The following is a 57,671-nucleotide window of genomic DNA, read 5'->3' on the forward strand; positions in this document are numbered from 1 at the left end:
CCGGACGGATCGATCAACGCCAGGGTCAGCACCCGTTCCGGCGAAGTCGCCGCCAGCCATGCCGCGAGATAGCCCCCCATGGAATTGCCGATCACGTGGACCTTGTCCAGGCCACAAGCGTCGAGCAGTTCGATCACCCGTCGGGCCTGGGTCGGGATGTCGTAGCCGCCGCCGGCCTTGAAGCCGGTTTCGCCATGGCCGGCCAGGTCGGGAATCACCACCCGGTATTGGCTGACAAAATGCCGGGCAAAGCGTAGCCAGAGATTCTTGTCGGCGCTGTAGCCGTGCAGCATCAAGATGCTGCCGGACGCTTCATAGGGACCACCCTGCCAGGTCGATACCGTCATTTCACTGATGGGCACGGTGATCTTGTGCAATCGATAGAGGCGTGCTTCCAGGGCCATGCCCAAGTCATACAGCACGTGGCCGATGCCTGGATACGTCAGCCAGCTCCAGGCGATAAACACGGCGAGGACCACCCACAACACCAGCATCTCTTGCCCTCCATGGGTCACGTTAGCGTTTGACCAGCCAGCCTCAGCGACCGATCAGCCTATATAAGTGAAGCTCAAACCTGGGATATAGCGACGACAGGGACACGTCTGCTTTGATACCCGCTGTGTCGGCCAATGAATTCCCTTTCTCATGTATAGCCAAAATCCGCGGCGAGCCACGTTCGCCCGTAAGAATAAATACCCCTTCTTCAGTGATGGCTATTTGACGTCACCCTGATAGACTCCAGTCATCCCATCCCGGCGCTCCGGGAGTCCTGCGGTGCAGAGGCCTCTATGCAAAAAACGGGAAGAAAGGGACTCTCGCTGGCCAGGAGGCTTTACACGTCGCGCATCCTCGGCCTGGCGCTCGGGTTGTTGGTAGTGAGCGCCGCCGTTTATCCCCTCGATCCGGCGCCTTGGGTTTGGGGTTTCATGCTGTTCAATGGCTTGCTCTGGCCACACGTGTCCTATCAGTGGGCCCGCCGTGCGGCGGTGCCGTACCACGCCGAACACCGCAATCTGTTGATCGACGCCTTCCTTGGCGGCTTCTGGGTCGCCGCAATGCAATTCAATCCGCTGCCCACCGCGGTCACGTTGGCGATGATGGCGATGAACAACGTCGCCATCGGTGGCCTGCGTTTTCTGCTGGTCGGCGCCGCAGCCCAAGTGAGCGGTATCGCGCTGGGCGTCTTGATATTCCCGTTGGCCAGCGTGCCCATGACCAGCCCGGCGCAGCTCTACGCCTGTCTGCCGCTGTTGTGCCTTTATCCGCTGGCGCTGGGCTGGATCTGCTTTCGCCAGGCCCACACCCTGGGCCGGCAAAAGCGTGAACTACTGGCCCTGAGCCGTACCGACAGCCTGACCGGCTTGCTCAACCATGGCGCCTGGAAGGACCGACTCAACGAAGAGTTCCAGCGGCACCTGCGTCATCCATCAGACGCAACCCACGGCGCGATTGCGCTGATTGACATCGATCATTTCAAGGCCATCAACGACACCTACGGCCACGGCGCTGGCGACGTGGTGCTGCGCCAGCTCGGCAAGTTGCTCAGGCAAAACCTGCGGGCCACAGACGTGATCGGGCGTTACGGTGGCGACGAATTTTGCGTGATCCTGCCGGACCTGACCCTGCACAACGCCGTTCAGGCCATGGACGGTTTGCGCGAACGTTTTGCAACGCTTGGCTACGACCAGGATCCGACGTTGAAAGTCAGCCTGAGTATTGGCCTGGCGGCATTCAACCCGGCGTATGGCGACGCGACCGCGTGGCTCAACGACGCTGACCAGATGCTTTATGAGGCCAAGACAGGTGGGCGCAACCGGGTTGTCTGTCAGCGACATCGGCTGGTGTTGGAGGCGTCGGCGGTCTAGAGCCTTTGGATATTGTCGGGTAGGGTGCCAAATGACTTCCCCGATGAAACAAGGATGAACTCATGACCGTTACCGCTCTTCGCTCCCGTCTGGCCATCAGTCTCGGCCTGAGCCTGGCCCTTGGCGCCTTCGCCCCCGCTGCCTTCGCGCAGCCCCATCAGCAAGTGCTGGCCGATGCCGAGCAGTACAAGGGCGAGGCCCTGAAACTGTTGGAACGGCTGGTCAATATCGACTCCGGTTCCGGCTATGTGCCGGGTTTGACCCAAGTCGGCGACATTGCGATCGATGAGTTGCAGAAGCTCGGCGCGACCATCGAAAAGGTACCCAATTCGGATGGTACCCAGCATGTCCTGGCGACCTTCAAGGGTACCGGCAAGGCCAGGATCCTCCTGATGGCCCACATGGACACGGTGTTCAAGGAGGGCTCGGCCGCCGAACGCCCGTTCCATATCAAGGATGGCCGGGCCTACGGGCCGGGGGTGATGGACGACAAGGGCGGTATCGTCGCCGGGATTTATGCGTTGAAGGTGCTGAAGAACCTCGACTTCAAGAACTACGCGCAGATTACCTTTCTGCTCGACGCCAGCGAAGAGACCGGCTCGGACGTCGCCACCGACCTGATCAAGAAAACCGCCAAGGCCCATGATGTGACCCTCAATCTTGAGCCGGGTCGTCCGGCTGACGGCCTCGTGGTGTGGCGCAAGGGCAGCGCGACGGCGCTGGTGGAGGTCAAGGGCAAGGCGGCGCACGCCGGTGTCGCGCCGGAACTGGGGCGCAATGCGGCGATGGAAGCGGCACACCAGATTCTGCAACTGGGCAAGCTGGGCGACGCGGAAAAGAAGACCACCATCAACTTCACCGTGCTCAAGGCTGGCGACCGGACCAACGTGATTCCTGACCAGGCCACCGCCAAGGCCGACGTACGCGCAGCGGTGCCGGAAGAATTCGACCGTATCGAAAAAGACCTGGCACGGGTTTCCAAGGACAAGCTGATCGCCGACACCGAAGTGACCACCAGCCTGCAACGCGGCTTGCCACCGATGCCGCAGACGGCCGAGTCGGACCGGTTGATGGCGATGGCGCAGGGTATTTATGGCGAACTGGGGCGCAAACTTACCGAGGAAGGCAGTGGCGGGGCGGCGGACGCCAGCCTTTCCGCCGGTGTGGGCACGCCGACGCTGGATGGCTTTGGCATCGTTGGCGGCAACATCCACACACCGGAGGAGTACGCCGAGGTCGAGAGCGTGGTGCCGCGGATCTATCTGTTGTCGCGGATGATCATGGAGTTGGCGGGGCGGTAGCAGATAGCTGTTCTGAAAGGGTAATGCGGTCTGTTGTGGCGAGGGGATTTATCCCCGCTGGGCTGCGCAGCAGCCCCAAAACCAGGCGTGGCGGTGCAACAGACGAACCGTGCCAGCCGGGTTTACGACTGCTTCGCAGCCGAGCGGGGATAAATCCCCTCGCCACAATAGGGATGCGCTATGGCGGCTAGCGTGCTTCGACGTTATCCAGCGCTCGATTCGCCAGCATTGCACTCAGTTCGATCAGTTGCAGAATGCCCAGGGCGATGTGGCGCCTTGAACCATCCAGGTCGAACGCCAGGTCGCTGACCATGGCGTTGGCCGAGGCGAGGGTTTCGCTGAGGTTGGCAAGCAGGGATTCGGTTTCGACGCCGTTGATGACGGTGAAGAGTGCGCTTGGATTGGCGCCCGGTGGGTTTGGGGTCGCTTTGAACATAGATGAACTCCTTGGTAATTGGAGCTGCAACCCTTTGCTACCAAACATTGGGTGGCGGCTATACGCAGGTTGGTAGACCGGGTACCAAGGCAAACCCAGCGCGCCATAAGGCGCCCCGCGCACAGCCGCCATAAAAAACATGCGGAGCTGTGCGCCTTAGTTTTACCCGGGCTACCAAACCCGATCGCTGATTCTTCAGCGACCGAGCAACAGTAAAGCCCGGCCCCAAGGCGCACAAGCCGGCGGATTCTGGCGTAGTTGTAGGCAATGGCGCAAGACGCGGTGGTTCGGTCTTACGCGGTGGTTGGTGCGATAAACATCCAGGCTTTTGTGGCGAGGGAGCAAGCTCCCTCGCCACGAGGTAAGCGTTTATGCCGACGGGCGTGCTTCGACGTTATCCAGCGCTCGATTCGCCAGCATTGCGCTCAGTTCGATCAGTTGCAGAATGCCCAGGGCAACGTGCCGGCGCGAGCCGTCGAGGTCGAAGGCCAGGTCATTGATCATCGCGTTGGCCGAGGCGAGGGTTTCGCTGAGGTTGGCGAGCAGGGACTCGGTGTCGACGCCGTGGATGATGGTGAAGAGTTGGCTTGGGTCAGCTTCCGGTATGCCGGATTTGGGCTTGAGGTAATAGTCGAGAGCGCGGTCGGCGGCTTTGTCGAATTCTTTTTTGTCGGCGGCGGACGGGTCGGCGTCCGGTGGGTTTGGGGTTACTTTGAACATAATGAAACTCCGATGCGTTGGCTGGAGCCATTACCCTCTCGCTACCAAACGAAGGGTGGTGGCCATACGAAGGTTGGTAGACCGGGCATCGGAGCCGGCGTCTCCGGAGAGACCCTGCGCAGGGCCACCATAAAACGAAGTGCATGATTGCACTTGCAAGAGGTGACGCTATGCACCGACGACCCGGGCTACCAAACCCGATCGCTGATTCTTCAGCGACCGAGCAACAGTAAAGCCCGGCCCCAAGGCGCACAAGCCGGCGGATTCTGGCGTAGTTGTAGGCAATGGCGCAAGACACGGTAGCCCGATCCCACACCGAGGGTAATGCAATAAACATGAGGCTCTTGTAGGGAGGGATTTGTGTTGTGCCGCTGGGCCACACACTCAGTAAACCCAAACCTCTACCCGCCGATTGCGAACCCGTCCTTCGTCTTCATTGTTGGCCGCCACCGGCATCAACGCGCCGAACCCGCGGACCTCGCGCAACGCCACGCCATATTTGACCAGTTCCCGGCGCACTGCCATGGCGCGCAGTTTCGACAGCAGGTCCGCTCGCGCCGGATCGTCCTTGGCGTCGCCAAAACCGACCAGGGTCACGCGCCGGTCGGCTTTGCCGTGCTGCTTTATATAGTCGAGCACGCGCCCCAGGTCTTGATGGGCCTTGTTGTCCAGGCTGGCGCTGCCTTCTTCGAAGCGAAAATTCACGGTCAGGCGTTGGGCATGGCGGCTCAAGGCCTGGTAGCCCTCTGGCATCAGCGCATTCGGGGTGACGGACATGGCGTGGACAGTCTGGGCAATGAAGCCGTTGGCCGCGACGATGGCCTGGCCTTGTTCACTTTGGGTGAAATCGACCAGGGCCTCGGCCCATGGATTGGCTTGCAGCGGCGGCAGATAAAAGAACAAACGCCGGGACAAGGGATAGTCCTCGGTGGCGATCAGGTTGTTCAGCGGCAACATGGGCTGGGAGTCGCCGTCGACAATCGCCAGAGGCTTGGCTTGGCGCACGTAGGGCAAACCGATGAAGCCGATGCCTTGCGGGTCTTGGCTGACAGCGTCCGACAACTGCTCACTGGATTCGAAGCGCTGGGCCGTAGGATCCAGCCTCTTGCCCTGTCGGCTAAGCACCAGCTCCTTGAAGGTGTCATAGGTGCCGGACTGCTCGTCCCTCGCATACAGATGTATCGGCCCGCCAACGCCGCCTACGGCTTCCCAGGTTTTCGCCTCGCCGCTGAAAATGCGCGCCAGTTGAAAGGTGTCGAGCTGACGCAGCGGATTCTGTGGATGGAGAATAATCGCCAGCCCATCGATGGCGATAACCTGCTCGGCCGTCGGACTTTTCAGATCGCCGAGGGCCGACAGGTCCTTCAGCTCGCTGTCCTTGATCGGCCTGGAGGAGGCCGCAAGGTCGGCGCTGGCCTGCTTGAGCGCAGCAAACCCGGTGCTTGAGCCGTGGGCCGCGATGTCGATTTCCACGCGCCGGCCATCCGCGGTTTGCCCGACAATTCGCTGCTCGTTGTCACGGCCGGTTATTTCGGTACTGACATTGAGCAGCCCTTGGGTTTCCATCAGCCCCTTGACCAGGGCTGGCCCCAAGGCCGCGCCGATGGTATTGGAGCCCTGGAGGCGCAGGGCAGGGCCGTGTTCGGGAATGGGCAACTGACCGGCCCATACCAGCAACGGCAGCCAGAGTCCCATGAAAAACACAACGTGCAGCCGCATGCCGGCACCTTCTGAGGCGAGGGAAGTGCCGGAAGATTAAGTCAGTCAGGTTACTGAAACATGACAGGGTTGCGACGCGCCCGGCTCAGCTCAACTGCAACCAGATCGGCGCATGGTCCGAGGGTTTTTCCATGCCCCGCAGTTCGTAGTCCACGCCAGCATCCTGGACCCGTGGCAGCAGGCCCTGGGATGCCAGGATCACGTCGATGCGCAGGCCGCGCTTGGGCTCGTCCTCGAAGCCGCGGCTGCGATAATCGAACCAGCTGAAGCGGTCGGTGACGTCCGGATTCAGGTGGCGAAAACTGTCCACCAGGCCCCAGTTCTTCAGGCGGGCCATCCATTCGCGCTCTTCAGGCAGGAAGCTGCATTTGCCGGTCTTCAACCAGCGCTTCATGTTGTCCGGGCCGATGCCGATGTCACAGTCTTCCGGGGAAATGTTCACGTCGCCCATTACCACCAGCGGCTGGTCGTTGCTGAAGCGCGTTTCCAGCAGTTGCTGCAGATCGTTGTAGAAACGCTCCTTGGCCGGGAATTTGGTGGGGTGGTCGCGGCTTTCACCTTGTGGGAAATAACCGTTCATGATGGTCACCGGCACACCGTTGGCATCGGCGAACGTGCCCCAGATGAACCGCCGCTGGGCGTCTTCGTCGTCGCCTTCGAAGCCTTTGTGCAAAGTCAGCGGCGCCTGGCGCGAGAGCAGGGCAACACCGTAATGGCCCTTTTGCCCGTGGTAGTGCACGTGATAACCGAGGGCCTGCACGTCGGCCAGGGGAAACTGTTCATCGTGGACTTTGGTTTCCTGCAACCCGATCACGTCCGGCTGGTGTTTGTCGATCAGTGCCGCCAGCTGATGTGGGCGGGCGCGCAGGCCGTTGATGTTGAAGGAGACGATCTTCATGGTCGGCTGTCCTGGCAAAACTGCGATGCTAGCTGACATGTGGGAGCGGAGCCAGCGTGGCGGTAGGACAAATGCGCTGCTAATGTCCTTGGCTTGTAGGAACGATCGCAACCCTATCGGGTTCGTACCCAATAAGAGCTGGGCCTCACCGAGCCCCGCCCCGGAGATCCAACGCCATGCCTGACACCGCCATCGCTGATATTCACATGCTCGACAGCGGCTATTCCCGCGAAGCGCGTTCCTTGCTGTACCAGGCCTATCGCCATGAGCCAACCTTCAGCTACCTGTTCGAGTCCGAACGCCCCGGTTACGAACAGCGGGTAAGGGCGACCGTGCGTGAGCTGGTCAAGCAGCATTTCCTCCAGGATCTGCCGGCGATCGGCCTGTTGGTGAACGACCGCCTGGTCGGCATCGCGTTGATTGCCCCGCCGCAGCGGCGCCTGGGCATTACCGAAAGTTGGGCCTGGCGCCTGCGCATGGTCTTGAGCACGGGGTTTCGCTGCACTCGGCGTTACCTGGAATATCACGCGGCGGTGCTGGCCTGCCTGCCGTCGGACTCGGTTCATGTCTTGCCGCTGCTGGGGGTTCATCCGCAGTTCCAAGGCAAACACTACGGCGAGCAGTTGCTTGAGGCGGTTCATAACTGGTGCGCGGTGGACGAGCATTCCCAAGGCGTGGTGCTGGACACCGGCAACCCCCGTTACCTGGAATTTTATAAACGCCAGGGTTATGAAGAAATCGGCGAAGTGGCGGTAGGACCGATCCGAGAGCATGTGTTCTTTCATGCCAACCCGCAGGTTCTGCAGAGCGCGACGGCTTAATCGGACGAACTTTTGGGAATCGTCCGGCTCTATCAGGCTCCCCACCTCGTGTTAGCATCCGCGCCATGAATTTCCCAGGACGAATGACCAGTGGCGCGCTCTTGCTGTCCCTCAGCTGCGCGGCGCTGGCCCAAAGTGAATTGGACGTACGGGTCAAACCGTCCAATGACGCACTCAAGGCCAACATAGAAGGTTATATCGGTGGCCTGGGCGATCGTGACGAAGATGCATTACTGCGCTTCAGTCGCGGCGCCGAGGAGCAGGCGCGCAAAGCGGCCCAGGCGCTGGGCTACTACCAACCGCAAATCGACAGCGAGGTGCAGGTTGGCAAGGCCCCGCGCCTGATCCTCACCATCGACCCCGGCGAGCCGGTGCATCTGCGCAACGTCACGATCCGCATTGATGGCCCGGCGGCGTCCCTCAAGGCTTTTCGCGTGCCTGACAACGCGGGCCTCAAGTCGGGCGCGGTGCTCAATCACGGCCGCTATGAAGACGCCAAGCGGACGATCCAGAACCAGGCTTCGCGGTATGGTTTTTTCAGTGGGCGATTCGTCAGCCAGGCATTGCGCGTGGACCCGCAAGCCGGCATCGCCGATATCGAACTGATCTATGACAGCGGCCCGCGTTATGCCCTCGGCCCGGTCAGCTTCGAGGGCGACACGCCGTTCGACGAAGACCTGCTGCGGCGCATGGTGCCGTTCAAGGCCGGCGCGCCGTACGATTCCGAACTCATTGCCGAACTCAACCAGGCGCTGCAATCGAGCGGTTATTTCGAGGGCGTCCGCGTGGACGCGGCGCCCACCGCCGCCACCGACAATGTGATCCCGGTGGCGGTCAAGCTCGAGACTCGCAAGCCTCGGACCATGGGGCTCGGCCTGGGTTTTTCCACCGACGTCGGCCCTCGGGCCAAGGCCAACTGGACGCGGCACTGGGTCAATCCCCAGGGCCACAGCTACGGCTGGGAAGCGGAAGTGTCGGCGCCCCGGCAGAATATCGGCCTGTGGTATGACGTGCCGCTGGACCCGCCGCTGACCGACAAGTTGCGCTACGCCGGCGGCTATCAATATGAAGAATTGTCCGGCACCGACACCCTCAGCAAATTACTGACCGTGGGGCCGGAATGGCACAGCAAGTTGCCCAGCGGTTGGCAGCGGGTGGTGTCGCTCAAGTGGCAGCGCGAGGAATATCGCCTTGGCGACGATTCGGGCCTGAGCACGCTGCTGATGCCAGGCGTCAGCTATTCGTACCTGCGCAGTGATAACCGCATCGACCCCCATCACGGCTACCGCCTGCAGTTCGACACCAAGGTCGCCAAGGAAGGGCTGGGCTCGGACAATAATCTTTTGTATGGCACCGCCATGGTCAAGGGCCTGACCACCGTGTTCGACAAGCACCGCCTGCTGGCGCGGGCCCAGATCGGCGGCAGCGCCACCAATGGCTACAAGTCCATTCCGCCGTCGCTGCGCTTTTTCGCCGGTGGCGATCAGAGCGTGCGGGGCTACGACTACCAGAGCCTGTCGCCGGAAAACTCCGAGGGTGATCGCGTCGGTGGTCGCTACATGGTGGCGGGCAGCCTCGAGTATCAGTATTCAGTTGCGGAAAAATGGCGGGTGGCAACGTTTGTCGACCAGGGCAACTCTTTTAACAGTCTCGATCTGCCCAGCCTCAAGACCGGCGTGGGCGTCGGTGTACGCTGGGTGTCACCGGTCGGCCCGATCCGCCTCGACCTGGCCCATGCGCTGGACGACGACGGCGGCATTCGATTGCACTTTTCCATGGGGCCTGAGCTGTGAAGCGCGGTTTGAAGGTAACGCTGCTGGCACTCGCCGGGTTGCTGGCGGCGGTCGTACTGGTCCTGGGCATCCTGCTCGGCACGGCGTTCGGCAGTCGTTGGGCTATCGGCCTGGTACCCGGGCTGACAGTGGAGAATTTCCAGGGGCGACTGGGCGGGCAGTGGAGCGCCGACCATGTGCTGTGGCAGCAGGACGCCAGCCGGGTAGAGCTGGATCGGCCGGTTTTGGCCTGGTCGCCGTTGTGCCTGCTGCGCATGACGTTGTGTATCGAACAACTCAAGGCCGAGCGGATCGCCCTGCAATTGCCGGCCTCCGCCGATGAACCGAGCGCAGGTCCGATCAGCTTGCCGGATCTGGACTTGCCGTTGGCGATCGAACTGGGTGACGTGCAGATTGGCAGTGTGACGTTCAACGGCAGCGAACAGCTCAAGGGCCTGAAACTGGCGGCTCATTGGACCGCCGAGGGTTTGCAGATCGATTCGCTGCAATTGCAGCGCGACGAACTGAGCCTGAATCTGTCCGGCCTGTTGCAGCCGCGTGGCGATTGGCCGTTGAGCGCTGCTGGCCGGTTGACCTTGCCGGCACCGGGCGCGACGCCGTGGTCGCTGGAGCTGAAAGTCAGTGGCGATCTGCTCAAGACCCTCGACCTCAGCGCCGACAGCCTTGGCTATCTGCAAGGCCATCTGGCCGGCGAGCTGCAACCACTGGCGGACAACCTGCCGGCGAAGGTGCGCATCACCGCCGACGGGTTCAAGGCCAGCGCCGAGCTGCCGGACACGCTGGTGCTCAATCAGCTGGAGCTGACCGGCGAAGGCAATCTGAAAGACGGCTACCAACTCCTCGGCAAGGCGACCCTGCCTGCCGAAAAAGGGCCCGTGGTGTTGGTGCTCCAAGGCAAGGTGGACGCCAACGGTGCACAAATCGCCGGCTTGGATCTAGATGCTGGCGAGCAGCAAAGCGTCAAGCTCTCCGGGCAATTGGATTGGCACGAAGGCCTGAGTGCCGATGCGAAAGTCGCCTGGCTGGATTTCCCCTGGCATCGCCTCTATCCGCTGATCGACGAGCCGCAAGTCACGTTGCGTCGTTTCAACGGCGAAGTTTCCTACACCGACGGCCAGTACTTGGGCAATTTCCAGGCAGCGCTGGACGGGCCCGCCGGGGCGTTCAACCTGAGCAGTCCATTCAGCGGCAACCTGGCGCAAATCCATTTGCCGCAGCTCAAGCTCGACGCGGGGCAGGGCAAAGCCGAAGGGCATCTGAACCTGCAGTTTGCCGACGGCATCGCGTGGGACACCGCGTTGCAATTGTCATCCCTCAATCCGGCGTATTGGCTCGCGGAGCTGCCTGGCACCTTGGCCGGACCTCTACGCAGCCAGGGCTCAATCAAAGACGATGCCCTCAGCTTGGACGCCAACCTGGACCTGAAGGGAAAACTGCGCGGCCAACCGGCGCTGTTCCAGGCCACCGCGGCAGGGGCAGGCGAGCAATGGAACCTCAGCGCGCTGGATATCCGCCTGGGCGATAACCGCATCAACGGCAGCGCCAACCTGCAACAGAAACTGACCGGCCAGATCGATATCAAACTCTCGCGGCTGGCCCAACTCTGGCCGCGATTGCGCGGGCAGGTCATGGGGCGTCTCGACTTGGCGGGGACACTCAAGGCCCCTCAAGGCAAGCTCGGCGTACAAGGCACCCAGCTGGGATTCCAGGACAATCATCTGCAAAACCTGAGGGTAGACGCGACGCTCGACAACACCCAACGGGGCAAAGTCGATCTCAAGGCCAGCGGCATCCGGGCCGGTGAAACGTCGCTGGGTGCCTTGACGGTCAGCGGACAAGGCGACATCAAACAGCAAAGACTCAACCTGGATCTACAAGGGCCGCAGCTTGAAACCACCTTGGCCCTGGATGGCGCGCTCGACCAAGGCAACTGGCGTGGACGCCTGTCCAATGGCGACATACAGGCGGGCGGCCAAGCCTGGCGCTTGCAGGCTCCGGCCAAGCTGGAACGTTTGGCCAACGGTACGCTGAACTTCGGCGCCCATTGCTGGCGTTCCGGCCAGGCCAGCTTGTGTGGCGAAGACCAGCGGCTGATGCCGGAGCCGAAGCTGCGCTATCACCTCAAGCAGTTCCCGATTGAAAGCCTGGCCCAGTGGATGCCCAAGGACTTTGCCTGGCAAGGGAGGCTCAACGCCGATCTGCAACTGGACTTGCCGGCCAGCGGCCCGAACGGCCGTGTGCTGGTGGATGCCAGCGGCGGTACCTTACGGATTCGAGACAAAGAGCAGTGGCTGGATTTCCCGTACCAGACCCTGACGCTGAACAGCCGCCTGACACCCACGCGCATCGATACGGACCTGGTTTTTGCCGGGGCGAGGCTCGGCGAATTGACGCTCCAGGCGCGGATCAACCCGTTGCCGGCCAATAAACCCTTGAGCGGTTCGTTTCGACTCAGTGGCCTGGATCTGTCGGTCGCCCGGCCATTCGTGCCGATGGTGGAAACCCTGGCCGGTCACCTGAACGGCAGCGGCACCTTATCCGGCGGATTGCTCGCGCCGCAGGTCAACGGCAGTTTGCTGCTCAGCGACGGCGAAGTGTCCGGCCCGGAACTGCCGATCAGCCTCGAAGCCCTGCAACTGCGCGCAATGATCGCCGGCGAAACGATCAGGCTCGACGGCGGCTGGAAAAGTGGCAAGAACGGGCAGGGCAGCTTGACGGGCACCATTGGCTGGGGCGAGGCCTTGTCCATGGACCTTGCCCTCAAGGGCTCGCAACTGCCGGTCACGGTGGAACCCTACGCGGTGCTCGATGTGGCGCCGGACCTGAATGTCACGATGCAGGGCGAGCGACTTTCGATTGCCGGCAAGGTCCTGGTGCCCAAGGGCGACATCACCATTCGCGAATTGCCGCCATCCACCGTCAAGGTTTCGGATGACACGATCATCGTCGGCCGCCAGACCGAAGAGGGCAAGGCACCGATCGCCATGGCGATGGACATCGACGTGATCGTCGGCCAGGAAAAGCTCGCCTTCTCGGGCTTCGGCCTGACAGCCAACGTGCAGGGCCAGGTGCACATCGGTGACAACCTGGACACTCGCGGCGAACTCTGGCTCAACGACGGTCGCTATCGAGCCTATGGGCAACGGTTGACGGTGCGCCGGGCGCGCTTGTTGTTCGCCGGGCCCATCGACCAGCCCTACCTCGACATTGAGGCGGTTCGCCAGACCGATGACGTGATTGCCGGCATTCGCTTGAGCGGCAGCGCCGAGCAACCGACCACGCAGATCTTCTCGGAGCCGGCCATGAACCAGGAGCAAGCGTTGTCCTATCTGGTACTGGGCCGACCCTTGAGCACCACGGGCGAGGACAACAACATGCTTGCCCAGGCGGCCTTGGGCCTGGGCTTGATGGGCAGCTCCGGCGTGACCACCAGCCTGGCGAACAACCTTGGGATCGAGGATTTCCAACTCGACACCCAGGGCAGCGGCAACGAAACCAGCGTGGTCGCCAGCGGCAACCTGTCGGAAAAACTCAGCCTGCGCTACGGCGTCGGGGTGTTTGAACCTGCCAATACCATTGCCCTGCGCTACAAGCTGAGCAAGAAGGTCTACCTCGAAGCCGCCAGCGGCGTCGCCAGTTCGCTGGATATCTTCTACAAACGCGATTTCTAAAGCCTTCCCGCAAGAACTGCCTGTGGCAGCTCGCTACCACGGATGCGTTCGCGTTGGTCCGGCTATGTATAGGTAGCTAACTATTTGTTTGACATTTGCTGCCTAAGCAGTAATATCTCGACATACATTCACTGCCTAGGCAGCAAACCGTCTTCAGATAACGGTATCCAGATGAAGCATTTCACCCCGGACGAATTCCACAATTGCCATCTCGGCATGCTCCTCGGTCGCGCCGCGTTGCTCAAGGACCGGATCATCGACACCCACATGGAGCCCGTCGGCATCACCGCCGCGCAGTTCAAGGTGCTGATCATCATGGCCCAGCACGGCATCGATACGCCGGTCGAGCTGTGCCGATACCTGTCGCTGGACAGTGGCTCGATGACCCGGATGCTCGATCGCCTGGAGCAGAAGGGCTTTCTGGTTCGGCAGCGCTCGGCAGAGGATCGTCGCCAAGTCCGGCTGGTGTTGACCGACGCCGGCCAGGCCCTCGCCGATCGCCTGCCGTTTATCGGTGCCGACGCCATGAATCAATTGGCGTGCGCCATCAGCCGCGAGGAGCTGCAAACCCTCGAAGACATCCTCAAGAAAATACTGCTCGCCGCCGGTGATCCCATCACCGTCCTGCGATTGGGGGAAAAATGAAACGTCAAACCTTGCGTGCCCGCTTGGGCCTGGTGCTGCTGGCCATGAGCCTCGCCGGGTGCGCCAGCTACAGCGGCCTGGAAACCGAAGGGGTGAGCCTGGAGGCCAAGAGCCTCCAGGCTGGTCAATCGCTGACGGGCGTCACCTTGTCGCCGGCCTCGTGGCCAAAAAGCGATTGGTGGAAAAGCCTCGGCGACCCGCAACTCGACGGCCTGATCCGTGAAGCCCTGCGCGACAGCCCGGACATGCAAATCGCCAGCGCCCGGGCCCACCAGGCCAGCGCCGCTGCCTATGCCGCCAACGCCGCGCGCATGCCGACCCTGGATGCCAGCGGCAGTGTCAGCCGTTCGCGCCTGGCCCGTGACCAAGACCCGCAAGGGCGGGGCGGGGCCTACAGCACGCTGCGTTCGCTGAGCGTGGATTTCAACTACAACTTCGACCTCTGGGGCGGCCAGCGGGCTGCCTGGGAAGCTGCCCTCGGCCAGGCCCGCGCCGCCGAAATCGACCGCCAGGCCGCGCAACTGACCCTGGCCGCCGACGTGGCCCGTGCCTACAGCGACTTGGGGCAGGCCCACATCATTTATGACTTGGCCAACGAAGACCTCAAGCGCACGCGGCAGATGCTCGACCTGGGCAAGCGTCGTCTGAGCGCCGGGATCGACAGCGAATATCAATTCCAGCAGACCGAAAGCCTGGAGGCGAGTGCCGATGCAACCCTGATCGACGCGGAAAAACGCCTGCAAAGCGCGAAAATCGCCTTGGCCGTATTGTTGGGCAAGGGGCCTGATCGTGGCAACGAAATCGCCCGGCCCAACGTCCTCCAAGCCAGTGCGGTGGCCTTGCCGTCGAACCTGCCGGCCGAGTTGCTGGGCCGCCGTCCGGACCTGGTCGCGGCGCGCTGGCGGGTCGAGGCGGCGAGCAAGAATATCGAGGCCGGCAAGACCAACTTCTACCCCAACCTCAACCTGAGCGCGGCGGCGGGTGTGCAATCGTTGCTGGGCGACGCGATGTTTGGCTCGGCCAGCCGTTTCTTCAACGTAGCGCCGACCGTGTCGCTGCCGATTTTCGACGGCGGTCGCTTGCGGGCGGACCTCGATGCCCGGGACGCCGATTACGACTTGGCGGTGGCGCAATACAACAAGAGCTTGGTGTCGGCTCTCGGCGATGTCAGCGACACCATCAACCAGTTGCGCGATATCGGGCGACAGATCGGTGCCCAGCAACATGCCGTCGATATCGCCCAGAACTCTTACGACACCGTGGTCCAGCGCTACGGCTCAGGCATCGGCAATTACCTGGACGTGTTGAGCATCGAGCAGCAATTGCTCCAGGCCCAGCGCCAACTGGCGACCCTCAATGCCGAGCAGATCGATTTGTCGATCCAACTGATGCAGGCCCTGGGCGGTGGTTTCGAGACCCAAACCGTGGCCTCGGCCACACCGGCCACCACCGCGCCGACCCACTGATTCGAGGTACTTGTCATGGCAACTGCCGAAACTACTCAAGAAACTCAACAGGACAGCGGCAACCCGCGCAAGCGCAAGGTGATGCTGCTGGGCCTGGCCCTGATTGTCGTTCTCGCCGGCGTAGGTGTCTGGGCATGGCATGAACTGTACGGGCGCTGGAACGAAAGCACTGACGATGCCTACGTCAACGGCAACGTCGTGGAAATCACCCCGCAAGTCACCGGCACGGTGGTGAGCATCGGCGCCGACGACGGCGACTTGGTGCGTGAGGGCCAAGTGCTGGTGCAATTCGATCCGAACGATGCCGAAGTCGGGCTGCAAAGTGCCCAGGCCAACCTCGCCCGCACCGTGCGCCAGGTGCGCGGTCTGTACAGCAACGTCGACGGCATGAAGGCGCAGGTGCATGCCCAGGAAGCCGAAGTGCAGAAGGCCCAGGAGAACTATAACCGGCGCCGGAACCTGGCGGCCGGCGGGGCGATCTCCCAGGAAGAACTGTCCCACGCCCGGGACGACCTGACCTCGGCGCAGAACGCCCTGGCCAATGCCCGGCAACAGCTCAAGACCACCAGCGCCCTGGTGGACGATACCGTGGTGTCGTCGCATCCCGACGTGCAAGCCGCCGCCGCGCAATTGCGCCAGGCTTTCCTGACCAATGCCCGTAGTACCTTGATCGCTCCGGTGACCGGTTATGTCGCCAAGCGCACCGTGCAACTGGGCCAACGGGTGCAACCGGGCACGGCGTTGATGGCGGTGATCCCGCTGGATCAGTTGTGGATCGACGCCAACTTCAAGGAAACCCAACTGCGCGACATGCGCATCGGCCAGCCGGTGGACATCGAAGCCGACCTCTACGGCAGTGATGTGAAGTTCAGCGGCACGGTCGACAGTCTTGGCGCCGGGACCGGTAGTGCGTTTGCCCTGTTGCCGGCGCAGAACGCCACCGGTAACTGGATCAAGATCGTCCAGCGGGTGCCGGTGCGCATTCATATCAATGCCCAAGAGCTGGCCAAGCATCCGTTGCGGGTCGGTCTGTCGACGCTGGTCAACGTCAACTTGCACGACCAGAGCGGCCCGGTATTGGCCCAGCAGCCGCCGCAGAAAGCTTCGTTCAGCACCCAGGTCTATGACCGGCAGCTGGCCGATGCCGACGCGATGATCACGCGCCTGATCCACGAAAACAGCGCCGCGGCGAGCAAGACCGCGCAGCGCTAACACAGCGCTGCGCAACCCTGTGGCGAGGGAGCTTGCTCCCGCTCGGCTGCGAAGCAGTCGTAAACCGGCGGATGCGGTGTGTCTGATGCTACGCGTTCTACCGATGTTGGGGCCGCTTCGCGGCCCAGCGGGAGCAAGCTCCCTCGCCACGTGTTTGTCGCAGGCCGTAAGGATAGCGTCGCGGTCCTGGCGGGCTTGCTTCGGTTTCACCACCTCTGCTTCATAGGATTTCTCGCAATGAGCAATAACGCGTCCTTCACGCCGCCCAGCCTGTTGCTCAGCACCATCGGGTTGTCGCTGGCGACGTTCATGCAAGTGCTCGACACGACCATCGCCAACGTCGCCTTGCCGACCATTTCCGGAAACCTGGGCGTCAGTTCGGAGCAGGGCACTTGGGTCATTACTTCGTTCGCGGTGAGCAACGCCATTGCGCTGCCGCTCACGGGCTGGCTGAGCCGCCGGTTTGGCGAGGTGAAACTGTTTTTGTGGGCGACCGTGCTGTTCGTCGTCGCCTCGTTCCTGTGCGGAATCTCCACCTCAATGCCAGAGCTGATCGGCTTTCGCGTGGTCCAGGGGCTGGTGGCCGGCCCTTTGTACCCGATGACCCAGACCTTGCTGATTGCGGTGTACCCGCCGGCCAGGCGTGGCATGGCCCTGGCGTTGCTGGCGATGGTCACGGTAGTCGCGCCGATTGCCGGGCCGATCCTTGGTGGTTGGATCACCGACAGTTACAGCTGGCCGTGGATTTTCTTCATTAACGTGCCTATCGGGATTTTCGCGGTACTGGTGGTGCGCCAGCAGCTCAAGGCGCGGCCGGTGGTGACCAGTCGCCAGCCGATGGACTATGTCGGCTTGATTACGTTGATCATCGGTGTCGGTGCATTGCAGGTCATCCTGGACAAGGGCAACGACCTGGATTGGTTCGAGTCGAATTTCATCATTGTTGGCGCGCTGATTTCGGTCATCGCCCTGGCCGTGTTCGTCATCTGGGAAATGACCGACCGCCATCCGGTGGTGAATCTGCGGCTGTTTGCTTATCGCAATTTTCGTATCGGCACCATCGTGCTGGTGGGCGGTTACGCCGGTTTTTTCGGCATCAACCTGATCCTGCCACAATGGTTGCAGACCCAGATGGGCTATACCGCCACCTGGGCCGGCCTGGCGGTGGCGCCTATCGGTATCCTGCCGGTCCTGATGTCGCCCTTCGTCGGCAAGTACGCGCACAAGTTCGACCTGCGCCTGTTGGCCGGGCTGGCCTTCCTGGCGATTGGCCTGAGTTGCTTCATGCGCGCCGGGTTCACCAACGAAGTGGATTTCCAGCACATCGCCTTGGTGCAGTTGTTCATGGGCATCGGTGTGGCGTTGTTCTTCATGCCGACCCTGAGCATCCTCATGTCGGACCTGCCGCCCCACCAGATTGCCGATGGCGCGGGACTGGCGACATTCCTGCGTACCCTCGGTGGCAGTTTCGCCGCGTCGCTGACGACTTGGATCTGGATTCGCCGGGCCGACCAGCATCATGCCTACCTGAGCGAAAGCATCAGTACCTTCGAGCCAGCCACGCGCGAGACGATCAATCAGCTCGGCGGGGCGAGCACGCCGGTCTACGCCCAGCTCGAGCAGATCCTCAACAGCCAGGCATACATGCTCTCCACCGTGGATTACTTCACGCTGCTGGGGTGGGCGTTCATGGGGTTGATCCTGCTGGTGTGGCTGGCGAAGCCGCCGTTCGCGGCGAAGGCCGGGCCTGCCGCCAGCGGCCATTGAAACTGAATAGCCGGCCCCGCTAGGGACTACTTGTGGCTGGGGGTGTGGCTGGGGATTGGGTCAGGTGCCGGCAGTTGTGGCGGCGGGGCAAAACCGAACGGCGCCAACGCAAACCCTTGCTCATCGACCTGCAACGCCCAGCCTTGTTTGTCCCAATCCCCCAATACGATGCGCCGGGCGGCCTGTTCGCCCAGTTGCAGCTTGTGGATGGCGGGGCGGTGGGTGTGGCCATGGATCAGGGTCTTCACGCCGTACTGCTGCATGATCCGCGGGATCTCTTCGGGCGTGACGTCGACGATGTCATTGGCTTTCATGCGTGTCTGCGTGCGGCTTTCGCTGCGCAACTTGCGCGCCAGTTGCTGGCGGCTGCCCAGCGGCAGGTGACGCAGGATGAACAGCGTAAGCGGGTTGCGCAGCCAGCGCCGCAGCTTCATATAGCCGACGTCTCGCGTGCAGAGGCTGTCGCCGTGCATCAGCAACACCGATTCGCCGTTGAACTGCACGACACTCGGGTCCTCGAGCAGGGTGCAGCCGGCCGCTTTGCAGAAAGCCTGCCCCAGCATGAAGTCACGGTTGCCGTGCATCAGGAAAATCGCCGTGCCGCTGTCGCTCAGTTCGCGCAGGGCCTGGCAGATGGAACGCTGGAACGGCGTCATGGCATCGTCGCCGATCCAGGCTTCGAAGAAGTCGCCCAGAATGTACAACGCTTGCGCCGAGCGGGCGCGGGTGGCGAGTAAATCCAGAAACGCCCGGGTGATGTCCGGGCGCTCCTCTTCCAGATGCAAATCTGAAATCAGCAATATCACTCAATGATCTCGGCTTTCTCGATGATCACGTCTTCTGCCGGGACGTCCTGGTGGCCGGCCTTGGAAGTGGTGGATACGCCCTTGATCTTGTCGACCACGTCAGTGCCTTCGGTGACTTTACCGAATACGGCATAGCCCCAGCCCTGGACGTTCTTGCCGCTGTGGTTCAGGAAGCTGTTGTCGGCGACATTGATGAAGAACTGCGCGGAGGCCGAATGCGGCTCCATGGTGCGGGCCATGGCAACGGTGTACTTGTCGTTGGAAAGGCCGTTGTCGGCTTCGTTCTGGATGCTTGGGCGCTTGTCTTTCTTTTCCTTCATGCCCGGCTCGAAACCGCCGCCCTGGATCATGAAGTTACCGATGACACGGTGGAAAACGGTGTTTTCGTAATGGCCGGCCTTGACGTACTCGACGAAGTTGGCAACGGTCAGCGGTGCCTTTTCGGCGTTCAGTTCCAGGACGATGTCGCCGTGGTTGGTGGTCAGTTTGACTTGGGTCATGATCGCTACTCTTTCAAGGAATTCGTGGGTTTCGGGGCACAAACGCCCGCAACCGGTCTGGCTGCAATCGGCCAGGTTGGGCAGTTTAGCGTGCCATGCGCGAATTTCGAGGCTGTTTTTCACCTGGCCGTCGATTAAATTCAATCCTTTGCCGGCCTGGCCTGTCAGGTGCTTGACAGCATCGGCTATGATACGGGCTTTGATTTATCAGGCCGCACCCGGCCGCGCACTTGTACGTTCAAGGATCCTATGAGCAAGCCCACTGTCGACCCTACCTCGAATTCCAAGACCGGCCCGGCCGTGCCGGTCAACTTCCTGCGCCCGATCGTCCAGGCGGACCTGGATTCGGGTAAGCACACGCAGATCGTCACTCGCTTCCCGCCGGAGCCCAACGGCTACCTGCACATCGGCCATGCCAAATCCATTTGCGTGAACTTCGGCCTGGCCGAGGAATTTGGCGGCGTCACGCACTTGCGTTTCGATGACACCAACCCGGCCAAGGAAGACCAGGAATACATCGACGCGATCAAGAGCGACGTCCAGTGGCTGGGTTTCCAATGGGCCGGCGAAGTGCGCTACGCCTCGCAGTATTTCGACCAGTTGCACGATTGGGCGGTAGAGCTGATCAAGTCCGGCGACGCCTACGTGTGCGACCTGACGCCGGAGCAGGCCAAGGAATATCGCGGCAGCCTGACCGAGCCGGGCAAGAACAGCCCGTTCCGTGACCGCAGCGTAAAAGAGAACCTGGACCTGTTCGCCCGCATGCGCGCTGGCGAGTTCCCGGACGGCGCCCGTGTGCTGCGCGCCAAGATCGACATGGCTTCGCCGAACATGAACCTGCGCGACCCGATCATGTACCGCATCCGCCATGCCCATCACCACCAGACCGGCGACAAGTGGTGCATCTACCCGAACTATGACTTCACCCACGGTCAGTCGGACGCCATCGAAGGCATCACCCATTCGATCTGCACGCTGGAATTCGAAAGCCATCGGCCTTTGTACGAGTGGTTCCTGGAGAAGCTGCCGGTGCCGGCCAATCCGCGCCAGTACGAATTCAGCCGCCTGAACCTGAACTACACCATCACCAGCAAGCGCAAGCTCAAGCAGCTGGTGGACGAAAAGCACGTCAACGGTTGGGATGATCCACGCATGTCGACGCTGTCGGGTTTCCGCCGTCGTGGCTACACGCCGAAGTCGATCCGCAATTTCTGCGAGATGATCGGCACCAACCGTTCCGACGGCGTGGTGGATTTCGGCATGCTGGAATTCAGCATCCGTGACGACCTGGACCACAGCGCCCCGCGCGCCATGTGCGTGCTGCGACCGCTGAAAGTCGTCATCACCAATTACCCGGAAGGCCAGGTCGAGAACCTCGAGCTGCCGCGCCACCCGAAAGAAGACATGGGCGTGCGCGTCCTGCCGTTCGCGCGGGAAATCTACATCGACCGCGAAGACTTCATGGAAGAGCCGCCAAAAGGCTACAAGCGCCTGGAGCCAGCCGGTGAAGTGCGCCTGCGTGGCAGCTACGTGATCCGCGCCGACGAGGCCATCAAGGATGCCGAGGGCAACATCGTCGAGCTGCGCTGCTCGTACGATCCCGAAACCCTGGGCAAGAACCCGGAAGGTCGCAAGGTCAAGGGCGTGATCCACTGGGTGCCGGCTGCCGCCAGCGTCGAGTGCGAAGTGCGCCTTTACGATCGCCTGTTCCGTTCGCCGAACCCGGAGAAGGCCGAGGACAGCGCCAGTTTCCTGGACAACATCAACCCTGACTCCCTGCAGGTTCTCACAGGTTGTCGTGCCGAGCCGTCGTTGGGCAACGCACTGCCGGAAGACCGTTTCCAGTTCGAGCGCGAAGGCTACTTCTGCGCGGATATCAAGGACTCGAAACCCGGTGCTCCGGTGTTCAACCGTACCGTGACCTTGCGCGACTCCTGGGGTCAGTGATCAAGTCTTAAGGGAAACCCTGTGCTTACGATCTACAACACGCTCACCAAGAGCAAAGAAGTCTTCAAGCCGCTGGATGGCAACAAGGTCCGCATGTACGTGTGCGGCATGACCGTCTATGACTATTGCCACTTGGGTCATGGCCGCAGCATGGTTGCCTTCGACCTGGTGACTCGTTGGTTGCGCTTTAGCGGTTACGACCTGACCTATGTGCGCAACATCACCGACATCGACGACAAGATCATCAATCGGGCCAACGAGAACGGCGAATCGTTCGATGCGTTGACCGAGCGCATGATCAAGGCCATGCACGAGGACGAGGCGCGTCTCAACATCCAGAAACCCGACTTGGAGCCGCGCGCCACCGACCACATTCCCGGCATGCGGGCGATGATCCAGACCTTGATCGACAAAGGTTATGCCTACGCACCGGGCAATGGCGACGTGTACTACCGCGTCGCCAAGTTCATGGGCTATGGCAAGTTGTCGCGCAAGAAGATCGAAGACCTGCGCATCGGCGCGCGCATCGAAGTCGATGAGTCAAAAGAAGACCCATTGGACTTCGTACTGTGGAAAGGCGCCAAGCCGGGCGAGCCGAGCTGGGATTCGCCGTGGGGCGCCGGGCGTCCGGGCTGGCACATCGAATGCTCGGTGATGTCCACCTGCTGCCTGGGCGAGACCTTCGACATTCATGGCGGCGGCAGCGACCTGGAATTCCCGCACCACGAAAACGAGATTGCCCAGAGTGAAGCGGCCACCGGTAAGACCTACGCCAACGCGTGGATGCATTGCGGCATGATCCGGATCAATGGCGAGAAGATGTCCAAGTCCTTGAACAACTTCTTCACCATCCGCGACGTGCTCGATAAATACCATCCGGAAGTTGTGCGTTACCTGTTGGTATCGAGCCACTACCGCAGCGCCATCAACTATTCGGAAGACAACCTCAAGGACGCCAAGGGCGCCCTGGAGCGTTTCTATCATGCGTTGAAAGGCTTGCCTGCGGCGGCACCTGCTGGTGGCGAAGCGTTCGTAGCGCGGTTTACCGAAGTGATGAACGACGACTTCGGCACGCCGGAAGCGTGCGCAGTGCTGTTCGAAATGGTGCGTGAGATCAATCGCCTGCGCGAAAGCGATCTCGATGCGGCAGCGGGCCTCGCAGCGCGTCTGAAGGAATTGGCCAGCGTGCTCGGTGTGTTGCAGCTCGAAGCCGACGATTTCCTCCAGGCCGGTGCCGAAGGCCGCGTCGACGCCGCCGAAGTCGAGGCGCTGATCCAGGCACGCCTGGCTGCGCGAACCAACAAGGACTGGGCCGAATCCGACCGCATCCGCGACCAGCTCACCGCTATGGGCGTGGTGCTGGAAGACGGGAAGGGCGGGACGACCTGGCGATTGGCGGACTGATTCCAAAAACACGCAATACCCTATGGGAGCTCGCCAGCTCCCATTTTTTTTGTGTACTGAGTGACAGTCATTTCTTTACGAGCCAGTACTGTCAGGTCGTTTCGACGTTCTCTCTGAGCGCAATCTTCATGCGGGGACTTGATGGTGGTGGCGTGAGCTTGAGCTGATTGGCCACGTACGGCGGCTTCCCCGCCATTAAAACGAAACGTCTGACAGCCATGCTACGAGACATGCCAGTAGTATCGGTTTCACGAGCTGGACGGACATCTAAGGCGGGGGAGGGACGCAGGGTGAGGCACCCGGCCTGAATCTATAGCCAGCCATTGCGACGATGCAAACGGGCTGGCTGCGGACTGCGGCAAGGCTCAGGGCGTTTGCGGCTTGTCAGGGGCGGTGAGGCCGGCCTGGATGCGCTGATAAATTTCCTCGCGATGCACCGCCACGTTTTTCGGGGCGTTGATGCCGATCCGGACTTGTTGGCCACTTACGCCCAGAATGGTGATCGTGATGTCGTCACCAATGTTTATGCTTTCACCGACTTTGCGGGTGAGTATCAGCATGGTGTTCTCCTTGATTGCTTTATAGGGCACCTGATTCAGACAGTGCAGATGTCGGTACTGCTTATAGATTAGTGCTAAGTGTCACAATGTGGGTGCCTCTTTCTGACGTGCAGATACAGCATTAATTCCCAGGGTGCGACTATACAGAGACGCCGGACAGGATTCTCGTGTTTTGCGCACTGTTTAGGGCGTTATTGGCGAGTGTGGGTGCTAAAATCCCCTCTTCATGTCTTCCGGGGGAATCGTTGTGCGTAAATTGGCTTGGGTAATCGCGGTATTGGCGCTGGCGGGATGTGGAGAGGGGCGCGACGTCGAAGCCCCCAAGCCGAAACCGGCGGCGACCTCCACCCCGTCAGCCGCTGCCGCGCCGCAGTGGGCAGTCGAGGTTCGAGGCGAAACCCCCCAGGCCGTGAGCGACCTCACCGGATGGTTGATCGAGCATAGCTTCATGTCCACGGTCGTCAGGGAGGATGGCAAGGACCGGGTCCTGGTCGGACCGCTCAGCTCCAAGGCTGAAGCCGAAGCGAAGCAGGAGCAAGTCACTGCCGCCTTGGTACGCGCGAAGAAGCGCAACATCGAGGCCTTGGTTGTGGATTTCCCGCCAGCACGATAACCCGGCGGATAAACAAAAGGCCCCGGGCGCGTGACGTCCGGGGCCTTTTGGCTGGTGGCTTGGTCAACCGCAGGTTTTCATATCCACCGGGCCGACAAATTCGTTTCCGCGCCCCATGACACACGCCACGCTCTGGTTGCGCTGGCGTTCCCAGGCCTGCACGGGATAAGTCTTGTCCCAGGCTTCGTACAGCCGCCGATCCTGTTTGGAGAGGCGTAGGCCGTACTGTTTGCTCATGTAGAAATACGTCCTGGCAATCATTCCTCGAATCGAAGGGCGGGGCATGACCTTCTTGGCCTTGAAATCCACCTGGGTCAGGCATGAGCCATATTGACCTTTCTGCACCGGTAGCCAGCCAAAGCTGAAGTTGCTGCGATCACCATTGACCTCGCCAATGCTTGGGACCAGGTTGTGAAGATCAGCCTCGGCCCGTTGATAGACCGGGTCGTAGCGGGTGCAATGCTTGCGTCCGCCCTGTTGCCAGCATTGGCGCTGATGGCCGATCTGCCAGGCCGGGACGATGTGCTCCCACTCGATGCGTGCGGCGCGCTTCGCGTTTTTACGCGGTACATAACCGCAAGCCGAGAGGTTCACGCGGTTGCCGGTGTATTTGCAGCCACAATAAAACTCGGTGGATTGTGGTGCATAAAGTTTCCAGGCGACTTTCTTCGCTTCGTTGAAAGTGCGGGGAGCTCCGGCGTGTGCGCCCACGGCGACGAACATGAGCAATAAAGCTAAACAGCGAACACTCATCAGGCTCAATCTTCCTTCGGCACAACCCAGAAAACCTGCACACCACCGTCGTCGCGATAGGCAAGGGTGACGTTGTCGTTCTCGTCGATTTCTTCCAGCAAGCGTTCCCATTCATCTACCGGCTCGTCGGGAAGGCGGAAGATCAGCGCGGCCTTGGCTTTTTGTGCGGTAGGCGAATTGATGATTTTCGAGACCCGCAAGCCGAGCCGTGTATAGGAATCTAAGGGGGTAGTTGCAGCGGAGGGCGTGGCCACAGGATTATCCTTATTAAGCTGTACGTGCATACAGTATTTAACTGTAGGCATTTACGCAACTGCTTAAAATTCAAGAAAATCGTCTGACAGCGCTTTTCGGGTTTTGGTGTAGGAGAACTACATTTTTTTAGCGAGCCAAGTAGGCGCAGGTGCCACCTGCTCGAAGGAAGCGGGTGGCGAAGGGAGGCCCGACCGGAATCGGTCGGGCGGGGACGATCAATATTCCCAGAACATCCGCTGCAATTCCTTGCTGTCCTGGGTCTTGGTCAGGGCGACCATCGCCAAGATGCGCGCCTTCTGAGGGTTCAGGTCGTGAGCCACGACCCAGTCGTACTTGTCGTCAGGCTGTTCGGCGTTGCGCAGTACGAACCCACCGGCATTGACGTGGGACGACCGAATGATCTGCACGCCGTCCTTGCGCAGGGCCTGCAGGGAAGGCACCACGCGCGAAGACACCGAACCGTTGCCGGTGCCGGCGTGAATGATCGCCTTGGCGCCGGATTGAGCCAGGGCCTTGTAGGCCGTGTCGCTGACGTTGCCGTAGGAATAGGCGATTTCCACGTCCGGCAGACTCTTGATGGTCTTGATGTCGAATTCCGAGTCCATGGTGTGACGCTTGGCAGGCAGGCGGAACCAGTAGGACTTGCCTTCCACCACCATGCCGAGCGGACCCCAAGGGCTCTTGAAGGCTTCAGTCTTGATGTTGATCATTTTGCTGACATCGCGGCCCGACTGGATTTCATCGTTCATCGTCACGAGGACACCCTTGCCGCGGGCCTCCTTGCTGCTGGCGACGGCCACGGCGTTGTAGAGATTGAGCATGCCATCCGCCGACATCGCCGTGCCGGGACGCATCGAACCGACGACGATTATCGGTTTGTCAGTTTTTTCCACCAGGTTCAGGAAGTACGCGGTTTCTTCCAGTGTGTCGGTGCCATGGGTGATGACAATGCCATCGACGTCCTTGCTGTCGGCCAGTTCGGCGACACGCCGACCCAGTTGCAACAGGTTTTCGTTGGTAATGCTTTCCGAGGCGATTTGCATCACTTGTTCGCCGCGGACGTTGGCCAGTTGGCTGAGCTCCGGTACGCCAGCGATCAGTTTTTCAATGCCGACCTTGGCCGCCTGATACGTGGCGCTGTTGGCCGAGCTGGCACCGGCGCCGGCAATGGTGCCGCCAGTGGCGAGGATGACCACATTGGCGAGCTTTTGCTCAGTCTGGGTTTCTTTCGCCTGGACGGCGTTGGGCAGCAACAGCAGAAGGGCCAAGGCGCCCGGAACGAAAGTCTTTAAGGCAGATGTCATTATTCTTCTCTCTAGTCATGATGGATTCATCTAGATGCTCCGGCAGACCTGAATGCCGGGAGCCCAACTGCCAGAGCATGATCCGTACCAGTGCGGCCATGGCGTGTGAGCTGCTGTTAAGCGGTTGATATTTATAACGATGCGTATTGGAGGAGGTGCCTGCGTAAAAAATCGGTGGACGGGTTTCCGAATATTCAACGTGTTTATCGTTCGGTTACCCGAAGGGAGGTTGTCTGAAGGAAAGAGATTTGTTGGTCGCGCTAAAGAAAATGCCCCAGCGGACGATCTTCCTTGTAGGAATTCATTCATGGAGCGACACATGTCCTTTTCAATCGGCTTCCCAAATGCCGCAGCCCTGACCATTGGCGGCAAGTCTGCGAGCACGTTGAAAGCTTTGAGCGAGGCGAGCGCCGATTCAGCCGACAAGGCCCTTGGCGAAACTGAAGAGTCGGGCAAAGTCCGCGCGAACCTGGCTACCGAAGCCGAAAGCAAGACTGAAAAAAGCGCCAGTACCCAAAGCGTCGCGACACAAACGCTGCTCAAGCGTATGCAAGAACTTCAGCAACAACTGCGTGAACAACAGCAACAATTGGCTGCTGCGCAGGCGCGTGCGTATTCGACGCCTGAAGCCAAAACTACCGCTATCATGGCTATTCAGGGGCAGATCGCCGATACCACCGGCGCGCTGCAGCAGGTGACCGGCAGCTTGATCAAGGAATTGGCGAAGGAGTCCAGTTCCGGAGCGCTGGTCAATACCACCGCCTGACGCCCGACATTCCGGCCCCAACCGGAACGTTGACAAAACCGCGATGCTTTACCATAGTTCATTCCACGCAAACGTTTGCGCGGTTGTCGTGCGACGATTTTGCTCACAATAATCATAAAATCGGAGTGAACCCATGAAGCTGCCATTCGCTGGACGCCTTCTCGCCGTTGCCATGCTCGCGGCCGCATCCGCAGCGCTGCCTTTCTCCTCGGCGCTCGCCCAGACCCCCGAAAAACCCAAGGTCGCCCTGGTCATGAAATCCCTGGCCAACGAGTTCTTCCTGACCATGGAAGACGGTGCCAAGGCATACCAGAAGGAACACTCCGCCGATTTCGAGCTGATCTCCAACGGGATCAAGGATGAAACCGACACCGCCAACCAGATTCGCATCGTCGAGCAGATGATCGTATCCAAGGTCGATGCGTTGATTATTGCGCCCGCCGACTCCAAGGCCATGGTGCCGGTGATCAAGAAAGCCGTCGACGCCGGCATCACCGTGATCAACATCGATAACCAGCTCGACCCGGCAGTGGTCAAGAGCAAAAACATCACTGTGCCGTTCGTAGGCCCGGACAACCGCAAGGGCGCTCGCCTGGTGGGTGACTACCTGGCCAAGCAGCTCAAGGCCGGTGACGAGGTGGGCATTATCGAAGGCGTGTCGACCACCACCAACGCCCAGGCGCGTACCGCAGGCTTCAAGGATGCGATGGAAGCGGCGCAGATCAAGGTCGTCTCCCTGCAATCCGGTGATTGGGAGATCGATAAGGGCAATAAGGTTGCCGCGTCGATGCTCAGCGAATACCCGAACATCAAGGCACTGCTGGCCGGTAACGACAGCATGGCGGTCGGTGCCGTATCAGCCGTGCGCGCGGCGGGCAAGGCGGGCAAGGTGCAGGTGGTCGGCTACGACAACATCAATGCCATCAAGCCGATGCTCAAGGACGGTCGCGTTCTCGCGACGGCCGACCAGTTCGCCGCCAAGCAGGCAGTGTTCGGCATCGAAACAGCGCTGAAGATGCTCAAGGGCGAAAAAGTCGACAGCGGCACCAACGGCGTTATCGAAACTCCGGTCGAGCTGGTGACCAAGCCGTAATTCTGGCGACACAACGGCGCTCGCCCGTCCGGGCGGGCGCATTGGAGAGTTTGTTATGTCCGTTCGCGATCCGAACGCTGTCCTTTGCGTCAGCGGTATCGGCAAGACCTATGCGCAGCCGGTACTGAGCGATATCAGCCTGAGCTTGATGCGCGGCGAAGTGTTGGCGCTGACCGGCGAAAATGGCGCTGGTAAAAGTACCTTGTCCAAGATCATCGGCGGGCTGGTCACGCCGACCACCGGGCAGATGCAATTCCAGGGGCAGGATTACCGTCCCGGCAGTCGGGCCCAGGCCGAATCGCTGGGCGTGCGCATGGTGATGCAGGAACTCAACCTGCTGCCGACCCTTTCCGTGGCCGAAAACCTGTTCCTCGACAATCTGCCCAGCCACGGCGGCTGGATCAGCCGCAAGCAATTGCGCGCGGCGGCAGTCGAGGCCATGGCGCAAGTGGGGCTCGATGCAATCGACCCCGATACGTTGGTTGGTGAGCTGGGAATCGGTCACCAGCAGATGGTCGAGATCGCCCGCAACCTGATCGGCGACTGCCACGTGCTGATCCTCGACGAACCAACCGCCATGCTGACGGCCCGTGAAGTCGAGATGCTGTTCGAGCAGATCTTGCGCCTGCAGGCCCGGGGCGTATCGATCATCTATATTTCCCATCGCCTCGAAGAACTGGCGCGGGTGGCCCAGCGCATTGCGGTATTGCGCGACGGCAACCTGGTCTGCGTCGAGCCGATGGCCAACTACAACAGCGAGCAGTTGGTGACGTTGATGGTCGGCCGGGAGCTGGGCGAGCACATCGACCTGGGCCCGCGCCAGATTGGCGCACCGGCGCTGACCGTCGCGGGCTTGACCCGTTCCGACAAGGTTCGTGATGTGTCCTTCGAGGTTCGCAGCGGCGAAATCTTTGGCATTTCCGGGCTGATCGGGGCAGGGCGCACCGAGCTTTTGCGGCTGATCTTCGGCGCTGACGCGGCGGATAGCGGCACCGTGGCGCTGGGTTCACCGGCCAAGGTCGTCAGCATTCGTTCACCGGCCGATGCGGTGGCCCACGGCATTGCGCTGATCACCGAGGACCGCAAGGGTGAAGGCCTGCTGCTGACCCAATCCATCGCGGCGAATATCGCGCTCGGCAACATGCCGGAGATCTCCAGCGCCGGCCTGGTCAATGGCGGCGCGGAACTGGCGTTGGCGCAGCGGCAGATCGATGCCATGCGCATCCGCAGCTCCAGTCCGACTCAATTGGTCTCCGAGCTGTCGGGCGGCAACCAGCAGAAAGTCGTGATCGGCCGCTGGCTCGAACGCGATTGCTCGGTGCTGTTGTTCGACGAGCCGACCCGCGGCATCGACGTCGGTGCCAAATTCGACATTTATGCGCTGCTGGGTGAGTTGACTCGCCAGGGCAAGGCGTTGGTCGTGGTGTCCAGTGACTTGCGCGAGCTGATGCTGATCTGTGACCGGATCGGCGTACTGTCTGCCGGCCGCCTCATCGATACCTTCGAACGTGACAGCTGGACCCAGGATGATTTGCTTGCCGCGGCGTTCGCCGGCTACCAAAAACGTGATGCGTTGCTCAACGAAGCAGCGCCTAGGGAACTCTCATGAAAACCGCACCTGCCATCGGCAAATCCAATGGCAACTTCTTTGGCCTGGGGACTTACCTGGGCCTGGCCGGTGCCTTGCTGGCCATGATCGCGCTGTTCTCGGTCCTGAGCAGCCATTTCCTGTCCTATGACACTTTCAGCACCCTCGCCAACCAGATCCCGGACCTGATGGTTCTGGCGGTCGGCATGACGTTTATCCTGATCATTGGCGGCATCGACTTGTCGGTGGGCTCGGTGTTGGCGCTGGCCGCATCGACCGTCAGCGTGGCGATCCTCGGCTGGGGCTGGAGCGTCTGGCCGTCGGCCCTGCTCGGCATGGCCGTTGCGGCGCTGGCGGGTACGGTCACCGGTTCGATCACCGTGGCGTGGCGCATTCCATCATTCATCGTTTCGCTGGGTGTGCTGGAAATGGCCCGTGGCCTGGCGTACCAGATGACCGGCTCGCGCACCGCCTATATCGGCGACTCTTTTGCTTGGCTGTCCAATCCGTTCGCCTTTGGTATTTCACCGTCGTTCATCATTGCCTTGCTGGTGATCTTCATTGCCCAGGCGGTGCTGACCCGCACCGTGTTCGGTCGCTACCTGATCGGCATCGGTACCAATGAAGAAGCCGTGCGCCTGGCTGGCATCAATCCGAAACCCTACAAGATCCTGGTGTTCAGCCTGATGGGGCTGTTGGCCGGACTCGCGGCGCTGTTCCAGATTTCGCGCCTGGAAGCGGCGGATCCGAACGCGGGCTCAGGGCTTGAGTTGCAAGTGATTGCCGCCGTGGTCATTGGCGGGACCAGCCTGATGGGCGGCCGGGGTTCGGTCATCAGCACCTTCTTTGGTGTGTTGATCATCTCGGTGCTGGCGGCTGGCCTGGCCCAGATCGGTGCCACCGAGCCGACCAAGCGCATCATCACCGGCGCAGTGATCGTGGTGGCGGTGGTGCTCGATACGTACCGCAGCCAGCGCGCCAGTCGGCGGGCTTGAGCCATGGCAACCATCAAGGATGTGGCGGCACTCGCGGGGATCTCCTACACGACCGTCTCGCACGTAGTGAACAAGACGCGGCCGGTCAGTGACGAGGTGCGGCGCAAGGTCGAGGCGGCGATCGAGCGGTTGGACTACGTGCCGAGTGCCGTGGCGCGCTCGCTCAAGGCCAAGACCACGGCAACCATCGGTTTGCTGGTGCCCAATAGCCTCAACCCGTACTTTGCCGAGCTGGCCCGAGGAATCGAGGACTACTGCGAGCGCAATGGCTATTGCGTGATCCTGTGCAACTCCGATGACAATCCGGACAAGCAGCGCAGCTATCTGCGGGTGCTGCTGGAAAAGCGTATCGATGGATTGATCGTGGCCTCGGCCGGAGGTGATGTCGGCCTCGCCGAGGGGCTGGCCAACGTGCGCACGCCCATGGTGATCGTCGACCGTGGGCTCGATGGCGTCGACGCCGACCTGGTGCGCATCGATCATGAGTACGGCGCGTACCTGGCGACCCGGCACCTGCTGGAATTGGGGCATCGCGACATTGCCTTCGTCGGCGGTCCGGCAGATACCAGCGTGGCGCAAATGCGCCTGGCGGGGTACTGCCGTGCGTTGAAAGAGGCGGGGATCGAGTTGCCTGTCGAGCGCATGCTTGAAAGCGATTTCACCAGCACCGGTGGCTACCGTGCCGCGGCCCAGTTGCTTGAGCACCGGCCGCCCAGCGCGATCTTTGCGGCCAACGACATGATCGGCATCGGTGCGCTGCGTGCCGCCGCCGAGCGTAATGTGCGAGTGCCCAGCGAACTGTCGATCATCGGCTTCGATGACATCCAGATGAGCCGCTATGTCTACCCGGCGCTGACAACGGTGGGGCAGTCGATCCTGCAGCTCGGCGAGATGGCGGCGGAAGTGCTGCTGCGACGCATCGCGACGCCGACGCTCGCCACGGACCAGCGGATCGTCACACCCAGCATTGTCTTGCGAGAGTCGACTGCACCGTTGTCCGGTACATTCGCCCAATACCGCTGAAAATCGAATTGATGAGTAATGATGTATGCCAGCAAAAGTAGTGGTGATAGGCAGCCTGAACATGGACCTGGTGACCCGGGCGCCGCGTCTGCCTCGTGGTGGTGAAACGCTGATCGGAGAATCGTTCTCCACTATCCCGGGTGGCAAGGGCGCCAACCAGGCGGTGGCCGCCGCGCGCCTGGGGGCGCAAGTGTCCATGGTCGGTTGCGTGGGCGGCGATGCCTATGGCGAGCAATTGCGCGGCGCGCTGTTGGCCGAGGGTATTGATTGCCAGGCAGTCCGCGTGGTGGAAGGTTCCAGCGGTGTTGCGCTGATCGTGGTCGATGACAACAGCCAGAATGCGATTGTTATCGTCGCTGGTGCCAACGGTGCGCTTACCGCCGAAGTCCTGGACGGTGTCGATGAAGTATTGCAGCACGCCGACGTGATCATCTGCCAGCTTGAAGTGCCGGATGCCACGGTGGGCCACGCCCTCAAGCGCGCCCGTGAGTTGGGCAAGATCGTCATCCTCAACCCCGCGCCGGCTTCCCATACATTGCCGGCCGACTGGTACGCCTGCGTCGATTACCTGATTCCCAACGAAAGCGAGGCAGCGGTGCTGAGCGGATTAGCGGTGGATTCCCTGGAAACCGCCGAAGGCGCCGCGACACAGTTGATCGCCGCTGGCGCCTGCAAGGTGATCGTGACCCTGGGTGCCCAAGGATTGATGTTTGCCAACGGCACGAGCTTCGAACACTTCCCCGCACCGCGGGTCAAGGCGGTCGATACCACGGCGGCCGGCGATACGTTTGTCGGTGGGTTCGCGGCTGCCTTGGCCAGTGGCAAGAATGAGCTCGAGGCCATTCGTTTCGGCCAGGTCGCCGCTGCGTTGTCGGTTACCCGCGCTGGCGCGCAACCCTCCATACCGTCACTGCAGGAAGTACAGGCGTTCGAATCATGAAAAAGACTCCGTTGCTGAACATCGCCTTGTCGCGGCTGATCGCCTCCCTCGGTCATGGCGACAAGGTAGTCATCGGTGACGCCGGGCTTCCCGTGCCGCCAGGGGTCGAATTGATCGACCTGGCGCTGACCCATGGCGTCCCAGACTTCGTCAGTACCTTGAAGGTGGTGCTCAGCGAGATGCAGGTCGAAAGCCACGTACTGGCTGAAGAGATCCTTGATAAACAACCGTCGGCCCTGGCCACGCTGGAGGCGCTGCATGCCGAAGGCGCGTTGGGCGCACGGGAACTGGTCCGCCACGAGCAGTTCAAGATCCTTAGCCGACAGGCGCGGGCGATTATTCGCACGGGAGAGTGTTCTCCGTACTGCAACGTGGTGCTGATCGCCGGCGTCACGTTCTAAGTTTTATCCACCCTGCACAAGGAGTGCGCCATGCACCGCTATGCTCAGAAAATGCATCAACTGTTGCGGAGTCTGCTGCTTTTGTCATTGATCACGGCTACAAGCGCCCAGGCGGCGGAGAAAATCGATCTGATCATCGACACCGATCCTGGTGCCGACGACGTCGTTGCGTTGTTGTTTGCCCTGGCGTCTCCCGAAGAGCTGCATATCCGTGCCCTGACCACCGTGGCGGGCAACGTGCGGCTGGACAAGACTTCCCGCAACGCGCGCCTGGCCCGGGAATGGGCGGGGCGCGAGGAAGTACCGGTCTATGCGGGCGCGCCCAAGCCGATGATGCGCACGCCCATCTATGCGGAAAACATCCACGGTAAGGAAGGCCTGTCCGGCGTGACCGTGCATGAGCCGAAGAAGGGACTGGCCCAGGGCAACGCCGTCAATTACCTGATCGATACCCTCAAGGCCGCCAAGCCGCACAGCATCACCATCGCCATGCTCGGTCCGCAAACGAACCTGGCCCTGGCGTTGATCCAGGAGCCGGACATCGCCCAGGGCATCAAGGAAGTGGTGATCATGGGCGGTGCGCATTTCAATGGCGGCAACATCACCCCGGTGGCCGAATTCAATCTGTACGCCGATCCCCAGGCGGCGGAAGTGGTCGCCAAGAGTGGCCTGAAGCTGACCTATCTGCCGTTGGACGTGACCCATAAAATACTCACCAGCGAGGCGCGCCTGAAGCAGATCGCCGCGCTGAACAACAACGCCAGCAAGTTGGTCGGCGACATCCTCAACGAGTACGTGAAGGGCGACATGGAGCACTACGGCATGACAGGCGGGCCGGTGCATGACGCGACGGTGATTGCCTACCTGCTGAAGCCGCAATTGTTTACCGGCCGCTCGGTCAACCTGGTGGTGGACAGCCGCGAAGGTCCGACTTTCGGGCAGACCGTGGTCGACTGGTATGACGGCTTGAAGGCACCCAAGAATGCTTTCTGGGTGAAGGAGGGCGATGCCCAGGGTTTCTTCGACTTGTTGACCGAGCGATTGGCGCGTCTCAAGTAGCCTAGTTTGCAGCGAGCCCGCAGGCAAAGCCTGCGGTGGCCTCAGTCAATCGCTTCGATGACGCTGGGGTAGCGTTCGAAGGCCTGCTGGATGAAGTTCTGCGCCGCTTGTGTGCCCAATTCCTTCACCAGCAGCTCGATGCCGATGATCGCCAACTCTTCCGGGCTGCCCGGGCTGTATGAGCTGTGGCCCTGCGCCCATTTGGCATTGATGGTGGCTTCGATGCTGACGGTGCTCATGTCGGGGCTCGCAGGGTTGTAAGGTCTGTAGGTTGAGTTAACCATTTTTGCGTCGGGTTGGGCAGTGCGACTTAGGCATCAAGAGGGCGCTGTGCGACACTTGTTTTTTTGACTTTTGCGGGAGCCCAGTCGTGCAGATCGACCTGAACGATCCAGATGGACTGACAGTTGAAGCGGTTCGGCAATTGTTGGCTTCTGCCAGTGACGACGAGCACACCCAGCTACGTGTGACCAAGGGTGGAATCGCCTATCTTTCGTCGGGCGTCGTGGGTGGCGCCGACATCGACGGGTTGCTGTTTCGGCTGGAAACCTGGGCGAAGGGGTCGGGATATGTCGGAAGGGTCGCGGCCAGCGATGAGGTCTGGGTCACGCAGATCTACAACGCACTCAAGGAAAACTGGCCGAACCCAGCCTTCGATTACATCGACATCTACTGAGCGCATTCATATTCAGTCACGATTGAGCCATGAACAGAAAAGGGAGCTCAGGCAAACTGCCGGTTTTGCGGGTGAGGGCACGATGATGGCCTTGGTGTTGAAACCAAGTTTCGCCTGGGTTGTCGCACGCTCTCTGGTTAATTCATCCTAATAGGAGGCTTCATGCCTTGGAAGCTTGCGTCATTGAGTACTTTGCTGGCCGCTGCGCTCTTGAGCGGTTGCAGCAGCACCTCTGAGTCGCCCCCTGAGCCTGTGGCGTCCGATACCGGCGATAGCCGCTGTGAAGCAAAGGCAGCCGAGTTCGCAATCGGCAAGCAGGCTTCGCCCCAATTGCTGGAGCAGGCAAGGTCCCGTGCAGGCGCGCAGTATGCGCGTATCCTCAAGCCCAACGACATGGTCACGCTTGAGTACCGTTCCGATCGCCTGAACCTCAATACCGATGCCGGCCTGGTGGTCAATCGAGTGAGCTGCGGCTGAGCGGTTTTCAATAGACCATAAAAAACCCCGTCACATGGACGGGGTTTTTTTAGTCCACCGAGAAATTACTCTGGGCGAACCTGTGCAGCTTGCATACCCTTTTGGCCTTTCTCAGCCACGAAGGAAACGGTCTGGCCTTCTTTCAGGCTTTTGAAACCGTCGCTTTCGATAGCTTTGAAGTGTACGAACAGGTCGTCACCGCCACCTGTAGGAGTGATGAAGCCGAAGCCTTTTTCATCGTTGAACCATTTAACGGTGCCGGTTTGGCGATTAGACATGGTGTATCTCCAAGAAACATATATTTTCAGTGTACTGTGCTGCTCAGGCCAACTGGGCACACCGGGGTATCATAGTCGAAATGTTCGATTTGGGAGCCCCCCGCAGGCGCTGTTTGCCAATCAGTCGTGTTTTCTTTACCGCCTGAACCGCCTGAAAGGCCCGGTTTCAAAGGCTTTCAGTCGAACGTAAAGACGATAAAAAAAGCTGTAAAACCTGTAGAAATCGTTCAAAAAAGGAGCTAATCAGCCCTTTTTATCGCTGCCGAGCCAAATTCAAGCGCTTGTCTTCTCATTTTTTCGCGGGGGGATTGGCCTTGCATTTGGCGATCTGGCCGAGCGCTTTCTGCTGCAATTCGGGGCTGGCCTTATTGTCCATCAGCGCCTGGATATCGCTCGCCGGGTAGGATTTGATCGCGTCGGCGCCACAAGCACAGTGGGCCTTGGCCGCGGCCGCGCCGATCTGCGGGGTCGCCGCTTGAGTGCACTGGGCCATGTATTTTTCGCGCTCGCCCTTGGGCCACTCGGCATGGGCGGTCAATGGAAGCAGCAGGGCGAAGGGGGCGACGACTGCCAGTAGTGTGTTCAGACGCATGCGAAGATGCTCCTTTAGGGTCGGTGTCTTGTTATCTGAGGCGTTGCAAGCGTTTCGGTTCAGCACTCTGGCATAAAAACAGCCAGTTTACGCCCGCTTCAATCCGGACGCGGCGATGACCGTTCATCTGTGCTAGCATGCCGGGCTCGGGTATTTTTCAGGCTCCGCAGGACGACAGGTCCCGGTGGCGGTAAATGTTCGATTAACCCTGATTTGAATCCCAGTCACTCTGGTTCGGTTTTCCCGGTTGGCCGCAAGGCTCCTGCCGCTGTAAGGCAGGCGTTCGTCATTGAATGGCCTGGACTGGATCTTGTACTGGCTCATCCCAACCCACGTGACCTTTGGTAGGGGTCACCACTAGGAGAGGAGGCGCCATGCCAACTATTACTCTTCCCGACGGCAGTCAACGTTCGTTCGATCATCCGGTTTCCGTAGCCGAAGTCGCCGCATCCATCGGCGCGGGCCTGGCCAAGGCCACCCTGGCCGGCAAGGTCAACGGCAAACTGGTCGATGCCAGCGACGTCATTGACAGCGATGCCACGCTGCAAATCATTACACCCAAGGATGCAGAGGGGCTGGAGATCATTCGCCACTCTTGCGCGCACCTGGTCGGTCATGCGGTCAAGCAGCTGTACCCGAGCGCGAAGATGGTCATCGGGCCGGTCATCGATGAAGGCTTCTATTATGACATCGCCTTCGAGCGTCCTTTTACCCCGGACGACATGGCCGCCATCGAACAGCGCATGCAACAGCTGATCGAGAAAGATTACGACGTCATCAAGAAAGTCACCCCGCGCGCCGAAGTCATCGAGGTCTTCAAGGCCCGTGGCGAGGACTACAAGTTGCGTCTGGTGGAAGACATGCCGGACGAGCAGGCCATGGGTCTGTACTACCACGAAGAATACGTCGACATGTGCCGCGGCCCGCACGTGCCGAACACGCGTTTCCTGAAATCCTTCAAGCTGACCAAGCTGTCCGGCGCCTACTGGCGTGGCGATGCGAAGAACGAGCAGTTGCAGCGCGTCTACGGCACGGCCTGGGCCGACAAGAAGCAACTGGCGGCCTACATCCAGCGAATCGAGGAGGCCGAAAAACGCGATCACCGCAAGATCGGCAAGCGCCTGGGCCTGTTCCACACCCAGGAAGAGTCCCCGGGCATGGTGTTCTGGCACCCGAACGGCTGGACCCTGTACCAGGTGCTCGAGCAGTACATGCGCCAGGTCCAGCGTGAGAACGGCTACCTTGAGATCAAGACGCCGCAGGTGGTCGACCGCAGCCTGTGGGAGAAATCCGGGCACTGGGCCAACTACGCCGACAACATGTTCACCACCCAGTCGGAAAACCGCGACTACGCCATCAAGCCGATGAACTGCCCTTGCCACGTGCAGGTGTTCAACCAGGGCTTGAAAAGCTACCGCGAGCTGCCGATGCGCCTGGCCGAGTTCGGTGCCTGCCATCGCAACGAGCCGTCGGGTGCACTGCACGGCATCATGCGTGTACGCGCATTTACCCAGGATGACGCGCACATTTTCTGCACCGAAGAGCAGATGCAGGCCGAATCCGCCGCCTTCATCAAGCTGACCATGGACGTCTATCGAGACTTCGGCTTCACCGAAGTAGAGATGAAGCTGTCCACTCGTCCGGAAAAGCGCGTTGGCTCCGACGAGCTGTGGGATCGCGCCGAAGCGGCCCTGGCCGCCGCCCTCGACAGCGCGGGCCTTGCGTACGATCTGCAACCGGGCGAGGGGGCTTTCTACGGTCCAAAGATCGAATTCTCGCTGAAAGATTGCCTTGGTCGCGTCTGGCAGTGTGGTACCCTGCAGCTCGATTTTAACCTGCCGATCCGTCTGGGCGCCGAATACGTGTCCGAAGACAACAGCCGCAAGCACCCGGTCATGCTTCACCGCGCGATTCTCGGTTCCTTCGAGCGTTTCGTCGGGATCCTGATCGAACACTACGAGGGCGCGTTCCCCGCGTGGCTGGCGCCGACCCAGGCAGTGATCATGAATATCACTGATAAACAGGCAGATTTTGCCGCTGAAGTCGAAAAAACTCTCAACCAAAGCGGATTTCGTGCCAAGTCCGACTTGAGAAATGAAAAGATCGGCTTTAAAATCCGCGAGCATACTTTGCTCAAGGTTCCCTTTCTCTTGGTTATCGGAGATCGGGAGGTCGAGATGCAGACTGTCGCTGTGCGTACTCGTGAAGGTGCTGACCTGGGCTCGATGCCCGTCGCCGAATTCGCTGAGTTCCTCGCGCAAGCGGTTTCCCGGCGTGGTCGCCCAGATTTGGAGTAATTATTATTAAGCGTGAAATGAGACAAGATAAACGAGCTGCACCGAAAGCCCCGATCAACGAGAATATCTCGGCACGCGAGGTTCGGTTAATTGGTGCTGAAGGTGAACAGCTTGGGATTGTGTCAATTGAAGACGCGCTTCTTAAGGCTGAAGAGGCCAAACTGGATCTGGTGGAAATTTCCGCCGATGCAGTACCCCCTGTTTGCAAACTGATGGACTACGGCAAATCGATCTTCGAAAAGAAGAAGCAGGTTGCCGCTGCAAAGAAAAACCAGAAGCAGATTCAGGTAAAAGAAATCAAGTTTCGTCCAGGGACGGAGGAAGGGGATTACCAGGTAAAACTGCGCAACCTGGTACGTTTCCTGAGTGACGGGGACAGGGCCAAGGTATCCTTGCGATTCCGCGGCCGTGAGATGGCCCACCAGGAGCTGGGGATGGAACTCCTCAAGCGGGTTGAACAAGACCTGCTCGAGTACGGTTCGGTCGAACAGCATCCTAAGATGGAAGGACGCCAGCTGATCATGGTCATCGCCCCGAAAAAGAAGAAGTAATCAACAGGGCACGGCAGGCCTTCTGATTATGTTTATCAACTGAATGCGGAGTATCCGAACATGCCAAAGATGAAAACGAAAAGTGGTGCTGCTAAGCGGTTTCTGAAAACTGCTAACGGTATCAAGCATAAACACGCTTTCAAGAGCCACATCCTGACCAAAATGTCGACCAAGCGTAAGCGTCAGCTGCGCGGTAGCAGCTTGCTGCACCCGTCCGACGTTGCAAAAGTCAAGCGTATGCTGCGCCTTTGCTAATTTTTGGTTAAGAATAGAGGAAGTAACTCATGGCTCGTGTAAAGCGTGGCGTCATTGCCCGTAAGCGTCACAAAAAAATTCTGAAACTTGCTAAAGGCTACTACGGCGCGCGTTCCCGCGTATTCCGTGTTGCCAAGCAAGCGGTAATCAAGGCAGGCCAATACGCCTACCGTGACCGTCGTCAGAAAAAACGTCAGTTCCGCGCTCTGTGGATCGCTCGTATCAACGCTGGTGCTCGTGTTAACGGTCTGTCCTACAGCCGTTTCATCGCTGGCCTGAAAAAAGCGTCCATCGAGATCGACCGTAAGGTTCTGGCTGATCTGGCAGTGAACGAAAAAGCGGCGTTTGCTGCGATTGTCGAGAAAGCTAAAGCCACCTTGGCTTAAGTACCCCCGGCAGTCACCGGGGTCCACCTCTGTGGGCCCAGGTGCCAAACGTCATAAATAGGGGAAGAGCCTTAAAGCTCTTCCCCTATTTTGTATCTGGAGTCTGTACATGGAAAACCTGGACGCGCTGGTCGCTCAAGCACTAGAGGCTGTGCAAAGCGCTGAAGATATCAATGCCCTGGAGCAAATCCGGGTTCACTACCTTGGCAAGAAAGGCGAGTTGACTCAGGTGATGAAGACCCTGGGGAACCTGCCGGCCGAAGAGCGTCCGCAGGTCGGTGCGCTGATCAACGTCGCCAAGGAACGTGTCACAGAGGTTCTCAATGCACGCAAGGCGCTGTTCGAGGAGGCCGGTCTGGCCGCCAAGCTCGCCGCCGAATCCATTGACGTGACCCTGCCTGGCCGTGGCCAGACTTCCGGTGGGCTGCATCCGGTTACCCGGACCCTGGAACGCATCGAGCAATTCTTCACCCACATTGGCTACGGCATCGCCGAAGGCCCCGAGGTCGAAGACGATTATCATAACTTCGAGGCGCTCAACATCCCTGGCCACCACCCGGCCCGGTCGATGCACGACACCTTCTATTTCAACGCGAACATGCTGTTGCGCACCCATACCTCGCCGGTACAGGTCCGCACCATGGAATCGCAGCAGCCGCCGATCCGCATCGTCTGCCCAGGCCGTGTGTACCGCAGCGACTCCGATATCACCCACTCGCCGATGTTCCACCAGGTCGAAGGCCTGCTGGTTGATCGCGACATCAATTTCGCCGACCTGAAAGGCACCATCGAGGAGTTCCTGCGGGTGTTCTTCGAGAAAGAGTTGGCCGTGCGTTTCCGCCCTTCATACTTCCCGTTCACCGAGCCATCGGCCGAAGTCGATATGGAGTGCGTGATGTGCAGCGGCAAAGGCTGCCGTGTCTGCAAGCAGACTGGCTGGCTGGAAGTCATGGGCTGCGGCATGGTTCATCCGAACGTGCTGCGCATGTCCGGGATCGATCCGGAAGAATTCTCGGGCTTTGCCTTCGGCATGGGCGTCGAACGCCTGGCCATGCTCCGTTACGGTGTGAATGACTTGCGCCTGTTCTTCGACAACGACTTGCGGTTCCTTGCGCAATTTCGCTAGGTCGCAACCCGTAACGAATCTATTAGGAGAGCAGGATGAAATTCAGTGAACAGTGGCTGCGCGGCTGGGTAAGCCCGCAGGTAAGCCAGGACGAGCTGGTTGCTCGCCTGTCGATGGCCGGTCTTGAGGTCGATAGCGTCACGTCGGCCGCCGGTGCATTCAGCGGTGTGGTCGTGGGCGAGGTGCTGAGCACCGAACAGCACCCTGACGCTGACAAGCTGCGGGTTTGCCAGGTCAGCAACGGCGCGCAAACGTTCCAGGTGGTTTGTGGTGCGCCAAACGTGCGCCCCGGCTTGAAAATTCCGTTCGCGATGATCGGTGCCGAACTGCCGGGCGACTTCAAGATCAAGAAAGCCAAGCTGCGCGGCGTCGAGTCCAACGGCATGTTGTGCTCCCAGGCTGAACTGCAGGTTGGCGAAGGCAATGATGGCTTGATGGAGCTTCCGGCCGATGCGCCGGTTGGCCAGGACATCCGCCAATACCTGGGCCTGGACGATGCGAGCATCGAGGTCGACCTGACACCGAACCGTGGCGACTGCCTGTCGGTGGCCGGCCTGGCCCGTGAAGTCGGCGCCTTGTATGCCGCGTCGGTCACGCGTCCCGTGGTCGCGCCGGTCCCCGCCGTGCATGACGAAGTGCGTCCGGTCGAAGTCCTGGCGCCAGCGGCGTGCCCGCGCTACCTGGGTCGAGTGATCCGTAACGTCGACCTGTCCAAGCCGACGCCGCTGTGGATGGTCGAGCGCCTGCGTCGCTCCGACGTGCGCAGCATCGACGCGGCTGTCGACATCACCAACTACGTGATGCTTGAGTTGGGCCAACCGCTGCACGCCTTCGATCTTGCCGAAATCAACGGCGGCATTCGCGTGCGCATGGCCGACGAAGGCGAGAAGCTGGTGCTGCTCGACGGTCAGGAAGTGACCCTGCGCAGCGATACGCTGGTGATTGCCGACCATACCCGCGCCCTGGCGATTGCCGGCGTGATGGGTGGCGAGCACAGTGGCGTCTCCACGACCACCCGCGACGTGTTCCTTGAAAGCGCGTTCTTCGACCAGATCGCCGTTGCTGGCAAGGCTCGCTCGTACGGCCTGCACACCGATGCCTCGCACCGTTACGAGCGTGGCGTGGACTGGCAGCTCGCCCGTGAAGCCATGGAGCGTGCCACTGGCCTGCTGCTGGAAATCACCGGTGGCGAAGCCGGCCCGATCATCGAGACCGTCAGCGAACAGCACCTGCCCAAGATTGCACCGGTCACCCTGCGTGCCCAGCGCATCACCCAGATGCTGGGCATGGCAATGGACCCGACTGAAGTCGAGCGCCTGCTCAGCGCCCTGGGCCTGACCATCCGCGCGGACGGGGAAGGGCAGTGGCGCGTCGAAGTGCCAAGTCATCGTTTCGATATCAGCCTGGAAGTCGACCTGATCGAGGAGCTGGCTCGCCTGTACGGCTACAACCGCCTGCCGGTTCGCTATCCGCAAGCCCGCTTGGCCCCGCAAGCCAAGGCTGAAGCCCGTAGCGACCTGCCGGAACTGCGTCGCCTGCTGGTAGCTCGTGGGTATCAGGAAGCGATCACCTACAGCTTCATCGATCCACGCCAGTTCGAGCTGTTCAATCCGGGTGTCGCGCCGTTGTTGTTGGCGAACCCGATTTCCAACGACATGGCGGCTATGCGCTCATCCCTTTGGCCAGGCCTGGTCAAGTCGCTGCAGCACAACCTGAATCGTCAGCAGGATCGCGTACGCCTGTTCGAAAGCGGCCTGCGCTTCGTGGGTCAGCTGGACGGCTTGAAGCAAGAATCGATGCTCGCCGGTGTGGTCTGTGGCAGTCGCCTGCCGGAAGGCTGGGCGCAAGGTCGCGACGTCGTGGACTTCTTCGACATCAAGGCCGACGTGGAAGCAGTGCTGGGCTTCGCCGGCGCACTCGACGCGTTCACTTTCGTTCCGGGCAAGCATCCGGCGCTGCACCCTGGGCAAACCGCGCGCATCGAGCGGGACGGGCGTGAAGTTGGCTACGTGGGTGCCATTCATCCTGAACTGTCGAAAACCTTGGGCCTGGATCGTCCGGTCTTTGTTTTCGAGCTGGTCCTGGCTGAAGTCGCTCAAGGAAAAATGCCGAAATTCCAAGAGTTATCGCGCTTTCCTGAAGTGCGCCGTGACCTGGCCCTGGTGGCTGATGTGGGTGTCGCGTCCAGCGCTGTATTGGCGGTAATTCGTGAAAATGCAGGCGAATGGCTGACGGACCTCAGGCTATTTGACGTGTATCAGGGTAAAGGTATTGATCCGCATAGAAAAAGCCTTGCAGTCGGCTTGACCTGGCAGCATCCATCGCGCACTCTTAATGACGATGAGGTGAATACCGCAACGCAGAATATCCTCACCTCGCTCGAACACAGGTTGAACGCCACGTTAAGGAAGTGACGTATGGGGGCTCTGACGAAAGCTGAGATGGCGGAACGTCTGTATGAGGAGTTGGGCCTGAATAAACGGGAGGCCAAAGAATTGGTCGAACTGTTTTTCGAAGAAATCAGGCACGCTCTCGAAGACAACGAACAGGTCAAATTGTCCGGTTTCGGCAATTTCGACCTTCGGGACAAACGTCAGCGGCCTGGCCGCAATCCGAAAACGGGAGAAGAAATCCCGATCACGGCTCGCCGTGTGGTCACCTTTCGTCCAGGGCAGAAGTTGAAAGCCCGAGTTGAGGCTTATGCTGGAACCAAGTCATAACGACGAACTACCCGTCATCCCGGGCAAACGCTACTTCACCATCGGTGAAGTCAGCGAGCTGTGTGCGGTAAAACCGCACGTGCTGCGCTATTGGGAGCAGGAGTTTCCTCAACTCAACCCGGTCAAGCGCCGCGGAAACCGCCGGTATTATCAGCGACAAGACGTTCTGATGATCCGGCAGATCCGCGCGCTGCTATATGACCAGGGGTTCACCATCGGCGGCGCACGCCTGCGCCTCTCCGGTGATGAGGCCAAAGACGATACAACCCAGTACAAACAAATGATCCGCCAGATGATCGCCGAGCTCGAAGATGTGCTGGTGGTGCTCAAGAAATAAATTTCTGCTTTTAAATACTTCCAGTTTTCAAAAGCTTGCGATATATTCCTGAGCGTTCCGTTGAGAAGCGGAACAAGATACACGCCTAGTCGGGGCGTAGCGCAGTCCGGTAGCGCACTAGCATGGGGTGCTAGGGGTCGAGTGTTCGAATCACTCCGTCCCGACCATATAATTCAAGGGGTTGCGAGATTTTATCTCGCGACCCCTTTTTGTTTTTGGTCATTTTTACCCCTACAAAATGACTGGCTCTCGGTGGAATCCTCGGCTGATACAAAGGCCAGAGTTTGTCCCGGAAGGCACAAGCAGCACGTCAATGCGTCCAGTCAGACCTTCAGGCCGAACGCACGTTTACGCAGAGCTGTCCGTTCTTGATCAGTTAATCGTTGCTCCGAAAATCGCGAACAAGATTCTCGCTTGGACTGATAGGGCTGAGTGCGCAGACAGAAGTGTTCGAGAGATGTTGAATGGGTGTGAGCTCGACTTCGGGCGATCGCGTGATTCGCGCCTCGGGCATGAGTATCCTCAGAGTCGGATTTTCGTTTTCATGTGCTTATCTAGGCGACACGCTTGGTCGGCTGACGTTCGCATATGGCTTTACCGTACGGAGGGATGAAGCGTATCGTGCTGGCAAAAGGACATGGATAGATATTTGCCTTGCAAGGATGACGTTTCTTCTCTGAGCGCCCATCTCTTCGCTGCATATCCTTAGCATCCTGCTTAAGGATCAGGCATCCAGACGTTCCTAAAAACATCGTTGGAACAAGCTTGCCGGGATGTCCCGCGTTTCTTCCTGCGTAAGCGCTTGATAGCGCATAAAAGCTAACTTAAAGGCTGAAATGTGGACTTTTCGACATTATTAAAATTGTGGGATGACGCCAGCACTGCTCAGCTAATGGCTCCGCGTGTAGTCATGGTGGCCGTGGCGGCTTTGTGCCTATGGTATACCGGAAGATATTTCATCCCATCGTTCGTGTTGAGCCGAAGGCTCAAGTCGCTTAGGCGTAGCATTACTGCTATCAAGGGAAAGTCGCCTGATCAGCTCCAAGCAGAGCTGGAGAAAGTATTCGGTGCGACAAAACTGAAGCATCTTTGGAAAGAGTATTCAGAGACTCTTCACAATCAGTTCGAATATCACGAAGGCGAGGAGCGTCTGGTGCGCTCCCGTGCGACCACTGTCGCGGCAAATTTTTTTACAGGTCAGAGTGTTGTCGATACACCGTTGGCTACTGAGTTCTTCAAGCACCTTCCGGGCATTCTGACGGGTGTTGGCATTGTCGGAACCTTCTTTGGCCTGATGCTAGGTTTGCAGCACTTTGATCCAAGCACGCCGGAGCTGGTCAACTCAAGCGTGGACAAACTCCTGAAGGATGTACTCTTTGCCTTCATCGGTTCATTCCTTTCCATCATGGCGTCGATCATCGTTACTGTCTCGGAAAAGTGGCGATTAGGGCGCTGTTACAAGCACCTTGAATCGCTGAATGAGGCAATCGATAGCCTATTCGACAGTGGAGTTGGCGAGGAATATCTTGCTGCGCTCGTAAGGTCCAGTGCTGAAAACTCGGTCCAGACTCGCCAGCTGAAAGACAGCCTGGTTACGGACCTTCGGGAAATGCTGCAAAACCTGGTCGATACGCAGGTCCGCGAAAGCCTCAAGTTGGCAGACACGTTATCTACGACCTATCGTGACTCCGGGCAGATGTTAGCGGATCAGGTCAGCAGTGCCATTGAAAACAGCTTGAAGTCGCCATTGGAGGCGATTGCTGGGGCGGTACAGGCTGCGAGCGGCGATCAATCCGGCCAAGTGCAGAACCTGCTTCAGGATGTTCTGGTTGCTTTCATGAACAAGCTGGAAGGCACCTTCGGCCAGCAATTCAACGGCCTGAACGAAATGATGGGCCAGTCCGTCGCTGCCATGCATTCAATGCAGCAAGGATTCTCCAGCCTCATTCAAGACATGCGCTCGGCTAGCGAAAACTCGAATCAGAGCAGCTCAGCAATGATTGCACAGCTGCTTACCGACATGCAGACCGGCCAAAGTGCCATGCAGGCTGGTATGAACGAGATGCTGACAAATCTGCAGTCGTCCATCGCCCGCATCGGCAGTGAGGGCGAAGACGCTGGCGCTCGTATGGCACAGCAGTTGGAAAAAATGTTCGCCGACAGCGAGGCGCGCCAGCTGGCGATGGCCGAGAGTCTTCAGTTGTTTGTCGAGTCAATCCAAAAAAACATGGGCCAAGGTCAGCAAGAAACCATGGCCAAGATTGCAGGCTCTGTAGAGGTGCTCGGCGAGCAGTTATCTACTGTTTTCAAAAAACTGGAAAGTGGGCGCGAGCAAATGGATCAGTCCACTCGCGTTGCACAAGCTGAGCTTCATCACGGCACTCGCGAGTTGGTGGGTGGGTTGGATGAGCAGGTCAAAACGCTGCTGCAGTCTGTCGCTGAACAAAATAAAGCCTCTCAAGACAACGTCAAGGCATTAAGCGCGCAAACCGAACAGCATCTGCAAAGCATGCAACTAGGTGCAGACAAAATGAGAGCCGCAGCTGAGCGCTTTGAAAATGCTGGACTGAGTGTATCGAAGGCCAGTGAATCGACGGCTAGTTTGTTGGGCACTGTTCAAGGGGCTGGTACCGAGCTTGCTCAGGCCTCACGAGAGTTGAACAGCGTCGTCGCGGACTATCGCAACAACCGTGAATCGTTGAGCAAAACACTAACCGTCATCGAAGGTGTGGTGGCTAGCGCGCAAGTTGAGGCCAGCGGACGTGCTCAATACCTCCAGGATCTGAAGCAACAATCGGAACGCATGCAGTCGCTCAATCGCGAGGTTCATGAGTACCTGGAAAACATCAGTGGTGTTTTGGGTGATGGTTTCAAAGAGTTTGGTGACGGTATGGACAGGGTACTCCGGCAGACGTTGGGTAGTCTGGATACGGAGCTGGATAAAGCTGTTAAAAGTCTGGCTGGCGGCGTCGACGGTGTGAAGGAAAGCATTGAAGACTTCGGCGACATCATGGAACGAATTAGGCAGTAACGGAGGCTGACATATGTTTGGTAAGCAAATGCCTTCGGTGGCCCGAGCCAAGGATGAAGCGGAGAAACCGTTCTGGATTTCTTTTGCCGACCTGATGACGGCCATGATGATCCTGTTTCTCGTAGTGATGGTAGCGGCCCTGAGTTCGGTCACCCAGAGAATCAATCAGGCGGAGCAAGGCGAGAAACAGCGCAGTCGCGACATTAGCCAGCTCTGCGAGCATTTGCAGCTCAAGGCTAAGGGCTCGAATGCAACCATCGTTGTCGACTGCAAAGACAACCGCATCAGTTTCGGTGAGGCGGGACGTTTTGGGCACAACCAGTACTCACTGAGCGACGAGGGTCAAAGTGCCCTTCAGGGCGTAGTGCCGCTCATCCTTGATGCGGCGGATAGCGAAGAGGGTCGCAAGTGGTTCAAACAGGTCGTTATTGAGGGGTTTACCGATACCGTTGGCTCATACTTGTACAACCTGCACCTATCATTGCAGCGATCCGAGTGGGTCATGTGCAGCTTGCTTGATAGTCGCAGTCCTCTGCAAATTGGCCTCTCCGCTGATAGGCAACAGCAGATCAGATCGATGTTCTTGGCGGGTGGTGTTTCTTTCAACAATGCAAAGGACACCAATGAGGCAAGTCGCCGAGTTGAACTGAGAATGCAGTTCTACGGTTTGAAGGAGAAAGAGGAAAACCTCAAACCAGAAGTTCCAGTATTCGCCAGCACAGTGTCCGAGAAATGCCAGTTGGCGATGACGCGATGACCAGTGCATTAGCCAAGCTGTCGTCAGCTATAGCGCTCGGGCTCGCTGCCCGTAGAAGTGTGATCAGTTCTGAACCGTTGGCTCGCTTTCCTCGAATGGAAGCTGCCAGTGCTGATTTATATGATCGGTTTGAGCGGGCAGAGAAAGCATTGCCACCGCCTCAGGAAAAGCGTAGAGCCGCCATCAATAAGTTCAGAAATGTCCTGCCTCTGACGTCTTCCGAGTGGCGCATGGTCTTCGCCGGTCTCGCAGATAAAAGCGAGCGTGTAGGACCCATTCTTGAGGACGAGCAACTTTATGGCCGAATCCATATCGAGGTCAGTCAGCGGATCGAAAAACGGCGACTGAGCCGCCGCGATTGGCTGGCGCTTTGTTTCAGCTACTTCGGTTACGAGTCCGATAAACCCGACACGAATCCCGTCTGGTGCTTGTTGCAAGGCGACATCCGCAAGGGTTTCGCTTGTGTAAAGGCTCAACAAACTCGTGAAAAAGAATGGATGCGCATCGTCCAACATCATAAGGAGCTGTTTTCCGAACGGGCGGGAGAGACGCTTGGCGAGCAGATGTTCAACGGCGAAATCAGTGATCTCTCGGTGCTGCAAACGATCGCGCAGATCCCTAACAGCAGTTGGTTATGGCACAGGATATTTAACGTATTGCTGTCTCGAATCTTCAATTTGGACGACGAAGAGTTCTCGAAACGATTCCCCGACTTCATTGAGATCGGACGTCAGCATCCGACATACATGAATGCGCTCCTCAGCGCTTGCCTGACGCGTTATCATGCAGCGACGTATCGGGAAAAACCGTCATCTCTTCTCAAACAGACTGCTTTAGATAACTGGGGCAGCCCACAGATTCGTTCCAAGCAAAACAGCTGGCTTCAGTACGTGGAGAAAGACGTTTGTGCGATGGTGGTCGCGTGGTTTGCGAAAGAAGACCTTGAGCACTTCTTCAATCTGTTGAAAGGTGATGCCGACGTTGACCATTCGCGTCTTCACTACTGGCTTCGTTTTGCAAATCAGATGAGCTACACCCTCATTGTCATGGGATTAGACGCTTGGGGTGATCGAAGTAAGGACTTCGTCCATTTTCGTGAAAAAAATAAGGGGCGTTTCAGTCGCTTGGGAGGCGCTCCTAGCCACAACAATGCCGTGGTCATGCAGATAGGGGATTATTTTTTTGTAGAGTTTTCCGGCACAGGTAACGCCTGCTATGTGTATGAGGCAATTAAATCACCGTTCAATCCGGACAAATCTCAATTAGAACTGGGGGAACTTAAACAACCGCCTCGGGCTTTGGCGCGCATGCGCCACTCACCGGCTCCAAGCAGTCCAACTCGAATCGAGGGTTGGTTGAGCAAATTTGATGATGAACTTCAGCGACTAGGGATCTCGATTCAAACGCAGTCTGGGTTTGGGCCGTACTTATCCTCAAAGCAACAGTTGACGAGCTTGGACGAACAAGTCCGAGATGCCGTGAAAACGGTTAGATACAAAATCCACGACTCCCGCGGCAAGGGTGGCGCCTTCCAAGTCCACTTGGATAGTCATGACAACTCCGCTATAGCCGCGCTTCAACGCCTAGGCTTCAAGACCGTCAACAATCAGCCACTGAGATTCTGGAGGCAGTAATGCTCAAGCGTTTTCTATCTGAAAAAGGCCTGCTGCCGAAGTCCGGTGAGATCAATGATTTACCGACGTACTTGATAGAGGAGCAGGGATTGTGTTTCCCGCTGAGCCTTGCCGAGAGTACTGAGTTTTGGCCACTGGTAAGTTACCTCGATCAGCTCGAAGAGGAGGAGTTCGTATCCCAGCTCAGTGATCGATGGCTACTGTCGTGGGACGAGCTTTATCGACTATTGAATGACGAAGGACACGTCAGCAGCGTACCGTTGCTCGGATTGCCAAATCAGTCGAACTTTACCCCACAGCTCACTAGCCAAGGCAGTCTTGCTTCGAACGATTTCAAGGTATCGATAGGTGCTTGGCGCGATAACGAATCCGCCGCTACAGTGCAAACCAAACGCACGGGCGCAGTCCTCACGTATGGCGATAAAATCGAGCTGCTGCCTGAGGCAACTTATCAATTGGTGAGTGCTGTTCGGCAGCTCCATTTATCGCAACAAGAAAGCCCTGGCGAACTTACCAACCAGATTGGTTGGGCCAGCGTCCGCAAGCTGGCCCGCAAGGCTGGCGCAGGTATGGATGGTTTTCTCGAAAAAACCGTTGTGGTCAGGCCCGATAATCTTCGTCTCAATCCACGTAAATCGAGCGTAGGCAATACGCCAGTCATCGAGCTGGAACCTACTTTCGACGGGCAGCCGGAAAATTGGCTGGAAAGTTTCGATGCCCACAAACAAGTGCAGGATCGTTACCGAGTTACCGGGGCTGATGGATCATTGACCCATGTGCTGATCGAGCCGGAAGTTAAATCGGTGCTCGATTATGTGCGTTCACTGCACGGACGCCGGGTGGCGGGCGACCATGCGCTTTCATTTATCCGGAATCCCTATAGTGCCTTGGGTGATAGTGCCAGTCAGGTGCTGGACGCTGACACCTATGAAAGCGACCTGGCGGACGCTGGTATCTTCTTTCACCGTTTTCATCTTGAGCCCGAGCTCAACGATACCGGTCTGCGCATTCAGCGCATTAACCTTACCCTTGAGCCCATTTCACCAACGCCGCAAGCATCGATAGAGCTGCCGTTCAACGAAGCCCATGAGTTTGCTCCCTTCGTGCATGAGCTTCAGTTGAAGCTGGCTGCAGGCATGCCGGCGGGCTTCTGGCAGGGTTACGAGCTTGAATTAAGCGACTTCGATTTACGCCAATTGGCAGGCATCAGTGAGTTGCTTAGACGCTGGCAGAACGAAGCGGCTGGCGCGGAGTTCGACGCAGTGTTGGATTTGTCGCTGTATGGCGATCGTGTCACTGGCATCGGCGAAGCAGAGCGCATCACGTCACCTTTTCTGGTCAAGGAGACGACAGAAAACTGGTTGCCTAAAGACCTCGCGGATTTAGGCATCGACGCCGAAATCCTCGGGCGCTGGGATCCGTCGGATCGGGCTCAGTTTGATGAGTTCGAGCAACGGCTGGACGAGGCTCGCGCGGCAGGTGATGAGACGGTGCTGATGCCACTCTCCGACACGCCGCTTTCCATCTCGGCGGCAGAGCAGCTGTTTGATGCCTGGTCCAAAAAGATATCCATACCCGAGACCCGGATTTCGAGTCTTGACGAAAAAGTAGGCCGTGCGGTACTCCAAATTGGTCATAACATCGACGAGCCAACGTACGTTCAAGTACGTCAGCAAGCCCTACGAGCAGCACTCGATGCTCAGCCTGAGCTGCCGAGCCTGCTAAGACCCGAAGTCATCTTGAGAGAACATCAGTTACAGGGCGTTGCATGGCTTCAACATCTCTTCCGGCTTTCGCCAACAGACGTCTCAGGTTGCTTGCTCGCCGATGACATGGGCCTGGGCAAAACCATACAACTGCTGACGTTTCTGGTCTGGTATTTGGAGCAATATCCTCAAGACAAGCCGACCTTGATCGTTGCGCCGGTTTCATTGCTCGATAACTGGGAGCGAGAGCTGCACCGGTTCTTCTTTGCTGACGCACTCCCAGTCCTGAAGCTTTACGGCTCGGCTTTGAGCGCGGTGAAGTTCAAGAAAGATGAGATTCCCGCCGACTTGAAGGCGAAGGGTATCAAGAACCTGCTTCGCCCGGGCTGGGTTGGCGGTGCACGTATCGTACTGACCACCTATGAAACGCTTCGTGACCAAGAGTTTTCCCTAGCTCGCCAGCAATGGTCGATCGTCGTGTGCGACGAAGCTCAGAAACTAAAGAACCCTGCCGCTCTGGTGACTCAGGCAATCAAGGCTGTTCCGGCTCGATTCCGGGTCGCTTGCACCGGGACGCCAGTGGAAAACTCCCTGATTGATCTTTGGTGCCTGTTCGACTTCATCCAGCCAGGCTTCCTTGGCGGGTTGAACCAGTTTGGTCGGGAGTACCAGCGACCCATCGAAGCTGCACTTGAGCGAGACACCGTTGCCTTGGAACGCTTGCGTGAGCTGATTGAGCCGCAAACCCTGCGCCGCACCAAACAAGACATCGCCAAAGACCTGCCCGCGAAAATCGAAGACAAGGGTTGCCGTTCACTGTCGATGCACACCCTACAGCGAAATCTTTACCTCTCGGAAATTTCGGCCTATAGCCAGAAGCAACAGATCGAAGAACAGCTTGATCAGAAAACCTCCGGAATGCTCGGCCTGCTGCACAAGCTCAAACTCATCTGTGCTCACCCCTATAGTGTTCAGCCGGACAAACGCCTGCGTGACAACTCGCCGAAACTGCGTTGGCTGATCGATACCCTGGAGTCCATCAAAAAGGCTGGGAAGGGTGACAAAGTCATTCTCTTTACCGAACTGCGTGATATCCAGCGTGAACTTCAACACGCTATTCAGGAGCATTTCGGATTCCGCGCCACCGTGATCAACGGCGACACAAGCACCAGCAGCCAGAGCGCGAACAGTCGACAAAAACTGATCGACCAGTTCCAGGCTCAGGCGGGGTTCTCTGTGATCATCCTCTCGACTATTGCCGTTGGCTTTGGTGTCAACGTTCAGGCTGCCAACCACGTCATCCACTTCACCCGATGCTGGAACCCGGCCAAAGAAGATCAAGCCACCGACCGTGCGTATCGGATCGGGCAGGAGAAGGATGTTTACGTGTATTACCCAACAGTGCGCGATGCAGCGATGCCGACGTTTGAAGCGACGCTGGATGAGCTGTTGAGCAAGAGACGGGCGTTGGCGAGGGATATGTTGAGCGGCTCCGGGGATATTCAAGCCAGTGACTTTGAACGAGTGCTCGGGGTCAGTTGAGGCAAAATGAGCGGCAAGGGCCGCCGCTCACTGTTCAGATCAGGTGTTGGCCGCACTTTCCACTGGCAGTGTAGCCAACTCGCTTTCCATCTCTTCATCATCTCCTACCGCTGAAGCGGGTAGACGCTTGGACACTGTAACGCCTAAGGCAACGAACTTGTCCACGGTTTTGGTCAGGCTTCCGTGATCTCCTTTCAGTGTATTGACGCTTTCTGTGTAGCTTTTCTGCACCGTTGCGATCTGATTGCCGAGCTTGTCCATTTTTTCCACAAAGATTCGCAACTTGTCGTAGACCTTGCTCGCCATCGTGGCAAGTTGCAGCGTGCTGCTGTTTTGACGTTGGATACTCCACAAATTCGATACGACCCTTAATACCGGGAGCAAGGTGGTGGCGGTAATTATCGCAATACGTTTTTCATAGGCTGCCTGGAATACCCCCGGACTGTGCTCAGCCGCTACTAGGTACGCGGGCTCAACCGGCATGAATAAAAACACAAAGTCGGGAGAGTTGATTCCGTTAAGGTCGGTGTATTTCTTATCGGACAAACCGTTGATGTGGTTCTTCAACGCCAAAACGTGAGCGGACAGGGCTTTGGTGCGATCTTCGTCGGTTTCGGCGGCGACGTACTCCGTATAGGCCACCAGCGACATTTTGCTGTCAATGATGATGTGTTTGCCTTCAGGTAAATTGACCACGAAGTCTGGTCGATTGTTTCCTGCATCGTCGTCCTTGAAGTTCGCCTCGCGGTGGTACTCGAACCCTTTGCGCAGCCCTGCTTGCTCGAGCAGCATTTCTACCTTTTGCTCGCCCCAGGTGCCTTGAAGTTTTTTGTCGCCTTTGAGCGCCTTGGTAAGGTTTGACGCCTCGGTTGTGATTTGGACGTTCAACTCCATTAGCTTGACCAGCTCGCTTTTCATCGAGCTTTGGCCTTGGACGGTATCGGAGTGAACCTGATCCACCCGCTGACGGAATGATTCGAGCTGGTCCTTGAACGGTTTTAGCAGCGTGTCCAGCCCTTGGCGGCTTTGTTCCGAGAAGCTCTGCTGTTTGCTGTCGAAAATCTGATTTGCAAGGTTCTGAAACTCCTGCTTGAGTTGGACCTTGTTATCTTCCAACAGCTGCAGTTTCTCTGCAGCTGAGTGCTGGTCGCGCTGGTGGCGCATATTTATTTCGGCAAGACTCTGCTTCGCAAGGCTGAGTTCATCTCGCGTATCGGCTAGTTCTTTGTCTCGTTGGGCCAATGTGTTGCGCAGCGTGTCCAATTGGTCCTTTTGTTCTGCTGCCTGCCCCAATTGTTCGCGCTGCTTTTTGAATTCTTCCTGAGCCTTGTCGAGACGACTTTGGAGGTCCTTATTGGCGGTTTTTACTTCCATTAGCTGATGCGCTTGTTCCGCGCTTTGACCTAGATGCTCACCTTGTTTTTGCAGTTGTAGTTGAGCTGCGTCAAAACGCGCTTGCTGCTGCGTCAGCGCCTGCTTCAACTCATCCAACTGCCGAGTCTGCTCCTGGCCTTGGCCAAGCTCTTGTTTTAATTCGCCGAGCTGTAGCCGGAGTAGGTTCGTTTCCACACTGTGTTTTTCAATGAGAGCGGCGGCCTCTGCGAGTTGCTGCGCTTTATCGAGCGTGCGTTGCTTCTCGGCCTCCAGCGAAGTCTTGAACTCGCTGAGCTGAATGCTGAGCTGCTTCTCGATCTCTCGATGGTTCACCAATGCTTCACTGGCCAGTTTCAGCTCATTTTGATGTTCCGATTGCTCATGGAGCATTTGCTGCTCACGTTGCCGAGAAAGCGCAACATCGTTCAGCAATTGCTGGTGTTCAGCTTGATGACTGGATTGTATTTCGGAGAATTGTTGAGCCAGCTTGCCTGCCGCGATACGGCTATTGATCCAGAAACCGATCCCCAGAAACAGCAAGCTGAAGAGTCCGATCAGGGCCGGAATGAGATATTGTTGTGCCATCGGTAGGTCCTTTTATCGCTGGGGTGGATTGCAAAATGATGGCACGGAGCTGGTCGACTGAGAACTGTTATATCGACCTGATTTTAATCGAAGGTAAGCTTCTCGGAGATTTCGATGTTTAAGTGTTAGCCGGTGGGCCACGATACTCGATTAAAAACAAATCATTCCGTGCCGGCCGGTAAATAGGCCCAGGTTAAGCAAAGGGGAGCCGGCGGTGATTACTCATCATCAGCCCAGCGGGGAAGCATCGCAGTGTTTTCTGCGTCTAGCATCGGATCAATGCAGCGCAGTTTCTTCCGCTTATTTTCCACGGAATGACTCTGTGCAAAAAGAATTGCGGTCGAGATATCGAGCGATATGGAAGCAAACGACTTTATCAGCAAGGATTGCGGCAGTGCCCAATCCCACTTTTCGCGCAGCATGTTTTCCACCTCCGAAAGTATCGAATCTAGATCAGCAGCATCCAGGCTTCCGACTTCCTTCAGTGCCATTTGGGTTCGACCGATGTCGGCGTCAACCTCAATGGCAAGGCCTGCGTTATCACAAGAAAGGCCGACATGATTGAGTAACAAGCGCAGTGCATCGTTGGCATGATCACCTAGCCAGCTCATCAGATAACACTTACCGCCCGACTCAACTATGTAGCGCTTACCAAGTCCCAGCGAAACAAATGTCTTTCGAGCCTCGTCGAGAAGCTCTTGAGCCCCTTGATCAATAAAGGGGCAGGGGAGTGTGTCTGCCAAGACGGCTCGCATTTCTTGGCGTACGTTGTCATGCACCATCGCACCCAGACCATCGAACTGAGGAGGGGCGCCACCGCGTGCTGCTGAAACGATGATGACTTTGGCCTGGAGATCAACATCACGAACCTGCCACCTCCGGCCTCCCAAAATAATGCGCTGATCCTTGGTCAGTGGACGGCTTACCGGCACAGATCCCAGTGCCCTACCATCGCATACAAGGCGAAATTCTTCGTCGCTGGTGAATGCGCTGTAGAACTCATAGTGGTTGATCAATCGCTCTCCAACCGTCCCAGGGAGAAGCAACCCTGAGCTGTCCTGAACAATGAGCTCGTGCTCGCCGAGCGCCTTGAGCAACTTCACAAAGTCTGGTTTCTCAACTTTTGGAAATGCTCCCTCAGCAATCAAACTTTTCCAGAGATCTGCAGCAGATGCACCGCCGCACTGGGCAATCACTGAAAGACATTGTTGAACGAGGGTGGACGCGTGAATGCCTTGAGCCCTGGGAGGTTCAAACCACCCCTTGGCCAGCAGTCGAACCATGGCAATGGTTTGAACCAAGCCTTGGCGCAGTTGATCCGAGAGGCTCGATCCATCTCTGAGTGGCGATTCCTTGCAGTAAACGCGCAGCGTTGCTTTTTCTCCTGGGCGCCTTCCCGATCGCCCTAGACGTTGTCGCAGACTCGCCACCGATGGTGGGGCACCAATCTGCACGACTGTTTTGATGCTGCCGATGTCTATGCCGAGCTCAAGCGTCGTGGTGCAAATCGCGGATGCTGCTTGAGTCCCTGCCTTGAGAGCATGCTCTGCTTGCTCACGTAAGTCCTTCGAAAGGCTACCGTGATGAGGCCAGAATTCGTTAGGCACGCCGTCTTTCTCGCAGCGCCGTCGCAGTTGATCTGCGTACCATTCAACCTGAGACCGGCTGTTTGGGAAAATCAGGTTGTTACTGCCGCGTAACACCTTGTAAAGATGATCAGCGATCGCGAAGTCTGGGCTTGCCTCGTTCTCTGTCTCGTCTTCATTTTCCGCCTGGTCAGAGAGCTTTACGGGCTTCTTCTTGAGCTCGCTCATGGGTGGCTGAATGTAACCACGAACTTGCACCTGGAGAGTCTGGTTGGAGCTTTTTGATTCAATGACGGTAACGCCATCGGCATTTCCCGGACGCAAAAACTCCGACGCCATCTTCATATCGCCGAGGGTGGCTGAGAGCCCGACTCTAGGGAGACGGTGGCCGGCAACAAGTTCTACCCGATGCATTAGCGACTGAAGTTGCTTGCCTCGTTCGCTACCGATGAACGCATGCAGCTCATCCACGACGATATAACGCAGGTGCTGGAACACCCCGCCAAGACTTGAACCGCGGTTGACGAACAGGGCTTCAAGGGATTCAGGAGTGATCAGAAGCACCCCCTCAGGGGACTTCAAAAAGCGATGCTTTTTGCTTGAGGAGATGTCTCCGTGCCAAGCCACTACGGGAATCTCAAGCTGCTCACAAAGACGGCTTAACCTGTCCCACTGGTCGTTGATCAGGGCCTTGAGCGGGCTGATATACAGCACCGAACCGGGTGGATCATCACGATTCAGCAAATTGGTGAGTATGGGAAGAAAAGCAGCCTCGGTTTTGCCTGCCGCTGTTGCTGCGGCGATGATGACATCCTGATCGGCGTCCACCAGAACAGGTACCGCCCATTCCTGGGCGTCGCGCAAGGAAGTCCAGCCTTCCGCCCAAACCCATCGCTGGATTCGGGATTCAAGTTGATCGAAACCCGATGACTCAGAGTGTGAAGGTGGCAAGTTCATCGTCCGCATCGACTTTGGTATCGTCTTCGCCGCCTGAGTCCCTGGCGACCTCGACGGCTCCAAGCAGCATTCGCCAATCGGCGCCCGGGTTTTGCTCCAAGATGGCGAGCAGGTTGATGAACGCTGTGATCGTGGTACGTGGCGTGCGGAAGTAAGCTTCTCCCAGGCGCTGATTACAATGCGCCATGAACAAGGGGAGCGCTTCGTCAGGTAGTAAGTATTTTTCGACATCCCCGCCAGCGTATACGTGACGAAGCTTCTGAAGCAGCACGTAGAAGTCTTCCGGGGTCAGGCTGGTCAGGCGAATGACCGGCCCCGACAGATCCACCAATCCTGATTTTGCAAACGAGTTCTCGGCCAATCGAGATTGCAGGGCAGGGTAGCTGAATAGCCCCCGACGAGTGTCCATCAAAAACTCAGGAGTGCCACCTAAAACGAAACCAAGCCCTTCGGACGATCCCTGCAGAGAGTCGTTGAGGATAC

The 57,671-nt window shown here is 58.7% G+C and carries 51 protein-coding genes and 1 tRNA gene (2 of these 52 cut by a window edge); 35 read left to right on the top strand and 17 right to left on the bottom strand.

Translation table 11 applies throughout. From position 1 onward, the window contains the following. Positions 1-494: the 5' portion of an alpha/beta fold hydrolase gene (locus HU742_RS08535; protein WP_186637863.1), read on the bottom strand. The gene continues 436 nt to the left of window position 1, outside the view; only the first 494 of its 930 coding nucleotides appear in the window; the start codon lies at positions 492-494; its stop codon lies off the left edge, out of view. Positions 495-788: 294 nt separating this feature from the next. Between HU742_RS08535 and HU742_RS08540 the strand changes: the two genes are divergently transcribed. Beyond that, the gene (locus HU742_RS08540) at positions 789-1,865 is read left to right on the top strand and encodes a diguanylate cyclase (RefSeq protein WP_186642224.1); all 1,077 of its coding nucleotides are present in this window, start codon (positions 789-791) and stop codon (positions 1,863-1,865) included. Between the two features lie 62 nt (positions 1,866-1,927). Continuing rightward, positions 1,928-3,166: a M20/M25/M40 family metallo-hydrolase gene (locus HU742_RS08545; RefSeq protein ID WP_186642225.1), complete on the top strand. Its 1,239-nt coding sequence runs from the start codon at positions 1,928-1,930 to the stop codon at positions 3,164-3,166. A 187-nt stretch (positions 3,167-3,353) separates the two neighbouring features. Here HU742_RS08545 and HU742_RS08550 read toward each other — a convergent pair whose 3' ends face one another. The 4 genes from HU742_RS08550 to xthA form a co-directional block, all read right to left on the bottom strand. Further along, a complete protein-coding gene (locus HU742_RS08550) occupies positions 3,354-3,650 on the bottom strand; it encodes a DUF6124 family protein (protein ID WP_437179877.1) in 297 nt (98 codons plus the stop codon). Between the two features lie 321 nt (positions 3,651-3,971). After that, positions 3,972-4,322 (bottom strand): DUF6124 family protein, encoded by a 351-nt coding sequence (locus HU742_RS08555; protein WP_186637852.1) that lies wholly within the window; start codon positions 4,320-4,322, stop codon positions 3,972-3,974. Positions 4,323-4,706: 384 nt separating this feature from the next. Beyond that, positions 4,707-6,041, bottom strand: coding sequence for a substrate-binding domain-containing protein (locus HU742_RS08560; protein WP_186637851.1), 1,335 nt, complete (start codon positions 6,039-6,041; stop codon positions 4,707-4,709). A gap of 85 nt (positions 6,042-6,126) precedes the next feature. Beyond that, positions 6,127-6,939: an exodeoxyribonuclease III gene (xthA, locus tag HU742_RS08565; RefSeq protein ID WP_186637849.1), complete on the bottom strand. Its 813-nt coding sequence runs from the start codon at positions 6,937-6,939 to the stop codon at positions 6,127-6,129. A 176-nt stretch (positions 6,940-7,115) separates the two neighbouring features. Between xthA and HU742_RS08570 the strand changes: the two genes are divergently transcribed. The 7 genes from HU742_RS08570 (at position 7,116) to HU742_RS08600 (ending at position 18,314) form a co-directional block, all read left to right on the top strand. Next, positions 7,116-7,760, top strand: coding sequence for a GNAT family N-acetyltransferase (locus HU742_RS08570; RefSeq protein WP_186642227.1), 645 nt, complete (start codon positions 7,116-7,118; stop codon positions 7,758-7,760). A gap of 65 nt (positions 7,761-7,825) precedes the next feature. After that, on the top strand, positions 7,826-9,553 hold the full coding sequence (locus tag HU742_RS08575) for an autotransporter assembly complex protein TamA (RefSeq protein WP_186642228.1): 1,728 nt from the start codon (positions 7,826-7,828) through the stop codon (positions 9,551-9,553). Next, positions 9,550-13,224 carry a translocation/assembly module TamB domain-containing protein gene (locus tag HU742_RS08580; RefSeq protein ID WP_186642229.1) on the top strand — a complete coding sequence of 1,225 codons (3,675 nt, stop codon included), beginning with the start codon at positions 9,550-9,552 and terminating at the stop codon, positions 13,222-13,224. Before HU742_RS08575 ends, HU742_RS08580 begins: the two co-directional genes overlap by 4 nt. A 171-nt stretch (positions 13,225-13,395) precedes the next feature. Then, on the top strand, positions 13,396-13,869 hold the full coding sequence (locus tag HU742_RS08585) for a MarR family winged helix-turn-helix transcriptional regulator (RefSeq protein ID WP_186609469.1): 474 nt from the start codon (positions 13,396-13,398) through the stop codon (positions 13,867-13,869). Beyond that, positions 13,866-15,335 carry an efflux transporter outer membrane subunit gene (locus tag HU742_RS08590; protein ID WP_186642230.1) on the top strand — a complete coding sequence of 490 codons (1,470 nt, stop codon included), beginning with the start codon at positions 13,866-13,868 and terminating at the stop codon, positions 15,333-15,335. Before HU742_RS08585 ends, HU742_RS08590 begins: the two co-directional genes overlap by 4 nt. 15 nt (positions 15,336-15,350) lie before the next feature. Beyond that, complete coding sequence (locus HU742_RS08595; protein ID WP_186637837.1) at positions 15,351-16,547, top strand: TolC family protein; 1,197 nt, start codon at positions 15,351-15,353, stop codon at positions 16,545-16,547. A 237-nt stretch (positions 16,548-16,784) separates the two neighbouring features. Next, positions 16,785-18,314: a DHA2 family efflux MFS transporter permease subunit gene (locus tag HU742_RS08600; RefSeq protein WP_238340383.1), complete on the top strand. Its 1,530-nt coding sequence runs from the start codon at positions 16,785-16,787 to the stop codon at positions 18,312-18,314. A 26-nt stretch (positions 18,315-18,340) separates the two neighbouring features. On the opposite strand, the gene HU742_RS08605 is transcribed toward HU742_RS08600, so the two are convergent. Together HU742_RS08605 and HU742_RS08610 are read right to left on the bottom strand one after the other, a co-directional pair. Continuing rightward, entirely contained in the window at positions 18,341-19,120 is a 780-nt protein-coding gene (locus tag HU742_RS08605) for a UDP-2,3-diacylglucosamine diphosphatase (RefSeq protein WP_186637836.1), read from the bottom strand. Further along, a complete protein-coding gene (locus HU742_RS08610; protein WP_186637835.1) occupies positions 19,117-19,620 on the bottom strand; it encodes a peptidylprolyl isomerase in 504 nt (167 codons plus the stop codon). Before HU742_RS08610 ends, HU742_RS08605 begins: the two co-directional genes overlap by 4 nt. Before the next feature lie 249 nt (positions 19,621-19,869). Here HU742_RS08610 and HU742_RS08615 point away from each other — a divergent pair, with 249 nt between their 5' ends. Together HU742_RS08615 and cysS are read left to right on the top strand one after the other, a co-directional pair. After that, the gene (locus tag HU742_RS08615) at positions 19,870-21,567 is read left to right on the top strand and encodes a glutamine--tRNA ligase/YqeY domain fusion protein (RefSeq protein ID WP_186637834.1); all 1,698 of its coding nucleotides are present in this window, start codon (positions 19,870-19,872) and stop codon (positions 21,565-21,567) included. Between the two features lie 21 nt (positions 21,568-21,588). After that, positions 21,589-22,971, top strand: a complete 1,383-nt coding sequence (gene cysS / locus HU742_RS08620; RefSeq protein ID WP_186637833.1) for a cysteine--tRNA ligase — start codon at positions 21,589-21,591, stop codon at positions 22,969-22,971. A 365-nt stretch (positions 22,972-23,336) separates the two neighbouring features. Here the strand turns inward: cysS and csrA are convergent, their stop codons facing one another. After that, positions 23,337-23,531, bottom strand: coding sequence for a carbon storage regulator CsrA (gene csrA, locus HU742_RS08625; RefSeq protein WP_003179932.1), 195 nt, complete (start codon positions 23,529-23,531; stop codon positions 23,337-23,339). A gap of 247 nt (positions 23,532-23,778) precedes the next feature. On the opposite strand from csrA, the gene HU742_RS08630 reads away from it, so the two are divergent. Continuing rightward, complete coding sequence (locus HU742_RS08630) at positions 23,779-24,144, top strand: SPOR domain-containing protein (RefSeq protein ID WP_186637832.1); 366 nt, start codon at positions 23,779-23,781, stop codon at positions 24,142-24,144. Between the two features lie 63 nt (positions 24,145-24,207). Here the strand turns inward: HU742_RS08630 and HU742_RS08635 are convergent, their stop codons facing one another. The 3 genes from HU742_RS08635 to HU742_RS08645 all read right to left on the bottom strand — a co-directional run bounded on the left by HU742_RS08635 (position 24,208) and on the right by HU742_RS08645 (position 26,456). Further along, positions 24,208-24,897, bottom strand: a complete 690-nt coding sequence (locus HU742_RS08635) for an endonuclease (protein WP_186637830.1) — start codon at positions 24,895-24,897, stop codon at positions 24,208-24,210. A 5-nt stretch (positions 24,898-24,902) separates the two neighbouring features. Next, positions 24,903-25,202, bottom strand: coding sequence for a DUF1654 domain-containing protein (locus tag HU742_RS08640; protein ID WP_176689649.1), 300 nt, complete (start codon positions 25,200-25,202; stop codon positions 24,903-24,905). Between the two features lie 165 nt (positions 25,203-25,367). Further along, positions 25,368-26,456, bottom strand: a complete 1,089-nt coding sequence (locus HU742_RS08645) for an asparaginase (protein WP_186642231.1) — start codon at positions 26,454-26,456, stop codon at positions 25,368-25,370. A gap of 319 nt (positions 26,457-26,775) precedes the next feature. Between HU742_RS08645 and HU742_RS08650 the strand changes: the two genes are divergently transcribed. The 8 genes from HU742_RS08650 to HU742_RS08685 all read left to right on the top strand — a co-directional run bounded on the left by HU742_RS08650 (position 26,776) and on the right by HU742_RS08685 (position 34,321). Next, positions 26,776-27,222 (top strand): hypothetical protein, encoded by a 447-nt coding sequence (locus tag HU742_RS08650; protein ID WP_186642928.1) that lies wholly within the window; start codon positions 26,776-26,778, stop codon positions 27,220-27,222. A 133-nt stretch (positions 27,223-27,355) separates the two neighbouring features. Continuing rightward, on the top strand, positions 27,356-28,315 hold the full coding sequence (locus HU742_RS08655) for a sugar ABC transporter substrate-binding protein (RefSeq protein ID WP_186637824.1): 960 nt from the start codon (positions 27,356-27,358) through the stop codon (positions 28,313-28,315). 55 nt (positions 28,316-28,370) lie between these two features. Then, complete coding sequence (locus tag HU742_RS08660) at positions 28,371-29,924, top strand: sugar ABC transporter ATP-binding protein (protein WP_186637821.1); 1,554 nt, start codon at positions 28,371-28,373, stop codon at positions 29,922-29,924. Then, positions 29,921-30,898 carry an ABC transporter permease gene (locus tag HU742_RS08665; RefSeq protein ID WP_186637818.1) on the top strand — a complete coding sequence of 326 codons (978 nt, stop codon included), beginning with the start codon at positions 29,921-29,923 and terminating at the stop codon, positions 30,896-30,898. The genes HU742_RS08660 and HU742_RS08665 overlap by 4 nt, the downstream gene beginning before the upstream one ends. A gap of 3 nt (positions 30,899-30,901) precedes the next feature. Continuing rightward, positions 30,902-31,921 carry a LacI family DNA-binding transcriptional regulator gene (locus HU742_RS08670; protein ID WP_186642232.1) on the top strand — a complete coding sequence of 340 codons (1,020 nt, stop codon included), beginning with the start codon at positions 30,902-30,904 and terminating at the stop codon, positions 31,919-31,921. Positions 31,922-31,946: 25 nt separating this feature from the next. Next, on the top strand, positions 31,947-32,861 hold the full coding sequence (gene rbsK / locus HU742_RS08675) for a ribokinase (RefSeq protein ID WP_186642233.1): 915 nt from the start codon (positions 31,947-31,949) through the stop codon (positions 32,859-32,861). After that, a complete protein-coding gene (gene rbsD / locus HU742_RS08680) occupies positions 32,858-33,262 on the top strand; it encodes a D-ribose pyranase (protein ID WP_186637811.1) in 405 nt (134 codons plus the stop codon). The genes rbsK and rbsD overlap by 4 nt, the downstream gene beginning before the upstream one ends. Positions 33,263-33,292: 30 nt before the next feature. Next, the gene (locus tag HU742_RS08685) at positions 33,293-34,321 is read left to right on the top strand and encodes a nucleoside hydrolase (protein ID WP_186642234.1); all 1,029 of its coding nucleotides are present in this window, start codon (positions 33,293-33,295) and stop codon (positions 34,319-34,321) included. 41 nt (positions 34,322-34,362) lie between these two features. Here the strand turns inward: HU742_RS08685 and HU742_RS08690 are convergent, their stop codons facing one another. Next, positions 34,363-34,560 carry a hypothetical protein gene (locus HU742_RS08690; protein ID WP_186637806.1) on the bottom strand — a complete coding sequence of 66 codons (198 nt, stop codon included), beginning with the start codon at positions 34,558-34,560 and terminating at the stop codon, positions 34,363-34,365. Between the two features lie 131 nt (positions 34,561-34,691). Here HU742_RS08690 and HU742_RS08695 point away from each other — a divergent pair, with 131 nt between their 5' ends. Further along, positions 34,692-34,997, top strand: coding sequence for a hypothetical protein (locus tag HU742_RS08695; RefSeq protein ID WP_186642235.1), 306 nt, complete (start codon positions 34,692-34,694; stop codon positions 34,995-34,997). A gap of 162 nt (positions 34,998-35,159) precedes the next feature. Then, a complete protein-coding gene (locus HU742_RS08700; RefSeq protein ID WP_186642236.1) occupies positions 35,160-35,474 on the top strand; it encodes an I78 family peptidase inhibitor in 315 nt (104 codons plus the stop codon). 65 nt (positions 35,475-35,539) lie between these two features. Here the strand turns inward: HU742_RS08700 and HU742_RS08705 are convergent, their stop codons facing one another. Beyond that, a complete protein-coding gene (locus HU742_RS08705) occupies positions 35,540-35,752 on the bottom strand; it encodes a cold-shock protein (RefSeq protein WP_047229330.1) in 213 nt (70 codons plus the stop codon). A gap of 289 nt (positions 35,753-36,041) precedes the next feature. Next, positions 36,042-36,344, bottom strand: a complete 303-nt coding sequence (locus HU742_RS08710; protein WP_186637798.1) for a hypothetical protein — start codon at positions 36,342-36,344, stop codon at positions 36,042-36,044. A 374-nt stretch (positions 36,345-36,718) separates the two neighbouring features. Between HU742_RS08710 and thrS the strand changes: the two genes are divergently transcribed. The 13 genes from thrS to zorD all read left to right on the top strand — a co-directional run bounded on the left by thrS (position 36,719) and on the right by zorD (position 52,686). Beyond that, the gene (gene thrS / locus HU742_RS08715) at positions 36,719-38,641 is read left to right on the top strand and encodes a threonine--tRNA ligase (protein WP_186637795.1); all 1,923 of its coding nucleotides are present in this window, start codon (positions 36,719-36,721) and stop codon (positions 38,639-38,641) included. Then, on the top strand, positions 38,641-39,192 hold the full coding sequence (gene infC / locus HU742_RS08720) for a translation initiation factor IF-3 (protein ID WP_186637946.1): 552 nt from the start codon (positions 38,641-38,643) through the stop codon (positions 39,190-39,192). The genes thrS and infC overlap by 1 nt, the downstream gene beginning before the upstream one ends. A 60-nt stretch (positions 39,193-39,252) precedes the next feature. Beyond that, positions 39,253-39,447, top strand: coding sequence for a 50S ribosomal protein L35 (gene rpmI, locus HU742_RS08725; RefSeq protein ID WP_003442181.1), 195 nt, complete (start codon positions 39,253-39,255; stop codon positions 39,445-39,447). A 29-nt stretch (positions 39,448-39,476) separates the two neighbouring features. Beyond that, the gene (rplT, locus tag HU742_RS08730) at positions 39,477-39,833 is read left to right on the top strand and encodes a 50S ribosomal protein L20 (RefSeq protein WP_002553161.1); all 357 of its coding nucleotides are present in this window, start codon (positions 39,477-39,479) and stop codon (positions 39,831-39,833) included. A 109-nt stretch (positions 39,834-39,942) separates the two neighbouring features. Next, positions 39,943-40,959 (top strand): phenylalanine--tRNA ligase subunit alpha, encoded by a 1,017-nt coding sequence (gene pheS / locus HU742_RS08735; RefSeq protein WP_030142134.1) that lies wholly within the window; start codon positions 39,943-39,945, stop codon positions 40,957-40,959. Between the two features lie 35 nt (positions 40,960-40,994). Continuing rightward, complete coding sequence (gene pheT, locus HU742_RS08740; protein WP_186637793.1) at positions 40,995-43,373, top strand: phenylalanine--tRNA ligase subunit beta; 2,379 nt, start codon at positions 40,995-40,997, stop codon at positions 43,371-43,373. A gap of 3 nt (positions 43,374-43,376) precedes the next feature. Next, positions 43,377-43,679, top strand: a complete 303-nt coding sequence (gene ihfA / locus HU742_RS08745) for an integration host factor subunit alpha (RefSeq protein ID WP_002553164.1) — start codon at positions 43,377-43,379, stop codon at positions 43,677-43,679. After that, on the top strand, positions 43,660-44,016 hold the full coding sequence (locus tag HU742_RS08750) for a MerR family transcriptional regulator (RefSeq protein ID WP_003179985.1): 357 nt from the start codon (positions 43,660-43,662) through the stop codon (positions 44,014-44,016). Before ihfA ends, HU742_RS08750 begins: the two co-directional genes overlap by 20 nt. Before the next feature lie 90 nt (positions 44,017-44,106). Beyond that, positions 44,107-44,183: transfer RNA gene (locus HU742_RS08755), tRNA-Pro, on the top strand. Between the two features lie 671 nt (positions 44,184-44,854). Continuing rightward, positions 44,855-47,047 (top strand): type I Zorya anti-phage system protein ZorA1, encoded by a 2,193-nt coding sequence (gene zorA1, locus HU742_RS08760; RefSeq protein WP_186642237.1) that lies wholly within the window; start codon positions 44,855-44,857, stop codon positions 47,045-47,047. 13 nt (positions 47,048-47,060) lie between these two features. Then, complete coding sequence (zorB1, locus tag HU742_RS08765) at positions 47,061-47,804, top strand: type I Zorya anti-phage system protein ZorB1 (RefSeq protein WP_186642238.1); 744 nt, start codon at positions 47,061-47,063, stop codon at positions 47,802-47,804. Further along, positions 47,801-49,438: a type I Zorya anti-phage system protein ZorC gene (zorC, locus tag HU742_RS08770; RefSeq protein ID WP_186642929.1), complete on the top strand. Its 1,638-nt coding sequence runs from the start codon at positions 47,801-47,803 to the stop codon at positions 49,436-49,438. Before zorB1 ends, zorC begins: the two co-directional genes overlap by 4 nt. Beyond that, positions 49,438-52,686, top strand: a complete 3,249-nt coding sequence (gene zorD / locus HU742_RS08775; RefSeq protein WP_186642239.1) for a type I Zorya anti-phage system protein ZorD — start codon at positions 49,438-49,440, stop codon at positions 52,684-52,686. Before zorC ends, zorD begins: the two co-directional genes overlap by 1 nt. 39 nt (positions 52,687-52,725) lie before the next feature. Here zorD and HU742_RS08780 read toward each other — a convergent pair whose 3' ends face one another. The 3 genes from HU742_RS08780 to HU742_RS08790 form a co-directional block, all read right to left on the bottom strand. Next, positions 52,726-54,645, bottom strand: a complete 1,920-nt coding sequence (locus tag HU742_RS08780) for a DNA recombination protein RmuC (RefSeq protein ID WP_186642240.1) — start codon at positions 54,643-54,645, stop codon at positions 52,726-52,728. Positions 54,646-54,863: 218 nt separating this feature from the next. Next, positions 54,864-57,188, bottom strand: a complete 2,325-nt coding sequence (locus tag HU742_RS08785) for a DEAD/DEAH box helicase (RefSeq protein ID WP_186642241.1) — start codon at positions 57,186-57,188, stop codon at positions 54,864-54,866. Further along, on the bottom strand, positions 57,163-57,671 hold the 3' portion of the coding sequence (locus HU742_RS08790; RefSeq protein WP_186642242.1) for an ATP-binding protein. It continues 787 nt past the right edge of the window; only the last 509 of its 1,296 coding nucleotides appear in the window; its start codon lies beyond the right edge, outside the window; its stop codon occupies positions 57,163-57,165. Before HU742_RS08790 ends, HU742_RS08785 begins: the two co-directional genes overlap by 26 nt.

This window comes from Pseudomonas marvdashtae, assembly GCF_014268655.2.
Lineage (GTDB): Bacteria > Pseudomonadota > Gammaproteobacteria > Pseudomonadales > Pseudomonadaceae > Aquipseudomonas > Aquipseudomonas marvdashtae.

Coding starts and splice junctions, on each gene's coding strand:
- HU742_RS08540 (WP_186642224.1), top strand. CDS start 789: ATGCAAAAAACGGGAAGAAAGGGACTCTCGCTGGCCAGGAGGCTTTAC.
- HU742_RS08545 (WP_186642225.1), top strand. CDS start 1,928: ATGACCGTTACCGCTCTTCGCTCCCGTCTGGCCATCAGTCTCGGCCTG.
- HU742_RS08550 (WP_437179877.1), bottom strand. CDS start 3,650: ATGTTTGGTAGCAAAGGGTTGCAGCTCCAATTACCAAGGAGTTCATCT.
- HU742_RS08555 (WP_186637852.1), bottom strand. CDS start 4,322: ATGTTCAAAGTAACCCCAAACCCACCGGACGCCGACCCGTCCGCCGCC.
- HU742_RS08560 (WP_186637851.1), bottom strand. CDS start 6,041: ATGCGGCTGCACGTTGTGTTTTTCATGGGACTCTGGCTGCCGTTGCTG.
- xthA (WP_186637849.1), bottom strand. CDS start 6,939: ATGAAGATCGTCTCCTTCAACATCAACGGCCTGCGCGCCCGCCCACAT.
- HU742_RS08570 (WP_186642227.1), top strand. CDS start 7,116: ATGCCTGACACCGCCATCGCTGATATTCACATGCTCGACAGCGGCTAT.
- HU742_RS08575 (WP_186642228.1), top strand. CDS start 7,826: ATGAATTTCCCAGGACGAATGACCAGTGGCGCGCTCTTGCTGTCCCTC.
- HU742_RS08585 (WP_186609469.1), top strand. CDS start 13,396: ATGAAGCATTTCACCCCGGACGAATTCCACAATTGCCATCTCGGCATG.
- HU742_RS08590 (WP_186642230.1), top strand. CDS start 13,866: ATGAAACGTCAAACCTTGCGTGCCCGCTTGGGCCTGGTGCTGCTGGCC.
- HU742_RS08595 (WP_186637837.1), top strand. CDS start 15,351: ATGGCAACTGCCGAAACTACTCAAGAAACTCAACAGGACAGCGGCAAC.
- HU742_RS08600 (WP_238340383.1), top strand. CDS start 16,785: ATGAGCAATAACGCGTCCTTCACGCCGCCCAGCCTGTTGCTCAGCACC.
- HU742_RS08610 (WP_186637835.1), bottom strand. CDS start 19,620: ATGACCCAAGTCAAACTGACCACCAACCACGGCGACATCGTCCTGGAA.
- HU742_RS08615 (WP_186637834.1), top strand. CDS start 19,870: ATGAGCAAGCCCACTGTCGACCCTACCTCGAATTCCAAGACCGGCCCG.
- csrA (WP_003179932.1), bottom strand. CDS start 23,531: ATGCTGATACTCACCCGCAAAGTCGGTGAAAGCATAAACATTGGTGAC.
- HU742_RS08635 (WP_186637830.1), bottom strand. CDS start 24,897: ATGAGTGTTCGCTGTTTAGCTTTATTGCTCATGTTCGTCGCCGTGGGC.
- HU742_RS08640 (WP_176689649.1), bottom strand. CDS start 25,202: ATGCCTACAGTTAAATACTGTATGCACGTACAGCTTAATAAGGATAAT.
- HU742_RS08645 (WP_186642231.1), bottom strand. CDS start 26,456: ATGACATCTGCCTTAAAGACTTTCGTTCCGGGCGCCTTGGCCCTTCTG.
- HU742_RS08650 (WP_186642928.1), top strand. CDS start 26,776: ATGTCCTTTTCAATCGGCTTCCCAAATGCCGCAGCCCTGACCATTGGC.
- HU742_RS08655 (WP_186637824.1), top strand. CDS start 27,356: ATGAAGCTGCCATTCGCTGGACGCCTTCTCGCCGTTGCCATGCTCGCG.
- HU742_RS08660 (WP_186637821.1), top strand. CDS start 28,371: ATGTCCGTTCGCGATCCGAACGCTGTCCTTTGCGTCAGCGGTATCGGC.
- HU742_RS08665 (WP_186637818.1), top strand. CDS start 29,921: ATGAAAACCGCACCTGCCATCGGCAAATCCAATGGCAACTTCTTTGGC.
- HU742_RS08670 (WP_186642232.1), top strand. CDS start 30,902: ATGGCAACCATCAAGGATGTGGCGGCACTCGCGGGGATCTCCTACACG.
- rbsK (WP_186642233.1), top strand. CDS start 31,947: ATGCCAGCAAAAGTAGTGGTGATAGGCAGCCTGAACATGGACCTGGTG.
- rbsD (WP_186637811.1), top strand. CDS start 32,858: ATGAAAAAGACTCCGTTGCTGAACATCGCCTTGTCGCGGCTGATCGCC.
- HU742_RS08685 (WP_186642234.1), top strand. CDS start 33,293: ATGCACCGCTATGCTCAGAAAATGCATCAACTGTTGCGGAGTCTGCTG.
- HU742_RS08690 (WP_186637806.1), bottom strand. CDS start 34,560: ATGAGCACCGTCAGCATCGAAGCCACCATCAATGCCAAATGGGCGCAG.
- HU742_RS08700 (WP_186642236.1), top strand. CDS start 35,160: ATGCCTTGGAAGCTTGCGTCATTGAGTACTTTGCTGGCCGCTGCGCTC.
- HU742_RS08705 (WP_047229330.1), bottom strand. CDS start 35,752: ATGTCTAATCGCCAAACCGGCACCGTTAAATGGTTCAACGATGAAAAA.
- HU742_RS08710 (WP_186637798.1), bottom strand. CDS start 36,344: ATGCGTCTGAACACACTACTGGCAGTCGTCGCCCCCTTCGCCCTGCTG.
- thrS (WP_186637795.1), top strand. CDS start 36,719: ATGCCAACTATTACTCTTCCCGACGGCAGTCAACGTTCGTTCGATCAT.
- rpmI (WP_003442181.1), top strand. CDS start 39,253: ATGCCAAAGATGAAAACGAAAAGTGGTGCTGCTAAGCGGTTTCTGAAA.
- rplT (WP_002553161.1), top strand. CDS start 39,477: ATGGCTCGTGTAAAGCGTGGCGTCATTGCCCGTAAGCGTCACAAAAAA.
- pheS (WP_030142134.1), top strand. CDS start 39,943: ATGGAAAACCTGGACGCGCTGGTCGCTCAAGCACTAGAGGCTGTGCAA.
- pheT (WP_186637793.1), top strand. CDS start 40,995: ATGAAATTCAGTGAACAGTGGCTGCGCGGCTGGGTAAGCCCGCAGGTA.
- ihfA (WP_002553164.1), top strand. CDS start 43,377: ATGGGGGCTCTGACGAAAGCTGAGATGGCGGAACGTCTGTATGAGGAG.
- HU742_RS08750 (WP_003179985.1), top strand. CDS start 43,660: ATGCTGGAACCAAGTCATAACGACGAACTACCCGTCATCCCGGGCAAA.
- zorB1 (WP_186642238.1), top strand. CDS start 47,061: ATGTTTGGTAAGCAAATGCCTTCGGTGGCCCGAGCCAAGGATGAAGCG.
- zorC (WP_186642929.1), top strand. CDS start 47,801: ATGACCAGTGCATTAGCCAAGCTGTCGTCAGCTATAGCGCTCGGGCTC.
- zorD (WP_186642239.1), top strand. CDS start 49,438: ATGCTCAAGCGTTTTCTATCTGAAAAAGGCCTGCTGCCGAAGTCCGGT.
- HU742_RS08780 (WP_186642240.1), bottom strand. CDS start 54,645: ATGGCACAACAATATCTCATTCCGGCCCTGATCGGACTCTTCAGCTTG.
- HU742_RS08785 (WP_186642241.1), bottom strand. CDS start 57,188: ATGAACTTGCCACCTTCACACTCTGAGTCATCGGGTTTCGATCAACTT.